This is a genomic window from Kibdelosporangium banguiense (assembly GCF_017876405.1).
In the GTDB taxonomy this organism is placed as follows: Bacteria; Actinomycetota; Actinomycetes; order Mycobacteriales; family Pseudonocardiaceae; genus Kibdelosporangium; species Kibdelosporangium banguiense.
The window spans coordinates 11,826,428-11,883,587 of sequence record NZ_JAGINW010000001.1 but is presented as its reverse complement, the minus strand read 5'-3'; the positions used below and the strand labels follow the sequence as shown (position 1 = coordinate 11,883,587).

Here is a 57,160-nt window from a genome sequence, read left to right as displayed (position 1 = left end):
GCGGTGAGCATCAGGACCATCGCGCGGTCGTCGCGTTCGGTGATCATCTGGCAGAGCATGTCACCGTGGATCGCGGGCAGGTCGCGGTCGAGAACGACCACGTCGTAGGAATTCACGTCGAGTTTGGTGGCCGCGGCGAGGCCGTCGTGGGCGACGTCGACCGCCATGCCCTGATCACGCAGGCCTTCGGCCAGGACATCGGCGAGTGCTCGCGCGTCCTCGACTACCAGGACCCTCACGACTGGGCACCCGGCAACGTGATGACGACGCGCAGGCCGCCCTCGGGCCGAGCCTGCAGCCGCAGGCGGCCGCCGTGCGTCTCGGTGATGGCCGCGACGATCGAAAGGCCGAGGCCGGAGCCACGCTCCGAGCCGGTGCGGTCGGCGACAAGCCGCTGGAACGGCTGAGCGAGCTTCTCGACGTGCTCCTGGTCGAGAACGTTGCCGCCGGTCTCCACCACGAGTACCGCCGAGCCGTGCTCGTTGTCCGACGCCAGCCGGATCCAGCCGCCGTCCTGGTTGTGCACGATCGCATTGTCGATGACGTTCTCGACCATGCGGGCCAGCAATGTGGGACTGCCGTGGACCGGCGCGGTGTCCCGCAGGCCGCGGGTATCGAGCATCAGACCTTTCCCGGTGATGTCGTCGGCCCGTGCGGCCAAGGCCTTGATCGCCATGTCACGCAACGAGACCCGGGCATTGTCGGCGAGCACACCGTGCTGTGCGCGGGCAAGGACGAGCAAACCCTCCAGCAGTTGGTCGACCTGGTCGAGTTCAGTGCGGATCCGGTCGGCGAGCGCGACCGTCTGTGGCGGGGGATTCGGTTTGGCCATGGCGACGTCCAGCGATGCCCGCATGGTGGTCAGCGGTGTGCGCAGTTCGTGGGAAGCGTTGGCCACGAACCTGCGCTGGGCGGTGAAGGACGCCTCCAGCGGGCGCAGCACTCGCCCGGCGATGGCCCTGCCCAGCAGGACCGAGACCACCGCCATCACGACCAGGGCGATCACGGAGCCCACCAGCAGTTGACGGGACTGGATCGCCTCGCTGTCGGCCAGTTGCGCCTCAAGCTGCTGGATGCGCAACTGGCCAGAGGGGACCTGGCCGGGCGCGGGCTGGCTTGAGCTGCTGTTGGCGAGCAGGTTGGTCAACGCCAGGAGACCTACGCCGGACAGCAGGAACATGACGGCGTACAGGACGGTGAAACGCAGTCGCACTGTCCGGCCCGCCAGTGCTGATCGTCGCTGCATGCAGTCAGAATGCCCTGCCGGACATAACAACGGCATGACAGCGGCAGTTCGGGCCGGGTTATGGCCGGCACCGTAGAAATCCGGCGCATGCGAGAAACCTACGAAACGCTGGTGCGTCAGGAGTGGACCGGCTTCCGCAGCCGGGGCCGGCTGATCGCGATGACAGCCGCGATGCTCGTCACCGCCCTGGTCGGAGTGCTGTTCGCGATACTCATCAGCACGCGTTCGGTGTGCAGCAACGGTCCGGTCGAGATCCCGTGCCCCGCCGACCCGGTGGGGCCGCAGGGCCAGGCCGTGAACGACACGTTCTACTTCGCACACCAGCCCTTGGCCGACAACGGCAGCATCACCGTGCGTATGACCTCGATGACCGGCACCATCACCTACCCGCCGCCCAACCACGACCAGATCGTTTCCGGCCTCGTGCCGTGGGCGAAGGCAGGCGTCATCATCAAGGACGGAACCACACAGGGCTCGCAGTACGCCGCGCTCATGGTGACCGCCAGTCACGGCGTGCGAATGCAGTACGACTACACAGAGGACATTGCCGGAAGCCCTGGCGGAGTGTCGCAACAAGCACCGCGCTGGCTCCGCCTGACACGTTCCGGCAACACCATCACGGGCCACGAATCAGCCGACGGGTCACAATGGACAGAGGTCGGCACGGTGCAGCTTCCTGGTCTTCCGCAGACAGTGCAGATTGGACTGTTCGCGGCTTCGCCGGGAGACCTGACGATCAAGACCGTCGCCCTCGGGGCGGGCATTTCCGAATCCCGGTTCACCCAGGCCTCGGCTGTCTTCGACAACCTCAAGGTCGAAGGTGCGCCCGCCGGTGACTGGCAGCACGGCAGTGTCGGGCAGATGGGCCAGACCGACTGGGAGAAATACCACCGGCCGCCGGGGTTTGTCCAGGCCAACGGTACGTACACCATCACCGGCACCGGAGACATCGGCCCGGCGGATTCCGCCGGCGGTCATCCCATGGAGGAAAGTCTCATGGGCCTGGTCGTCGGCCTGATCATCGTGCTTGTGGTGGCGGTGCGATTCGCGGCTGCCGACCGGTCGCGGTTGACCGGCCGGAGACTGGCGGCGAAAGCCATCGTGATCGGCGCGGTCACCTTTGCCTCCGGGCTCGTCGCGGCCGCGGTCGTGACGGTTCTCGGTCCGATGATCATGAGCGCCAACAATCTCACCGTTGTCCTGGTGTCGGTGTTCACGCATGTGCGAGTCGTGGTGGGTGTCGCGGCCCTTCTTGCTGTGGCTGCTGTCTTTGCGCTTGCCATTGGCGTGCTGGTGCGGCGCACCTGGGTGGGGATCGTCGTGGCGATCTCGACGTTGGTCGTGCCGTACCTCCTGGCAACGCTGCCGCTCCTGCCCGACGCCGTGGCCGATTGGCTGCTGCGCCTCACTCCGGCCGCGGCGTTCGCCGTCAAGCAGACCATCCAGGAGTATCCACAGGTCGTGGCCCACTACGCGCCATCGGCAGGCTACCTCCCGCTGCCCGGATGGGCCGGGTTCGCGGTTCTCTGCGGCTGCACGGCAGTCCTGTTCGGACTCGCGCTCCGCAGGCTCAGCGGCGCAGTCCAGCGATGAGGAGTTCGACCAGTCGACGCGCGTCGTAGCGCGAGTCGGTTTCCGCCCCGATGCACAGATTGCCGACGCCGCGCATGAGTTCGTAGGCCTGCAGATCGGATCGAATCTCACCGGCGGCGGCCGCGGCGTCGAGCAGTTGGGTGCACACGGGCACAAGCCGGTCGAGAAAGTAGGCGTGCAGTGTGTCGAAGCCGGCGTTGTCCTGCTGCAGCACGCCGGCGAGTCCGTGCTTGGTGACCAGGAAATCGACGAAGAGGTCGATCCACTGCGCCAGAGCGGCATGTGGACTCGCACTGGCCGCCAGCAGGGCAGGCCCGGCCTCGGCACACGCCTCGACCTGGTGGCGGTAGACGGCGATGATGAGATCCGCCCGGGTGGGGAAGTGGCGGTAGATCGTGCCCATCCCGACGCCGGCCTTGGCCGCGATGTCACGCACCGGCGCGTCCACGCCTGACGTGACGAAGACCGCGGCGGCCGCGTCGAGCAGGGTCTTCTCGTTACGCCGGGCATCGGCCCGCTTGGGCCGTCCCTCGTCGCCGTTGTCCACCACGCGCATCCCTCCGCTCACGAACTTGCCAAACGGAACACTGCTCCGTATCGTTAGCGGAGCAACGTTCCGTTTGCTCATGATGACAGAGCGGCGGACCTGCGATCAATCCCACGACGGAGGATTCAATGCAGTACCGAACTCTGGGCCACACCGGTGTACAGGTCAGCGCCCTCGCGCTCGGCGCGATGAACTTCGGCAAGATCGGGCGTACCACGCAGGACGAGGCCACTGCCATCGTCGACGCCGCCCTGCAGAGCGGGATCAACGTCATCGACACCGCGGACATATACAGCGCGGGCGAGTCGGAAGAGATGGTCGGCAAGGCCATCGCCGGCCGGCGCGACGACATCGTGCTGGTCACCAAGGCGAACAACCCCATGGGTGACGAGCGCGACCACCGGGGCAGCTCGCGCCGATGGCTGGTGACCGAATTGGACAACAGCCTGCGGCGTCTCGGCGTCGACGTACTCGACGCGATCGACTCGATCGTCGCTCCCGGCGTCGATCTGGCTCCGGGCGAGAAGTTCGACACTCCGCCCGCGCTGCTGGAGAAGTCACTGCGGCGCCGCTGAAAGGATTTTTCATGCCCAGGCCCAGTTTCGGGATCATGACCGCCCCCTCACAGGTCGACTACCAGGAAGTCCTGCGGGTCTGGCGGGAGGCGGACACGATCCCGCAGATCGAGCACGCGTGGTTGTTCGATCACCTCATGCCGATCTTCGGCGATCCGGCCGGATCGGCGTACGAAGGCTGGACACTGCTCTCGGCTCTTGCCGCGCAGACCCAACGACTGCGTCTCGGCGTAATGGTGACCAGCAACAGGTTCCGGCCGCCCGCCATGCTGGCCAAGATCGCCACAACCGTCGACATAGTCTCCAATGGACGGCTCGACTTCGGCATCGGCGCCGGCTCACGCCCCAGCTGGCCGCAGGCCCAGCGCGAATACGAAGCACACGGCTTGCCTTTCCACGACGCCGCGTACGCCGTCGGAAGCCTCGCCGAAGCCTGCACAGTGATCCGTCGATTGTGGACCGAAGGCGAACCGTTCGACTTCGACGGCACCTACCACAAGCTCACCGGAGCATTCGGCAACCCCAAACCCGTGCAGCGCCCACACCCGCCGATCCTCATCGGCGGACGCTCGTCCGCGACACTGCGCGTGGTCGCCGAACACGCTGACATCTGGAACATCCCGGGCGGGGACATCGAAGACGTGATCTGCCGCAGCGCACTGCTGGACCGCTACTGCGCTGAGATCGGCCGTGATCCCGCGTCGATCACCCGCTCGATCCACCTGTCCGTTTCCTACGACGAGCCTGGCGTCACCCAGGACGCGATCGGCGAAGCGACCGACGCAGGCTTCCAGCACATAGTCCTGGGGCTGTCAGCGCCCTACCCAGCCGACGTCGCACGATGGGTGGCCGACAAGCTCATCGCATAGTTGCACGGTTACCGGTTGCGGATGTCGTCGGCTCGCGGGTCGCCGAGCTTGTCGTACAGCGTGATCGCGGCGCGCCAGTGCTCGGCGGCCGCTTCTGCCTGGCCGGTGTGATCGAGGACGGCTGCGAGGCGCTCATGGGCCGTTGCCTCGCCGTGCCAGTACTCGACAGCGCGATGGATGTCGAGTGCTTCCTCGGCTTCTGCCATCGCCTGGTCGAACTGGCCGAGGCTGTCGTGCAGCTGGCTGAGGTCGTTCAGCGCGTTGCCGACGTTTCGCTGGTCACCGTGGTCTCGGCGGATCTCCAGCGCCCGGTCCAGCTGGGGCAGTGCCTGCTCGAACTGGCCGAGACTGTGGTTGGCGCGGGCGAGCAGGGCCAAAGCCGTTGCCTCACCCCAGGTGTCGTCTTCCTCGAGGTGGATCGCCAATGATTCGTTGAGCGTGCCGATGGCCTCGGCGTTGCGGCCGAGCAAGTTGTAGACACCGCCGATGTCGCGCAGAGCCCACGCTTCGCCCCACCGCACCCCTTCCGCACGCCAACCGGCGAGCGCCAGCTGGAAGTACTCCAGTGCGGAGTCGTACTGCCGCAGGTCGCGGTAGGCAAGCGCGATGCTGTTCTGCAGCCACACTTCGGCGAGCCGGTCGCCGTCGTGCCGCACTGACGCCAGACCGACCAGATGGGTGGTCACCCAGTCGGCCAGCGGCCTGCGGACAAGGCAGAACGCGAACAGCCCGACAGGCATCTGCCAGGCGAGGGTGTGCTCGCCCACGTCGGCCGCCTGCTGGACGGCGGCCACCAGATTCGCCTGCTCGGAATCACACCAGTGCAGTGCCGTCAGCCGATCGGGAAAGTCCGGTGCCGGGGCGACGGGCTCCGCGACGCTGATCGGGATACGAGAGAAATGCGGGGTGATCACCTGGGCTGCGGCCTCAATGGAATACGCGTACCAGGTGAAAAGGCGATGCAACGCGGCCTGGCGGTCTGTTTCGGACTCGTCGTTCTCGGCGCAGTGCGCGGCGTAGACACGCAACAAGTCGTGAAAACGATAGCGGTGCGGGCCGTTGACCTGCAGCAGATGCGCACCCACCAACGCGTCCAACACCCGCCGGGCCTTCACCGCCGGGAGCCCGGCCAGCACAGCCGCGGCGGCACCGCTGATGTCCGGGCCGGTGACCAGGCCGAGTAGCCGGAACATCCGCGCGGCGTCCGCCGGGAGTGCACGGTAGGACCAGGAGAACACCGCGCGCACGTTCGTGAACTCGTCGTCCCCCGAGTCCAACGCGTCAAGTCGCTCGCGCTCTTCGGCGAGCTCCTCGACGAGGTCGGCGACCGTGAGATGCGGGCTCGCCACCAGGCGTTCGGCCGCGATCCGCAGGGCCAGGGGCAGGTGACCGCAGTATTCGGCCAGCTTGGCGGTGCTGGCGGGATCGTCGCGGACACGGTCACCGGCGACCTGCTCGAGCAGTTCGATCGCCCGGTCCGGTGGCAGGGTGTCCAGCGGCATGCGGTGTGCTCCTTCTTTGATCATCAGTCCGGTCAGCCGGCTGCGACTGGTGATCACTACGCGGCAGGTCGGCGAGCCAGGCAACAACGGCCGAATCTGCTCGGTCGTCGCTGCGTTGTCCAGTAGTACCAGGATCCGCCGGCCGTGCAGCATGGAGCGGTAGAGAGCTGCCTTGGCGTCCAGCGCGACCGGGAGCCGTTCCCCGGTCACGCCCAGCGCCCGCAGCACATAGTCGAGCCCCTCGGAAGCGCTGAGCGAACGCTCCACGTGGTAGCCCCGCAGGTCGAGATAGAGGTCGCCGTCCGGGAACCGGTCCCGCACCTGATGCGCCCAGTGCGCCGCGAGCGACGTCTTGCCCACCCCACCGGCCCCTGCGATCACCTCAGCCGGTGCCGCCCGGTCATGGGGCGTGTCGAGCCAGACGTGCAACCGTTCTATGTGTTTCTCCCGATCGACGAAGTGCCCGACATCAGGCGGCAACTGCCGTGGAATCGGCAGTTCGGCAACAGCGATGTGATGTATGTGCACGCCACCACTGATGTCCCGAGCCTGCACGACATTGACAGCTGAACCGGATAACTCGTTGTGCGTATCGCCTTCGCTCACGTTGGCCTTCCTGGTCAACATCAAGAAACAAAGGAGGTGCGTTTCCCGAACGTACCGAGCTGCCAACATCCATGTACTCGACTTGACGAAGAAGACCCGCGATTACCCCAAACGTCTGTCCCACTACTCCCAATGCAGGAACAAAGAGTCCGTGAACCATTCTTCGTTGGTTGACTCGCGCGGCGGTGAGCGGGAATGATCTACGCACACAAATGAATCCGGAAGTCAGCGCCGTGGTGGTAGGTGGGTGCGCTGGAGTGTTCGTGCTGGGCACGGACACGGCCAACACACCCAGGAGGTCAAGTGTCCCACCATGATCCCGACGTGGACGTAGTCGTGATCGGCGCCGGTATGGCGGGTCTCGTATGTGCCGATCGTCTTCGCCGTCGCGGAGCCGAAGTCCTTCTGCTCGAAGCCTGTCATCAAGTTGGTGGCCGCACGGCCGGAGCCGAGGCCGACGGCGAGATCGTCGACCTCGGTGGCCAGTTCGTCGGACCGGGCCAGGACCGGGTGTACGCGCTGGCCGCCGAACTCGGCGTGGCCACGTTCCCGACCTACGCCTCTGGACACAACATGCTGGAGACCGAGACCGGTCGGTTGCGGCGGTTTCGTGGCATGGTGCCGAAACTCGGGCCGTTGACGCTGCTCGATGTCGCGCGGGCCCAGTCCCGTCTTGACCGGCTCGCCCGCACGGTCGACACCGGGAGTCCGTGGCGTAGCCCGAACGCGGCAGTGCTCGACGGGCAAACCCTGCAGTCCTGGATCGACCGCACAGCAAGGACCCGCGGCGGGCGCCGGTTCATCGCCCTTGCCTGCCAGGCCATCTGGGCGTGCGAACCGAGTGAACTGTCGCTGCTGCACGCCTTGTTCTACGTGAAGGCCGGCGGCAGCCTGTCGGCGTTGACCGACGTCGAAGGCGGCGCGCAGCAAGATCGGTTGGACGGTGGGGCGTACGGCCTGGCCACGAAGCTCGCCGATCGGCTGGGCACCGCACTCCGGCTCAACGCACCGGTCCAGCGGATCGAGCATGACGACTCCGGTGTTGTGGTGGCTGTCGAAGACGCAACCGCATGGCGTGCCAGCCATGTCGTGGTCGCGGTTCCGCCTCCGCTCGCGGCCCGGATCGCTTACGACCCACCGCTACCGGCCGCACGGGACAACCTGCTGCAGCGATTGCCCATGGGCAGCGTGACCAAATGTATTGCCACATATCCAGAACCGTTCTGGCGGCGGGCAGGTCTCAGCGGCTCCGCCCTCAGTCTGCGCGGGCCGATCGCGCTGACCGTCGACAGCAGCCCGCAGTCCGGCCGGCGCGGCGTACTGATCGGCTTCGTCAACGGCGCGACCGCCCGAGACCTCGCCGCGCACTCGTCGGCCGACCGCCGGTCGATTCTCCTTGATGCATTTACCCGCCTGTTCGGCCCGCAGGCTGCCACCCCGGTGACCTTCGTCGAACGAAACTGGAACGAGCAACCATTCGCCCGGGGCGGTTACTCAGCGGTGTTCCCGCCGGGTGCGTGGACTCAACTCGGCCACGCCCTGCGCGCTCCCGTAGGCCGAATCCATTGGGCTGGAACAGAAACCTCGTCGCGCTGGTACGGCTACATCGACGGCGCCGTGCGATCGGGAGAAGCCGCGGCGGACGCGATCGCCGCTCAGAGCGGGCAATAGTTGTCAGGGTGCGGCGGTGATGGACGTGGTCTCCCAGGCGAATCCGTCCGGATCGGTGAACGGCTCGGCAGCGCCGCCGACCGCGATCCGGTGCGATCCCGTGCCGTCGGGGGAGACGCCGGCGTCCTTGGCGAGCGCCCGGCGCCGGTACAGCGCCAGTTTGACCGGGCTCGACCCGCTGGCGAACTCGACGTACATGCGGCCGAAGCTTTTCGCCACGGTCAGGCCCTGGTCGAGGTAGAACTGCTTGCTCGCGGCCACATCGGAGACGCCCAGCAGGAGCACGATGTCGTCGATCTGTTTGGTGGCCGGGCCGGTGTCCTTCTTCTTGGAGGTCGCGACCTTCCAGATCGTCCCGTCCGGGGCCTGCACCGCGCCGCCGTAGCCCCACATCGATTTCGCGGCGGGCTTGAGAGTGGTAGCCCCGGCGTCGAGGGCGGCGTCGATCAGGGCGTCGACGTCGGCCGGCTGGGAAACCGTGAGTGACAGGGTGAATCCGCGGAAGCCCGTGGCGGGCTCCTGCGAGGCGCGCAGCCGCAGCGGGGCGCCCAGCCCGAAAGCGGTGTTGTAGAAGCGTTCGGCGGCCGCGGGGTCGGCCACTTCGAGGGTGATGGTGTCGATGAATGTCATGGCAGTGACGTTAGGTGCGACCCGGTGACCAGCGCTTCTTGATTCCTGACCAGATCTGTCCTGACGGCTACCGCAGCCACCGCAGGGCGGCGTCGGCCGGATCCTCGGGAGTGCTGCTGAAGGCGATGGCTGCGCCGGGCGCGTACTGCCGGACCAGGTTGACCACCTTCTCGAAGAACTCGAGCAACGGCTCGTGCTTGCGGATACCGCCCCCGATCACCACACAGGCGTAATCCTGACGGGTCAACGCTTCCACGATCGTTGCCTCGGGATTCTCGTCGAGTACCACCAGGCACCAGTCGGCCTCGATACCGTGATCGGCGAAACGGGCCTGGCCGCGTTTCAAAGCCGCCTGGACCGGCTCGGGATCCCAGCCCTCGATCCTGGCTGGATCGAGACCGATCACCAGCACTCGCCCCGGCGTCATGAGTTTCACCGTAGTCCAAATGGCACTGTTCAGTGCCGGCATGACCGGAAATCGCGCACACCCGCTGTCGGAATTGGTAAAGTTTTCGCCACTGTGAGTGACCTGGATGGGAGGCTGGGTGAGTTCGGACGGGTTTGCAGTCGATCTTGAAGCTCTCAGTGCGGTACGCGACCGGGTGGGCCGATTGGCCGGAGAACTGGCTGGTCCGCCCCGTGAGGTCCCGGGTGCCGACGTGTTCGGGCACGGCCGGCTGGCCGAGGCGGTCGACAGGTTCGCCGCCGAGGAGAAGCTCGGCCTGGGGCGGCTGACCGCCGAGGCGGAGGCGATCCGCGATCGGCTCGCCGACACTGTCAGGGCCTATCAACAGGGGGACGAGAGCGGCGCCGACCGGTTCAAGGGCATCGGGCCATGACGCCGAAGACCGCCAGGGACCTGGTACCAGGCGACCCGGGGGAGATCTGGCTGCTCGCCGATTCCTACAACCGGATGGCCCACACCTGCGAGGAAATCGGCCGTGGTTTCCGTACGATAGACGACGGCGGATGGTCCGGTAGAGCCGCCGAGGCGTTCCACGCCCAGTTCGAGCAGCAGCCCAAGCGTTTCCTGACCATGGCCGACTCCTACGGCCAGGCCGCGGTCGCGCTGGACACGTACGCCTCCGCCCTGGCATGGGCACAACGCCAAGCCGGTGAGGTGATCGCGTTGGCAGACAAGCAAGATCCCGGCTCGCCGGAACCGCCGAGCCCGACACTGGCAGAGCAGGCCGAGCTCACCGGCGTCATCACCGGCACCGACGAGCCGCGACCAGTCCGCGTCGATCAGCAGGCACTGGCCCTGTGTACGTACCGCCGCGCAATCGCCATGCTCGACACGGTCGGGAACGAGTCGGCGAGCACGATCCAGACGGCCGCCGAGTTGATGCCCGCGCCGCTGCCGGTCTTGCCGCCCATCTCGCAGCCGACGCCGGCTGCCGATCTGGCGGTGCGTGCCGTGGTGAGCCCGCAAGAACCCCGGACCTTGTTCGACCCCAGGGCATTGCGCGACGACCTGCAAAGCTGGGCCACCGCCATCAAGACAATCCGCAAGCGGTTGCGTTCCGACGGTCTGGACCGTCTGTCGCCACGCCTGAGCCAGCACATCTTCGACGGCCACTACCGGCCAAGCAAGCAGGAACACACTGGTTACCACCACCGTGAAGGCGGCGTTGACCGTGGCGTGCTGCGGGTCGCCGAGATCATCGACGGACCGGACCCGCATGGCGTCTACGTTGCCCGCGTGAACGGCCCGCGCACGACCCCGAACAAGATCAAGACAAGTACGTTCTTCCCCGACTCCTGGTCGCGCGCCAAGGTCCTGCAGGCTGTGCGGGGCGCCTTCCGCGACGCGATGCTCAACGGCGGCTACGACCCCGTCAAGTGCCAGTTCCGCGGGGAATACCAAGGGGTGCAGATCGTGGGCCTGCTCAAGCGCGGCCCGGCAGAACCCCGGCTCTGCGACGTCGTAACGGCGTATCCTCGTGGTGTGCGGAAGCGACGGAAACGCTCATGAGCAACGCGACGACGCACGTCTACTTCACCGTCGTCGACGACGAACTGCAGGTGTCCGTCCCGCAGGAGCTGGCAGCCCTCGGCGACTTCTTCGAGTCCGAAATAGGCACCAGCAATGCCATGCGCGGCCTGATCGAGCATCACATCCGCCACGAACGCACATGGCAGTTCACCGGCAACGTCTGCCATCTCCATCTCGACGGCGAGACAGTCACCATCGAGCACGACTACAACGGCACGTGCACGACCCTCACTCGCGCTGACCTGCGTGCGCTGCTCACCGATCTCCGCGTCCTGCTCACTGAATAGCTCACCCCGCGCTTTGCCGCTCGGGCTTGATAAGCGCGACGACTCGCTGCTCGTCGCGTGAGTAAGGGCCGCCGATGTATTTCGTCGAGATCCGGATTCGAGGGTCTCCGCGGGCACCAGTGCTGACGTCTCATGTAGCGGACATGATCACTCCCACATCGGCAGGGAATGTCCTTCGTAGCGAGGACCGAACCCGCCGTGAGGCAGGATGGCGTGGATGGCTTCGAGGTCCGCTTCGGTGAGGGTGATCTCGGCGGCGCCCGCGTTCTCCTCGACGCGCACCGGGCTGCGGGTACCGGGGATCGGCACGATGTAGTCGCGCTGGTGGAGCAACCAGGCCAGGGCCAGCTGCGACACCGTAATGTCCATTGTGGACGCCAGGTCGGCGAGCCTGGCGACGGCGTCCACGTTGCGCTCGAAGTTGCCCGGCTGCCAGCGCGGGTCCACGTTGCGGTAGTCGGTGAGGTCGTACTGGCCCGCGGGCTTGGCGGTGCCGGTGATGAAGCCGCGGCCCAGTGGCGAATAGGCGACGAACCCGATGCCCAGTTCCTCGAGCGTCGGGAAGAGCTTTTCGACGTCGCGTTCGAACAGCGAGTATTCCGTCTGCAGCACCGAGACCGGGTGGACGGCGTGGGCACGGGCGATTGTCCGCGGGCCCGCCTCGCTGAGGCCGAGGTACTTCACCTTGCCCGCGTGGACCAGCTCACCGACGGCACCCGCGACGTCCTCGATGGGCACCTCGGGATCCACGCGGTGCTGGTAGAGGACGTCGATGTGGTCGACCCGGAGGTTGCGCAGGCTGGCGTCGACGACCTCCCGGATGTGGACCGGGCGGCTGTCGAAGCCGAAATCGCGGGTGAAGCCGAACTTGGTCGCGATCACGACCTCGTCGCGGAATCCGGCCACCGCGCGCCCGACCACCCTCTCGTTCTCGCCCCACCCGTACAGCTCGGCGGTATCGAAGAAGGTGACGCCGAGGTCGTGGGCGCGCCGAATTGCCGCGATGCCCTCCGTCTCGTCGCCAGGCCCGTAGGCCATCGAGATACCCATCGAGCCGTATCCGATCGCGGAGACCGTCAAGCCTTGCGTGCCGAGTGTCCTGCTGTGCACAACGCGTTCCTTTCGCCAAACCGAACCGTTTGGTTTGACAGTACGAGCGGCGACCCAGACTGTCAAACCAAACGGTTCGGTTTGTTAGTCTCGTCGCATGTCCCCCACACGCGGAACCGACTCGACCCGCGAACGGATCGTGGCCGCGGCCACGGCGGAGTTCGCCCGTCACGGCATCGCGGGGGCCCGCATCGACCGGATCGCCAAGAACGCGAAGACCAGCAAGGAACGCGTCTACGCGCACTTCGCCAGCAAGGAGGACCTCTACCGGGTCATCTCCGCCCAGGAACTGGCCGCGATCGCCGAAGCCACCCGGATGGACCCTGCCGACCTGCCCGGCTACGCCGGTCGCGTGCACGACTACTTCAGGGCCCATCCCGAGCGCCACCGCATCATGCAGTGGGGTCAGTTGGAACTGGGCTCCGCCGGTTCGCCGCCGGACGAGGCGATACGCCAGACCGTCGCCCACAAGGTCGAGCAGGTGCGGCAAGCCCAGGAGGCGGGCCTCATCAATGCCGGGTGGGCACCTCTCGACGTGCTCGTCCTCGTCAACCAGATCGCCACCTCGTGGGTCGGGCAACCGGGCTTCGACGCGGAACAGGACCCCGGCGTCGCCGCGGCCCGGCGAGCGACCGTCGTAGCGGCCGTAGAACGGCTCTTCCCAGCAGCGGGCGGCGCACCAGAAGCCTGATCCGCCGCGGAAGACCTGCTTGGCGACGGGCCGTCGCGGACATGGCCTTGGGCCAGTCTGCGCAGAAGGGCAGGTGTGTGATGGCTTCTTTCGGCTCGTCCTCGGTGGCGCCGTTTGTTTTGCCAGGCCGAGATGAAAAGTGAGCTGTTCGGCGTTACCGCCGACAACCAGATCAACACAGATGAGTGAGGCCCGACGCTATCAACACCTCCTCGCACACTTCTCCTACCTGGCGACAAGTGCGAAGTCGGTGACGACGGCCTCTTCTCGGACATACGTGCGGACCTTGGAATTCACGGACTTCCCTGCGCGGCGATGCGACTGCCACCGAGCCGTCAGCGTTGTAGCGCCACGGCAAACCCTCCGTCGGCGACCTGGGTACCCCCGCAGGGGCGTAGAAGGCCGGGATCCCGCAGAGCCCGAACCCGCCGACGGCGAGACTCGCGCCGTCGGCGATGCCGTCGAGGGTGACCACCTTGTCCATGGGTCAGTCCTCTGCGGAGCCGAGGGCGGGAATGACGGTGCCCCGGACCTCACCGAAGCCGATGCGCCCGCCGCCGATACCAGGTGCCGTGGCGGTGATGACAACCTCGTCGCCGTCGACCAGGAACGTGCGCTCTTCGCCGTTGACCTCGACGGGTTCGCTGCCACCCCAGGTGAGTTCGATGAATGCCCCGCGCTGGTTTTTGTCCAGGCCGGAGTTTCATGCTAAATCACCTGTCGGCGCGTTTGGACTGTTCAGGATCGCATCAAATGGACTGCGTAACAGACCTCTCGGGTTCCTACCGTCGTCCGGGAGCGAGTCGCGCCGGCGCGGCTCCCCGAGCGTCAAGAGGTGATCGTGGAGAGCCCCGTGACCGTTGTCGGGCGCGGTCCGGTCGGAATGACGACCGCGCTGCTCCTCGCACGCTGGGGCGTGCCCAGCGTCATTGTGGATCCGCAGCTTTCGGACGAGGTGTCGCCTGGCTCCAAGGCGGTCCTGATCGCCGGCCACGTCATGTCGGTCTGTGAACCGACCGGCGTCGGTGAGCGCATCGCCAGGGAAGGGGTGGCGTGGCGAACGAGCAGGACGTTTATCCGCGGCCGTGAGGTGGCCACGACCGTGGTGCCGCACGAGGAAGGGTTGTGGCCCCGGATCGTGAACCTGTCCCAGCGCCGTGTCGAGGAGCTGTTGCTCGAGCGGGTCCGCGCGGAGCCACTGATCACGCTGCGGCCGCTCGCCCGGCTCGTCGGCCTCACCGACCACAGTGACCGGGTGACGGTCCGAGTGAACGACGGCGAGGGCGTCGAGGAGTTCGACACCTCCTGGTTGGTCGGTTGCGACGGCGCGCGGTCCACCCTGCGCAAGCTGCTCGGTGTGCCGTTCGAGGGTTTCGGCTTCGAGGAGAACTTCCTCATCGTCGACATCCGCGCCGACCTGCCGTTCCCGGATGAACGGCACTTTCACTTCGACCCGGAGTACAACCCCGGCCGCACCGTGCTCATCCATCCGCAGCCCGGCTCGACATGGCACATCGACTGGCAGGTCGGCCCCGAGGTCGACGCCGAGGACGAGCAGCGCAGCGGTCGTCTCGACCAACGGATCCGTTCGGTGGTGGGTGATGCGGACTACGAGCTGCTGTGGTTGACCACCTACAAATTCAAGCAACTGCGGGCGCGCGAGTTCCGCCGCGGCCGTTGCCTGCTCGTCGGTGACGCCGCGCACTTGACCAGTCCCTACGGCGCCCGCGGGATGAACTCGGGAATCGCGGACGCGGAGAACGCGGCGTGGCGGCTGGCGATGGTCATCCGCGGTCACGCGGATGTCGCCCTGCTCGACCGCTACGGGCCCGAGCGCGAGCACGCCGCGGACGAGAACCAGCGGATCACCGGGGCGACTGCGCGGTTCATGTGCCCGCCGACGCGGACCGCACGACTACGCCGGGCAGCCGTGCTCGCTCTGGCCCGCCGGTTCGGGTTCGCGCGACGCTGGGTCGATTCCGGCCGCTTCTACGAGCCGGCCACCTATCCCACGGAGCTGCTGGGCACCGGGCAGGCGACCGAACCCGGTGCTTCTGTGGTGGGTCGCCCCGTGCCCGATGCCAGGGTGCGCACCACCGATCCGAAGGTCGATCGGCTCGATCAGCTGCTCAGACGAGGTGTCGTGCTGCTGGGCTTCCCGGGTCGCGATCCCGCTGCGGTGGAGCAGGCGATGACCGCGGTGTTGGACCGATACCCGGTGTCGTACCCGATCACTGCCCTCCAGGTCGTCTCGTCGACGCCTTGCCTGGCCGTGGACCACCGGTACCAGCAGGTGCAGGACGTCTTCGAGGACCTGCGCGCTACCTGGTGGCCGGAGCCGTGCGTCGACGGTGGTGGCCGCGTTCTGGTGATCAGGCCGGACGCGCACGTCGCCGCGTCCACCGTGCCGGACTCCGGCCGGCTCATCGCGGCGCTCGACGCGGAGTTCCCGCCGCCGGTGTGAGCAGCAGATCGGCCATCGTGGCGATCGCCGTGTTCATCCGGTGAGCCGGGATCCCGCCGAACCCCAGGACGACCGTGCTCTGCGAGTACTGCGCTGGAACCTCCCCGGCGCAGTACCGGTGCAACGAATAAAGCCGTATGCCCTGAGCGTCACACGCCCGTTCGATCTCCTCGCCCGATACCGGTACTCCCAGCTCGACCATCAGATGCAGGCCGCCCGCGATGCCGTGAACTCTCGAGTCGGGGAAGTGCTGCTCCAACGCGGAAACCAGCGACGTCCGGCGGCCGTGGTACTCCTTGCGCATCCTGCGCAGGTGCTGCTCGAACGCCCCGGACTCGAGGAAGCGGGCGAAAGCGAGCTGGGTCAGCACCGACACACCGACATCGACCGACTGGCGGGCTCGTCTCAGGTGCGCGGCCAGCCGGGGCGGCGCGACCATCCAGCCCAGGCGCAGCGCCGGGGCGAGGCTCTTGCTGACCGTTCCGATCAACAGGACGTGGTCTGGTGCGACACCTTGGATCGCTCCCAGCGGCGTGCGGTCATAGCGGTACTCGGAGTCGTAGTCGTCCTCGACGACGAGCGCGTCCCGCTCCGCCGCCCATTCCAGGAGTTGCCGCCGTCGGTCCGGGCTCAGCACGGTGCCGGTCGGAAACTGGTGGACCGGCGTGACGAGCACAGCTCCCACGCCGGAGCGAACGACGTCCTCGACTACCAGGCCGTCGCCGTCCACCGCCAGCGCGACCGTCTCGATGCCGGAGCCCGCCAGCGGCTCCCGCAGCGGGATCCAGCTCGGGTTCTCAACCCCGATCCGGGTCACACCGCGCGCGGTTAGCGCACGAGCGACCAACGACAGGGCGTTGACCGAGCCGGTCGTGACGGAGATGTCGCCGGCCTGTGCCTGAACTCCGCGGACCCGGCCCAGGTAGTCGGCCAGCCCCGAGCGCAGCGCGGGCAGCCCCTCAAGATCGCCGTAGTCCAGATCGGCGGTAGGCGCAGCCAGGAACGACGCGCGCACCGCCCGCAGCCACGCCGCACGCGGGAAGTGCGCGAGATCTGGGATGCCCGGCCGGAAGTCGAACCGCCAGCTGCGTGCCTGGACAGCCACCTCCTCAGCAGCAGGGGACGCTGCGGGGAGCTGGTGAACACGGGTTCCGGAACCGACTCGCGCGTCGAGGTATCCCTCCGCGATGAGCTGCTCGTACGCCTGCACGACGACCCACCTCGAGCAGCCGAGCTGACGAGCGAGCAGCCGGCTGGCAGGAAGCCGGGCCCCCGGCAGCAGCCGCCCTGCACGGATCGCCTCTCGCAACGCCCTGACCAGCTGCTGCATGCCTGGCGGACGGGTGCCCACATCGAACCGCAGGAGCAGTTCCGGCGGCTCATTGGTCTGTTCTACTGGCACGGTATTGGACTATCACCCGCACCACCTGCTGTCTACGTTCGGCTTGTGAGCGCCAGACCGGGGCGCCGAGACGAGCGAGAGGTACGACGTGTCCAAGCGCACCATCGACAGCGACAAGCTCCCCAGGGCCGCGGCCGAGAGGTTCCACTACTCCATCGGCGTCCAGGCCGGTTCAACGCTGTGGATCTCCGGGCAGGTCGCTCTGCGCGACGGCGCGATCATCGGCGAGAACGACGTCGAAGCCCAGACGGTCCAGGTGTTCGACAACATCCGCGAAGTGCTCGCCGCCGCCGGAGCCGGGTTCGACGCACTGGTCTCCACCACGACCTACATGACCGCCCGCGCGTTCTCGGCACCGATCAACGACGTGCGCGGCCGCTACTTGACCGGCCCGGTCAACCCCACCAGCACCCTGCTCGTCGTGGCAGGCCTGGCCCGCCCCGAGTTCCTGGTCGAGATCTCCGCGGTAGCAGTGCTGGACGCCTGAACTACCCCTGGACGCGGCCGGAGGCCGACACCCGTTTCAAAGGAGAATGCCGGTGACGGCACTGCAGCAGAACCTGGCGGCGGCGCTGCACGCCACAGGAGCCCAGACGTTGTTCGGACTGGTGGGCGGAGGAAACTTCGCGCTCGCCGGAGTCTTCCGGGAGCACGGTGGCCGCTATGTCGGGCTGCGGCACGAGATGAACGCCGCGGCGGCAGCGGACTCGTATGCGCGGACGACGCAAACCGTGGGACTGGTCACCGTCACTCAGGGCCCAGGGCTGACGCACGCCATGACCGCGATTGTGGAAGCGGCCAAGTCATCCACCCCGATGCTTGTGCTCGCCGCCGATACCCCTTTGGGCGATCGTTCGTCCAACCAATCAATTGATCAACGCACGTTCGCCACAGCCACCAGCGCTGGACACGAGCGGTGGGTGCGACCAGACGACCTGGACGAGTTCGTTCGCCGGGTGACCGCACGTGCGATCGCAGAGCGCCGCCCGATCATCGTCGGCTTTCCTCCCGAAGCCAACACCGACCCCGACAGTGCGGCCAAGCCGGTGCCAGCGGTCGCACCAGCGGTGTCGTCGCCCGCGCCACCCGTGCCCGCCGACGTCGAAGCGGCGGCGTCATTGCTGTTGAAGGCAAACCGGCCATGCGTGCTCGCCGGCCGCGGAGCTCACCTCGCCGGCGCCGGACCGGCCCTGGCCGAGATCGCCCAGCATCTCGGCGCCGTCCTCGCGACCACCGCCATGGCGAACGGGCTGTTCTCCGGCCATCCGCTGTCGGCAGGCGTCTGCGGTGGATTCGGCGACGCCGACACCGCGGACCTCCTCTCCACAGCCGACGTGGTGCTCGTGGTGGGCGCGAGCCTCAACTCCTGGACCACCAGGCACCGCAGCCTGTTCCACGACGCGAACGTCCTGCACGTCGACGACCGTGCCGACGCCATCGGAGCTCACCGCCCAGCGGACCTGGCCATCGTCGCCGACGCCCAGGCGTTCGCCAATACCTTGCGCGACAACCTCATCGGCGCGTGCGGACCGAACAGGAGCAGGTTCCGGGCCACAGCCGAGGCTCTCGCCGCAGGTCCGGACCGGACGTTTCCGCCAGTCGCTGACGACGGATTGATGGACCCGCGTGCTCTCGTGGTGGCGCTGGACCAGATTCTGCCCAGGGAACGCTGCGTGACGGTGGACGGCGGGCATTTCTCCGGCTGGCCGGTCATGCACATGAGTGTCATCGATCCGGCGAGCCTTCTCTACCCGCACGGGTTCCAGACGATCGGGATGGGGATCGGAAGCCTGGTCGGCGTCGCCACCGCTCGCCCCGATCGCCTGCCGGTCGGCATGGTCGGTGACGGCGGACTGCTGATGAGCCTCGGCGAACTGGACACGCTCCTCGCCGAGCGAATCCCCGCGCTGGTGGTGGTGTTCAACGACCTCGCCTACGGCGCGGAGATGCACCACTTCGCCGGGCGGCCCGACTCGGACCTCGCACTGCTTCCTGAACAGGACTTCGCCGGGATCTTCCGGGCGATGGGCGGGCACGCCGGCACCGTACGAACTCCAGCGGACCTGGCGGCGATCCGGCCGTGGCTGGCGCACAGGGCCGGACCGATGCTGCTGGATTGCCGGATCTCCCGAGCTGTCGTCGCGCCGTGGCTGGCTTCCGCTCTCGGGACCCATCGCGAACCAGTCGGAGGGATGCGATGAGCCGAGCGGAGGAAGCACAGGTGCGACTGCGGCCCGCGCTGGCCGGCGTCCCCTCGTACCAGGCCGGTCGGCCGGCGCCGATCGTCGATGGCCGCATCGGCTACAAGGTCTCCTCCAACGAGAACGCCTACCCGCCCCTGCCCTCAGTGCTGCAGGCCGTGCGAACGGCAGCCGCGTCCATCAACCGATACCCAGACGCCAACGTCACGCGCTTGCGCACGGCGTTGGCCGGAACCCTCGGCGTGCCGATCGAGCACATCGCGACCGGCACCGGCTCGGTCGGCGTACTCGGCCAGATCATTCAGGCCACGTGCGATCCCGGCGACGAGGTCCTGTACGCCTGGCGGTCGTTCGAGGCGTATCCGGTCGTCGCCGGTATCGCCGGGGCCTGCTCGGTGCAGATCGGTCTCGACGGCCAGGCCCGGCACCGGCTCGATGCGATGGCCGGGGCGGTCACCGACCGAACCAGGGTGATTCTGCTGTGCACGCCGAACAATCCGACCGGACCGGCGATCAAGCACGACGAGCTGAGCGAGTTCCTGGATCGCGTGCCCAGGAACGTGCTGGTGGTCATCGATGAGGCCTATGCCGAGTTCGTCACCGATCCGGACGCCGCGAACGGGCTGAGGCTCTACCGCGACCGTCCCAACGTCGCGCTGCTTCGGACATTCTCCAAGGCATACGGGTTGGCGGGGCTGCGCGTCGGTTATGCCGTGGCTCACGAGGCTGTCGCCTCCGCGTTGCGCACCACCGCGACATCGTTCGGCGTGAACTCGCTCGCCGAACAGGCCGCCCTCGCGAGCCTTGCAGCCCGCGAGGAACTGCAGCAGCGGGTGGATGCCATCGTCGCGGAACGCGCCCGCGTGCTCGCCGGCCTCAGAGACTGCGGCTGGGAGGTACCCGATGCGCAGGGCAACTTCGTGTGGCTGAGCACCGCCGAGCGCAGCAACGCGTTCTCCGCACTCGCGAAGAAGTGCGGGCTGACCGTGCGCCAGTTCGGAGACGAGGGCGTGCGGGTCACGATCGGTGAGGCAGAAGCGAACGACCTCCTGATCACTGTCGCGCGCCAGTTCGCGGGTGCTCCGGCGCATTCGCTGTCAACGCATTCATCACCAGGCAGGAGTAGTTGATGGTCAAGGCATTTGCTTCATCAGCCGACTTGACGGAGAAGACCGCGACGCTCGAAGTGCTCGCCGACGGCGTGTACGCCTTGACCGCGGAGGGCGACCCCAACGTCGGTGCCGTCGAGGGCGAGGACTTCCTGGTCGCCTTCGAGGCACGCGCCACGCCCGCCGCGGCGCACGACTGGCTGTCCCTGCTGCGCCAACACACCGACAAGCCCGTCAAGTACCTCGTGCTGTCGCACTACCACGCGGTGCGCGTGCTCGGTGCCGCCGCGTTCGACGCCGAGGTGATCATCGCGCACGACAACACCCGCCGGCTGATCGCCGAACGAGGGGAGCAGGACTGGGCCAGCGAGTTCGGCCGCATGCCCCGGCTGTTCAAGCAGCCGGAGACGATTCCCGGCCTCACGTGGCCGGACGTCGTCTTCTCCGACCGCGTGAGCATCGATCTGGGCGGCGACCGCGGCGAGCTCACGCTGCAGCACTGCGGCCGCGGCCACACCGCGGGCGACATCGTCGCCTGGCTGCCGCAGCAGAGGATCATGTTCGCCGGGGATCTCGTCGAGGCACAGGCGGCGCTCTACACCGGTGACGCCTTCCACCGCGAGTGGTCCACAACCACGCTCGACCGGGTCAAGGCCTTCGGGGCCGAGACGCTCATCGGTGGCCGCGGCGGCGTCACCTGCGGCCGGACAGCCGTGAACCAGGCGATCGAACAGACCCGGTCGTTCCTGAACACCATGCTGGACGAGGTCGGCGCCGTGCACGCACGGAGTGGAACGTTGAGGGAAGCCTTCGAAGCCACCCACAAGGCTCTGGCGCCGCAGTTCGGAGCCTGGCCCATCTTCGAGCACTGCCTGCCGTTCGACGTGTCCCGCGTGTGGGACGAACTCGACGGCATCGACTGGCCCCGCATCTGGACCGCCGAGCGGGACCGCGAGGTCTGGGACGAACTGCAGGGAGAGTGACCGCCGCAGTCGCGAACTGTGCACAGGCATACCGCTTCAGCGCGCCGATGCGCGCCTGCCCTTGCGGTTGGATGAGGTGCGGAGCGCGAACCACATCATCGTTGTTCCCAGGAACAGTGGCGAACCACGACTTCGCCGAGCAGGTGCAGCCCGCGGTGCATCGCCTAGTCCGCGCCCGGCACCGGGATCGCGGCCGGTGATGTACCCGTCGACCGACACCGCGAGTCCGCTGATGACCTTGCCCATTCTTGAGGTCCTTCCATGGGTTCCTTTAGGAGACTCAGTGACCGGGGCAGCTCAAGTTCCCTAAGGGAACCTAGATCGTAAGACTGATCCCGCCGTCATGACCGGGCGCTACCTCTGTCGCGGCGCCGATCTATGCTCTGACCTGCTCAGACACCGAAACTGTCAGACCCCTCCAGTAACGTGAAATCAAGGGGTCCCCCTGGGGAATTCCTCATGCGGCTGTGCTTGGCCGCGATGCGATGGCTGTTCACGGTGCCTCTTCAGGCTGTGGCGATTTCCCGTTGAAGGGTGGCATTTTCGCCACTGGTCCGCCTGTCGGGGCGCGGGCTAACGTCGGGGCTGAACTCATTCGGTTTTGCTTGAGGGGCAACACATGCACGCACAGATCGTCCTGTTCGACGGCTTCGACCCGCTCGATGTCATTGCGCCCTTTGAGGTTCTGCACGCAGGCGGGGTGACAGTGGAACTCGTCTCCGCCGAGGGAGCGCGTGACGTGGTCAGCGGGTCCGGTGGATTGACGTTGCGTGCCAACGCAATGCTCGACCCTGCTCGGGTTGGCGTCGTCCTGGTACCTGGCGCTGCCGGCCTCACCGAGGACCCCGGCGACCGGCAGGACGAGTACATCCCGGTGCTGCTGGGCCGGACTCTGACCACCGCGCTGCCGGCGTTGCTGAAAGATGCCATGGACAACCCATCGGTGACCGTCGCGACGGTCTGCGGCGGGTCGCTCGTGCTGGCCATGGCAGGCCTGCTGGAAGGCCGCTACGCCACAACCCACCACTTAGGTCTCGACATGCTCGACGCCACAGGCACTCACGCAGTGCGCGCCCGCGTCGTCGACGACGGCGACCTCGTCAGCGGCGCAGGCGTCACATCCGGCCTGGACTTGGCCCTGCACCTGTTGGAACGCGAGATCGGGCCACAGGTCGCGCACGCAGTCGAGGAACTGTTCGCCCACGAACGCCGTGGCATCGTCTGGCGCAACCAAGGCCCAGTACTCACGAGCCTGTGACACCACAAAGGAAAGACGCACACATGAATCCAGAAGGCACCTGGGACCTGTCCATCGCCACCCCCATCGGCAAGATCCAAGCCGTGGTCGACCTGCACACCCAGGCCGGAACCTGGCTCGGCCGCGCCCACGGCACAGGCGAGGAGATCCCCCTGCGGGACATCGACGTCAACGAGAACCGCTTGACCTGGAAGCAATCCATCACCAAGCCACTACGCCTGAACCTCACGTTCGACGTAACCCTCGACGGCGACACAATGACCGGCACCTCCAAAGCCGGCCGCCTGCCCTCGACCAAAGTCACCGGCCGGCGCCGCCCGCACTGAACGCCCTCAGTGCACCGGACGCGCACTCTCGAACAAGAAGCCGACATCCCGGTCGGCCGGAATGGGAGGGTTGGTACCCGTGATCAAGATGTCGTTGCCGGGCTTTCCTGTACACGAAACGAGTGAGACCACAGGTCGGGACCGAACACCTCGTAGTGGATCCGGTGCGCGGGCACGCCACGGTCCAGCAGCGACGCCCGGATGCCGCGCATGAACGGGATCGGCCCGCAAAGGTGCGCGGTGACATCGGATGGAAGTTCGATCTCGTCGGGCCGCACCGGGCCTTGCTGATCGCCGGACGGGGCATTGGTGTCGTAGAAGGTGAAGTGGCGGAAGGAATCCAGCCGCGCGCCGTAGTGACCGATATAGTCCGCGAGCGCGTGCCGGCCGGGTTCGCGCTCGGCGTGCACCACGGTCACCTGCCGGTCAGGCTGGTGGCGGGCCACATGTTCCAGCAGTGCGGCGGTCTGTGTGACGCCGATGCCCGCACTGGCCAACAACAGGGGACCGGTGTCGTCGCCCAGCACCGCGTCGCCGAACGGATGGCTGACTCTGACGACGTCGCCGACCTTGGTGCTGCTGGTCAGCAGACTGGAAACCGTGCCGTCCGGGTTTCCGTCGTGGCCGCGGACCCGGCGGACAGTGATGCGCAGGGTGCCGTAGTCAGCGGCCTGTGACAACGTGTACTGACGCGATTGCCGGGTGCCGTCGGGCAGATCCACTTCGATGGTCACGTATTGGCCGGGCAGGTGCTGAGGCACTGTCCCCGAAATGGGCGTGAGCAGCAACGAGACCACGTCTGTGGCCTCCTCGCGGCGGCCGATGACCCGCCACGGTGACAGTGGGTTCGCCGGGTCGACGCCGGTTTGCTGGTACAGCCTGGTTTCCGCGGCGATCAACCGGACCGCGAACAGCCAGTAGACCTCGTCCATCGCGGCTACGACTTCAGGCGTGGCAGCCTCGCCGAGCACCTCGCCGATCGCGCCGAGCAGATGTTGACCGACCACTGTGTACTGTTCGGGCCGGATGCCCAGCGACGCGTGCTTGTGCGCGATGCGGTCCACCACCGCATCCATCGCCGGGACGGGTTCGCCCACCAGATAACCGGCGTAGGCGGCGACCGCGCCGGCGAGTGCCTGTTGCTGTTCGCCGTTGGCCTGATTGCCGCGGTTGAACAGGTTCAGCAGCTCCGGTCTCGCCGCGAACAGGGATCGGTAGAACTCGGTCGAGATCGCCATGGCGTGGGCCCGGACAGCGGGCAGTGCGGCCTGTACCACCGTGAAAGACCTGTGGGAGAGCATCGCAACCTCCTCGGGGGAGCGGGTTCCACTCCATTTAAACAGGTATCTCAGATACTTGTTATGTGACGATGATTGCCTTGCGCTGGCATCGGTGCGTTGAAAACAAGTACATGCTGTACCTGTTGAGCTAGGCTGACGGGCATGCATCTCGGCAGAGCCACGGACATCGCCCTGCGGATCCTGATGCTGGCGTCGGCCCGGCGCGAGCAGGTGACGATCGACGGCCTGGCGCAATCACTGAACGTGCCCCGCAACCACGTCGCCAAGGTCGTGCAACGCCTGCAGCATCAAGGATGGGTACGCACAAGCCGTGGCCGTGGCGGCGGTCTGACCGTCGCCGAGACCACCCTGGAACTCTCGGTCGGCCTGATCGTCCGGCACTTCGAAGGGCCAGGCGAGGTCGTCGACTGCAACGGCCCGCCGTGCCCGCTCAGGAGCGCATGCCGGTTGCGCAACGCGCTGCGTACGGCCCAGGAGGCCTTCTTCGCGTCCCTCGACCAGGTATTGCTACGAGACCTGCTGGCGGATCCGACCGGCGCCACGCTCCTGGCCCTGACCTGATCGCAGTCTTTTCGGCCGGGGTGTCGATCCGAGGCTGACCCGTTCGACCTGAGGGTGAGCGGGTCCGAGCGGGACCCGGAGACATCCAGGGAGCCAGGACGATGAAGTACATGCTGATCATGCGCGCCACCGACGAGGCCTTCGCCGGCATGGGCGAGATCGACTTCGACGAGATGCTGGAGACCATCGGCAAGTACAACCAGGAGATGATCCGGGCTGGGGTCCTGCTCGCCGCGGAGGGCCTCGACGAGGCGACGGAAGGCGTGGTCGTCGACTACTCGGCTGAGCCGCCGCTGGTGACCGACGGGCCATACGGTGAGACAAAGGAGCTGTTCGGCGGCTTCTACATCCTGAATGTGGCGTCGAAACAGGAAGCGGTCGAGTGGGCCAAGCGCTCCCCGATCACCGGCGCGGGCTTCAAGACCGAGATCCGCCGGGTCGCCACAATCGACGAGTTCCCCCAGGACAACGAGTGGATCAAAAAGGAGCGGGCGTGGCGCGAGGCCACCGGCCAGCTCTGACCAGCCGTAAAGCGTCAGGCGCTTGTCACGTGTCCCGTGGCAAGCGTCGCGGCCTTCGATGATTACCCGTAATTGCTGGCATCTTGACGCATGTCCGGGATCTTCCTAGTCTTCGCAGCCGCCGTGGTGATCCGTGACGGCCGCGTTCCGCTTCTGCGCCGCAGTCAGAATCAGCGGTTCACTCGACCGGTGACCGCGATTATCGGGCCGCGATGGATTGGGGGAGCAGGTTTTTGAGTTTCTCGGAGGGTTCGAGGCCCAGTTCTTCGAGGAGTATGCGGCGGCATTGTTCGTACTGGCGCAATGCTGAGCCTTGGTTGCCGGCGGCGAGGTGGGCGTTGACGAGGACGCGGTGTGCGCTCTCGCGCAATGGTTCTGCGCGGACGGCGGCGAGACCGGCGGCGACGGCCTCGCCGTGACGGCCGGCTGCTGTCAGGCGCTCGGACATTGCTTCCAGGGCGTGCAGGCGGAGTTGGTGGTATTGCTCTTGTTCGATCAGTACCCAGTCGTTGTCGGACCAGTCGGGCAGCAGGTCCGCTGAGAGGTCTGCTCGTGTCTGGGTGTTGAGGATGTCGTCGCATCGGCAGGTGGTGTCGAGCAGGCGGTGGGCACGGCTCACCGCGTCGTGGATGTCGACGTTGATGTTGTTGGCGATTGCCATCTCCTGCGCCGACGCTTCGATGACGTGGTGGCCTGTGCGGGATGTGCGCCAGAGTGAGGATCTGAGATTGGCGTTGGCCCGCGCCATTGTGTTCTCCGGCCAGAGCATGCTGGCCACGTAGGCGCGGGTTCTCGGTCTGTCCTGCAGCGCTAGGAAGGCCACGAGCCGTTGCGCGCTCCACGCGATCGGGACGCGGCTCTGGCCCACCGACAGTGCGAACCCTTTGAGCAGTCGCACCGTGATGACCTGTTCGACTTCTGCGCTCATCGGTCCCCCCGGGCGATGTCGGCGTCAGTGATCCGTCAGTCGAAATCCCTCGTTGCCATATTACGAGCAATTCATGATCGTGTGTGAGACTTCGACTAATCGTAGGGACCACCAGCGAATATCGCCCGTATACGAATCTGTCTGGATACACCGGAACCCTATGCCCGTGCCGTCACCGGGGCGTCACGACAGCGTCACCCGCCCGGCCCCAGCAGCTCTTCCAGCCAGTTCTGCACGACGGTGTGGACGTCTTCGACGCTGGTCACGGCTATCGGGGGCGCCTTGTGCGGACCGATTGCCCGCAGAATTCGCACGCGCAGGCCGTCCTCGACCCAGACCCTGAGTATCAGAGTCCCGGTGCGCTCCGAAGGGGCATCCACAAAGGAGAACAATGCCGTATCGATCGTCACCCGGGCGTTGTCGGCGTGTGTCGTATTACGTCATCCCGGCAGGGGAGAACGGGCCGGTGACGCTGTCGTGACGCTTCAAACGCGGGCCGGGAACGCGGGCCCTGCCACCCTTTCCGCTCAACGCGTGGGCAACGCGCAGCGGGGAGGAATCGCATGGGTGACTTCGGCGTCATCGCCGATGTCTCGACGATCATCGTGGAGACCCTCAAACAGGCGCTGCGCGGCCTGAGCCAGGCCGAGCCGCCGACCGCGGAGCTCAACGACCTGTCCGAGACCGTGACGACTCCGCCGCCCAAGCTCACGGTGTTCCTCTACGAGATCTGCGAGGACCCGACATCCCGCAACCGGCCGCCGGTGCGATCCCAGCCGCCCGATCCGCTGACCACTCGCAAGCCACCGATGGCCTTGCTGCTGCGGTATCTGATCACGCCGTGGGGCGGTGACCCCGAGACCCAGCACCGCATGCTCGGCCGGGCCCTGCAGACGTTCTACGACGACGCGATCCTGGACGGCACGCAGCTGACCGGCAGCCTCGCGGCCAGCACGGACTCGCTGCACGTCACGCTGACATCGCTGACGCTGGACCAGAAATCCTGGGTCTGGTACGCGATTCAGAAGCCCTACCGGATATCGCTGAACTACGAGGTCCGGGTGGTCAACCTGGACGCGGTGGCCGAGGTCCCGGTCCGGCCGGTGCAGAACCGGATCATCGACGGGGCGAGCGCGCCATGAGCCCGTTCATGCCGCTTGAGCGGTCCACGCTCGCCAGCCCGGCCTGGTTCGTGCCGTTCGACGACTTCACCAGGCGTGTCCGCAGCGCGGGCGTGAAGATCCAACTGGACCGCCTGGACGACGACGTCTGGTCGCCGCTGGACATCGAGGCGATCCGGACACCCAGCGGCTGCTTCGCGTACCCGGGCCTGGGCCGGCCAGACGGGCCTCGGTACCGGGCCCGCTTCACCGCTACCGGTTACCAGCCGCTTTATCCGGCGGACGGCGAACCGTTCTCGGCCGACGTCATCGGCGTCCAGTTCCAGGTGCCGCCACCGGCCGTGGCCACCCAGCCGCGGCTTGTCCGGTTGCTGCCAGGCGTTTCTTTCCCTTACGCGCCAGGAATCCGCACAGTCCACGGTTTCGTGCGTAGGCCAGGCACGACGACGCCGGTGGCCAACGCGCTGGTCGAGGCGCGCGGACAGACCTTCCACGACCGGGTGCCCTGGCTCGAACGCACGCTGACCGACCCCACCGGGGCATTCCGGCTGGCCCTGCGGTGGGACGGCGAAAGAACCGACGAGGAGACGTTCCGGCTGCAGGCCACCGAGCGTCCCGGCCGGGCCGGGGAGCTGGTCGTACGACTGCCACGGGACGCCGGGCGCAGCCAAGTCATCGAGATCCCTGAGCAGTGAGGAAGTGAGGAGCCAGCCATGCCCGAGTATCTGAGCCCCGGGGTCTACGTCGAGGAGATCGACGCGGGGCCGCGGCCGATCGCGGGGGTGAGCACCAGCACGGCGGGCATGGCCGGGGTCACCGTTCGCGGCCCGTCGGCCGGGAAACCCAAGCTGGTCACGAACTTTCTGGAGTTCCAGCGCACCTTCGGCGGTTTTGTGCCCGAGCCGGACGTGCCCGTGCGCGACAAGTGGGCCAACAATCCCACCGAGGGCGGCCGCTGGTGGCTGTTCCCGTTGGCGGTCAAGGGTTTCTTCGACAACGGTGGCCAGCGCCTGTACGTCAAGCGGGTGGTCAGCGAGGGTGCGACCGCCGCTACCGGCGCGCTCGGCAATGGCCTGGTGAGTCAAGTGGTCAAGGATGCCGCCGCGGGCGCGAAGACGCTGGAACTGAGCCATCTGATCGGTTTCAAGGGCAACGACCGCGTCGAGATCCTCCGCGGTGACGACAACCAGCTGATCGACAGTCCGACGATCGCCGGTTACAACGCCTCCAGCCGCCAGATCGAACTCAGTGGCCCACTGACCGCCGGGGTCAGGTCAGCGCGCGGGGACTATGTCCAGGTCAGACGGGATCCGGCGGAGACGTTGAAGTTCACCGCCGTCAGCCCAGGCTCATGGGGCAGGGAAGTCCAGGTCAGGGTCCAGCCGATGGTCGGCGCGACTCTGCCGGTGCTCGCCGATCCCCAGCAGGGCGCCCAGTTCACCACACGCCTCACCGCGCCCGCGGACAAGGACAGTCCGACCGTCGAGGTGGCCGAGGTCGCAGGGCTGGTCGCGGGTGACGGCTGGGTGCAGATCGGCCGGGGCGTTTTCAAGGTCACGGCAAGCGCACCCGCGAACGGCAAAGTCACCTTGACCCTCGCCGAGCCGCAACATCCCGCGTGGGCCAAGGACCTCATGGTCCGGCGGGTCCGCAGCGCGAGCCCAAACGGTCCACAAGAGACACTGCGGATCGGCGGCGCGAGCCGGTTGTACGAGGGTGCGGTCGTCCAACTCGACCACGATGGCGCGCTGCTTGTCCTGCGTGTGCGGTCGGTTCTGCTGGACGTCGTCACGTTCGACGCCGACGTTCCCCAGAACGTCCTGGAGACCGACCGGCTCTACCTGGTCGAGGCCCAGGTCGACACCCGGTTCACCGATCCGGGCGGCACCACGGTGACCGAGACGTTCGGCAACCTCCGGCTGCTCGGCGAAGGCCCGTCCACCCTGGTGAACACGCTGGCGAGCCGGTCGCAACTGGTACGCGCGGAGGCGTTGACGGGACTGTCCGACGATCCGGCGAAATTCCCGGTGGCCAAGTCCGGTGCTTGGCTGAAACTCGCGGACGGCGGCGTGGACTCCTACGACACGCTGAGCGTGGACGACTTCGTCGGCGTGGACGGCGGCAGTGGGCAGCGCACCGGCATCGTCGCGCTGGAGGACATCGACGAGGTGGCCGTCTGCGCCGTGCCCGGCATCTGGTCCGGCACAGTCGAATCCGCGTTGATCACGCACTGCGAGCTGCTCAAGGACCGGTTCGCCATCCTCGATCCGCAGGACGGCCTGGACATCGAAGGCATCCAGACCTTCCGCGAACCGTTCGACACCAAGTACGCCGCGCTGTACTACCCGTGGCTGGTCACCCGTGACCCGTTCGGCAACGGCAACCTCGAAGTGCCACCGTCGGGGCACATGGCCGGGATCTACGCCCGCACGGACGTGGACCGGGGCGTGCACAAGGCACCCGCGAACGTCGTCATCAGGGGCATCCTGCCGGTCGACGGGCTCGCCCAGGACGTCACCAAACGCCACCAGGACCTGCTCAACCCCAAGGGAATCAACGCTTTGCGGTTCTTCCCCGGCCTCGGCCAGCGGGTATGGGGCGCACGCACGCTGTCGTCGGACAGCTCGTGGAAGTACATCAACGTCCGCAGGCTGTTCCTCTTCGTCGAGGAGTCGATCGACGAGGGCACCCAGTGGGTGGTGTTCGAGCCCAACGACGAGTCGCTGTGGGCGCTGGTGCGCCAGACGGTGACGAACTTCCTCACCACGGTCTGGCGCAGCGGCGCCTTGGCCGGCACGACCGCCGAGGAGGCGTTTTTCGTCGCCTGCGACCGCACCACGATGACCGAGGACGACCTGGCCAACGGCAGGCTCATCTGCGTCATCGGCATCGCGCCGGTCTTCCCGGCCGAGTTCGTGATCTTCCGGATCCAGCAGAAGACCCGCGAGACCCAGCTCGCCTGAACCCTAAGGAGAGGCAGCGATGCCGCCCGTGACACGGGACGATCCCTATGCGTCCTACAACTTCCAGGTCATCGTGACCAACGTCAGCGACGACGGTGTGGCGGTGAGCGGGTCCTTCACCGAGGCCAGCGGGCTGGAGCTGGAGATTCCGCCGATCGAGTACCGCACCGGCAGCGAGGACATCACCGTCCGCAAGATCCCCGGCCTGAAGAAGTTCACCAACATCACCCTCAAGCGTGGCATCACCGGCCACGTCGGCTTCTGGAACTGGGTCGTCGAGGGGCTCAACGGCAAGGTGCGCCGGACATCCGGCTCGATCGTGATGCTGGACGAGAACCGCCAGGAGACCATGCGCTGGAACTTCGACCGGGGCTGGCCGACCAAGTACACCGGTCCCACGTTCGCGGCGACCAAGAACGAGATAGCCATGGAGACGCTCGTGATCTGCGTCGAGAGCCTGCTGATCGACGCATGACATGACCATTGGAGAAGCCCTCCCGGGCGTGACCCTGACCTTCGTGCCGCGCGGCTCGCAAGAGGAGCCGTTGCGCACGGATGTGGCGGCGTTCCTCGGCCGCACTCGCCGAGGCCCGCTGGGCGTACCGGTCCGGGGGGAGAGCTGGAACGACGTCGTGGGCACCTTCGGCCAGCCGGACGGCTCGTCGGCCACACCGTACGCACTGCGCGGCTTCTTCGAGAACGGCGGCCGCACAGCCTGGGTGATACGTGTGTCCGGCCCTGCGGAGACCGCCAGTGCGCAGTGGCTGCAGTACCAGGTGATCGCCAGCAGTCCGGGTGCTTGGGCGAACGGTGGCCGCGTGGCGATCCGGTTCCAGGCGAGCACACTTGCCGGGCCGCCGACGGTGAGCGTCCGCGTGACCGTGCCCGGTGAACCGGCCGAGACGTTCGCCGGGATTCCGCCTTCGGAGGTCGTCACGCGACTGGCCACATCCCGGCTGATCAGACTCGTGCCCGTCGAACAGGCCCCGCCACCAGCCCCGGCACGCCGCGACGAGCGTCCCCGGCCAGGGGGACCCCCGATTTCTACGTTAGCGGAGGGGTCTGACAGTTCAGGGGCGATCTCGCGGTCCTGGGACCTGATACTGGCGGGTGGCAGTGATGTTGCGCCTGGTCAGGCCGAGTATTCGGCGGCTGTGCAGGCTCAGGCTGATCTGCCGGAACCGGCGTTGGTGGCGCTGCCGGACCTGGGCGCGGATCTGACGGGGGAGACGCGCGGGGAGTTGGCGCGTGAGCTGATGCTGACCGCGTTGACCTCCCTTGACCGCCTCGTGGTACTGGACGTCCCGCCGGACAAGTCCTCAGTGGACGAAGCGGTGAAATGGACGGAGTCGCTGGGGGACAAAAAGTTGCTGAGTACAGCAGCGGCCTACCACCCGGCTCTGGAAGTGCCCGGGACACCGGGAGCACGGACGGTTCCGGCCTCCGGGCACGTACTCGGGGTGATCGCCCGGCTGGACGCGGAGCGAGGAGCGCATCACACTCCGGCCAACGCGGTGATCCTCGAAGCGGTCGACCTGGCGGTGGAATTCCCTGAGCCGCAACAAGTCAGACTGTTCGAGGCAGGCATCAACCTCGTGCGGTGCACCCGGGGCCGAGGGCTGCTCGTGTGGGGCGGCCGCACGTTGTCCAACGGGTTCATCGCGCACCGCAGGCTGGTTCACCTCCTGGTGCGGGCGATCCGGCGGGTGGCGGGCCCATTGGTGTTCGACGTCAACTCACCCGAGTTGAGACTCACATTGGTACGAGCGCTGACCTCGGTGCTGCTGGCGGCCTTCCGAGCCGGTGCGCTCGCTGGTTCAAGGGCAGAACAGGCGTTCCGGGTGACCTGCGACGAGTCGAACAATCCGCCGGAACAGGACCCGGGGCAGGTGGTGTGCGAGATCGAGGTCGCGCCCGCGGCCCCGATGGAGTTCATCAGGCTGCGCCTTGTGCTCGGCCAGGACCGGGACCTGGAGGTGATCGAGGCATGACGCTGGACCCGTTGCCCAAGTATCGTTTCATCGTCACACTCGACCCAGGTGACGCCTATCTTCCTGCGGCGCAGGCAATACTGCTGCCGTTGGTGGCGTCCGCGGGGTTCCAGGAAGTCACCGGCCTGGGCGCGCAGCTTGAAGTGACGAGCTACGCCGAGGGCGGTCGTAACGACACGACACGTCAGCTTCCGTTGCGCCACAAGTGGAACCCGATCACGCTCAAGCGTGGTGTGGTGCGTGACCCCGGGCTGTGGTCGTGGTACCAGGCCGGGCTGGCCGACTCGCTCGGCGCCCGCCGGGACGGTGCGGTGATCCTGCTGAGCCCGGACGGTGTTCCCGCTGCGGCGTGGGCGTTCCACGGTGGGCTGGCGTCGAAATGGACGGGTCCTGATCTGCATGCCGAACAGAACGCGGTGGCGGTCGAGTCACTGGAGATCGCACACGAGGGACTGACCAAGGTCCTGGTCTGAAAGGGAGGTGACCGACATGCCGAAGGTGACCATTCACAATCTCGAAGTCAGGTTCCAAGTGGACGGTAACGACGGTGCCGTGTTCACCCGCCTGTTCAACAAGCACATCCAGGCGTGGTCGCGGTTGTACGAGCAGGAATGCGACCGGGCCAAGAACAGTCAGCGGGATCGCAAGCTCGTCGAGGGAGAGGGCTGGCATTGAGCATCACGCCTGTGTCGTTCGCCCGCCAGAACGGGGCGCTCGCCCGGCTGGAGATCGTCCGGCCGGTGATCGCCGACGAACGGCAGCGCCGGATCCCGTTGCGGTTCAACCCGACCGACTACAAGCTGAGCAAGAGCAACACCTTCGCCGAGATCGCGATCCCAGGGCTGGAGACACCGCCGCTGCAGTACGTCCGGGGCGGCTCGGAGACGCTCAACCTGCAGGCCCTGGTCGACACGTCCGACACGCTGGAGAACGTACGAGTCCGTTACGTCGACGCGCTGCGCAACCTGATGCGGCCCGACAGAAGGGAACACGCGCCGCCGATCGTCCGGTTCGTCTGGGACGAAGCGGTTTTCACCGGTGTGATGGAGAAGCTGGATGTGAACTACCAGTTGTTCCGCCAGGACGGTGTGCCGTTGCGTGCGCAGCTGGATCTGTCGCTGAAGGAATACCGCCCGGCAGCCGTGCAGGTCGCAGAAACGCCGCTTTCGTCGCCCACTGTCGAGAAGAGTTACGTGGTGCGCCGCGGCGACACGCTCAGCAGCATCGCCGCGGCCGTGTACCGGCGAGCCGACGCATGGCGGGAACTGGCTCGTGCCAACGGTATCAGCGATCCCCGTGACCTGCGGCCAGGACGGGTACTGACTGTGCCCAGGTTGCCCTGATGACCACGCCGGAAGTCGCGTCACCGGACCGATACGCACCCGAGTTCGAGGTGCACATCGAGGGCTTGGAGATGGACCCGACCACCAAGAACGACATCATCGACATCAAGGTGCACCGCGATATCGACGAGATGTCCGGGTTCGACCTCGAGCTGAACAACTGGGACGACCGGACGCTGAAGTTCAAGCACAGCGACTCGGCCAAGCTGCAGCTCGGCGCCCGGGTCTCGGTGCGGCTCGGCTACGCCGACAAGCTGATGACCGTTGCCACAGGCACGATCAGCACGCTGAGCCCCAAGTTCCCGGACGCGGCCTCGCCGACCATCTCGATCAGCGGGGTGGACGGGCTGCTGAGGTTCAAGGAGCGCAAGCCGGCCGAGAACGAGGAGAAGATCTACCTCAACGTGACCGACTGGCAGATCGCCGAGAAGATCGCCCGCCGCAACAAGTTGCGGATCGAGGTCACCCAGGAGGGACCGACACACGACCGGGTGGTGCAGAAGAACCAGGACGACGGGGCGTTCCTGATGGAACGGGCCAAGCGGCTGGACTTCGACTGCTACATCCTGCCGGACCCGCAGACCGGCGAGGAGACCCTTTACTTCATCAAACCGACCGACGGCCGCGACGGACGCCCGATCCGCTTGTTCCAACTCGCCTACGCTCCTGGCCTGGCCACAGGGCCGACCGCGGTTCCCGCCGACTTGATCCCCAACCTGCTCGACTTCACTCCGACGCTCACTGTGTCCAAACAGGTCAGCAAGGTCACCGTGCGCGGCTGGGATCCCCGGACCAAACAGGCGATCGCGTTCACCGCGAGCGCGGAGAACCTTCCGGCAGGCGAGAACAAGGCCGACGGGCAGAGCGGGCCGGAGGTCGCGCAGAACACGATGGGCGGCCGTCAGGAGGTCCTGGTCGACGCGCCGGTCACCAGTGATCAGGAGGCCCGCGAGCTGGCGATCAGCCTGCTGCGGGAACGCGCGTACGAGTTCATCACCGCGACCGGCCGGGTCGCCGGGCTGCCCGAACTGCGGCCGGGCGACAACCTGGAGATCTACGGCCTCGGCAAACGCTTCTCCGGCACGTACTTCGTCAAACGCGTCGAGCACGCGTTGAACACCAGCGGTTTCTTCACCACGTTCACCGGACGGCGGATCCACCAAGGGGACAAGAAATGACCAGGACCGCGCCGCGTTCGCGCACCACCGACCAGCGCTACTACGGCGTCGTGGAGGCGATCGTCGTGGAGAACGAAGGCGACGACGAAGGCCGGATCAAGGTGAAGTTCCCTTGGTTCGACGGCAGCAGCGTCACCGACTGGTGCCGGGTCAGCCAGCTCTACGCGGGCGGCGGTTATGGCTCGGTGTTCGTGCCGGAGAAAGACGACGAGGTGCTAGTCGCCTTCGTGCACGGGGACATGCGTTTCCCGATCATTCTGGGCGGCCTGTACAACGGCGTGGACAAGCCGCCGACCGCGCGTACCGACGGACGCGATCAGAAGATCATCCGCACCAAGCACGGGCACGAGGTATTGCTCGACGACACGGAATCCAAAGCCGCCGTACGGGTGAAGTCGGCGGCCGGGCATGTCATCGAGATGGACGACCAAGGCAAGGCGATCCGGATCACGGCGGCTGCGGGCGGCAGTGTGACCGTGACCGCCGAGGGGGACATCACTCTCAAGGCGCCCAAGGTGACCATCGATTCCGACCGCATCGAACTCGGCGCCGGCGCGAACGAGAAACTGATACTCGGCGAAACATTCCTGAGGGCCTACAACTTGCACACGCATGCGTCCGCTGGTGCGCCGCCGGCGCCACAGCTCACCGAAGCTGCTGTGCTGGCCAAGCAGGCGAAGACGATATGAGCGACTTCCTTGGCACGGGATGGCGGTTTCCGATTCTTCCCGATGAGGCCGGACGGCTCGGGTACGCCGTGGGCGAGCAGAGCATCGAGCATTGCCTGCGCGCGCTGTTGCTGACAGGCATCGGTGAGCGCGTCATGCGGCCCGATCTCGGCACTCGCGCACAGGAATCCGTTTTCGCGCCGGGCAGTGTGCAGAACCTGCGCGATCTGGAGAACTCGATCGCCGAGGCCGTCCGCACCTTTGAACCACGAGTCGACCTGGACGAGGTCCGCGCCGAGGCCGATCCGGCTGACGAGTCGCGGATCACGGTGTCGGTCGTGTACCGCGTGCGGCGCAGCAACACCAAGGCGAACCTTGTCTTCCCGTTCTACGCCGGCCTGACCGGGAGCACGCCGTGACCCTGCCCGCGCCGAAGCTGGACGACCTCACCTGGGCCGACATGATGGCGGCCATCCGCCGCCGGATTCCGGCCGAGTCGGGCGGGACGTGGACGCTGCACGCGCCGTCCGACCCGGGCGTCACTCTGCTGGAACTGTTCGCGTACCTGCTGGAACAGCGGCTGTACTGGCTTGATCAGGTGCCGGATGCGCTGGTGGTCGCGATTCTGCGGCTGCTCGGCATCCAGACGCCGCGCCCGGCCCAGGCCGCGGCCACTGTGCTGCAGCTGACGGCCGGCGCGGAGGTGGTTTCCGTTCCTCAAGGGACGGTCATGTCTCGGGATCCGTCTGGGCGCATGACATTCACACTGGAAAACGACGTCACCATCCTCCCCCTTGACGGTGAGGTCTCAGTGTGGACGGATCGTGATCGCACCGCGGATCTGAGGGCCCGCCGCGGAGTCCCGTTGCTGACGAGCGACGGCTCCGCGGCGGAGGCCCGGTTCACCTTGCCACTGAAAGGTTCCCACGCTGTCACAGGCTGGCTTTCGTTGTTGCTCGAGCTGGACGTGCCAGCCGCCGCACCGCCGTCGTGGTCGCCTCGCGCGGTGAAGAACGTAGGCGCGCCTGCGGACCTGACCTGGTCGTACTTCAGGCCTGGGCAGGACGCACAGCCCTTTGCCGAAGTTGAGGACGGCACGGCTGGCCTTCGGCGTTCCGGGATCGTCCGGCTGCGCCTGCCAGACGGATGGACCACTGAAAATCGCGGGCTGCTCGTCTCAACCCGGGCAGCGACATTTTCGGCATCACCTCGGCTGCTTCAAGTGGCGGTCAACGTTTCCGCCGCACGCAACATCGAGAAACGTGTCGCCACCTGCGCCGACCTTGAGGACCAGATCAGCAAGTGGCTCAAGCTGCCCGGCCAGTACCTCGTGCTGCCGGACGCCGTCGGCCGGTTGCTCAACGCCCGTCTGGTGCTGGCGGGGGAGAAATGGGATCAGGTCGCGGACTTCACGTTCGGCGCATCTGCCGATCGGACCTTCGTCGTCGACCGGACAGAAGGGGCGCTGGTGTTCGGTGACGGGCTCACCGGGCGCATCCCGCATCAGGCCGAACGGGTGTCCGTCAACTACACGATCGGCGGTGGCCGGGCCGGAAACGGTGGCTTGACAGGGAACTGGCTTCCGGTGGATTTCCCGGTGGCCTTGGCTGGTGCGAATCTCGTGCAGGCGGATGGTGGTGAGGATCCGGAAACCGTTGCGCAAGCGCGTGAACGTGCGGCCGGATCGTTGGGCGAAGTGACTCGTGCGGTCACTGCGGACGACTACGTGACGCTCGCCCAGACGACACCTGGAGTCGCTGTTGCCCGCGCGTACGCGTCACTCGGCGAGCACCCAGGATTTCCATGCACGCCGGTACCCGGTGCTGTAACCGTCCACATCGTACCTTCCGTGCCCAGGGACGACTTCGATCGAGAAGACTTCGTTGCCGCACCGAAGCCCGATCCGGCGATGCTGTGCGAGGTCGCCGATCGGCTGGCTGAGGCTCGATTGCTCACGTCCGAGGTCTTCGTGCGGGCTCCGGCATACCGTGCGGTGACATTGCGTGTCGACCTGTCCGGAAACCCGGCCGATCGCAGTCGAGTGTCTACAGTGGTCAGTTTGGCGCTGCGCCGTTACCTCGATCCACTCGTCGGCGGTGACGACGAGGCGGGCTGGCCGTTCGGCGAACCGCTGCGGCCATCGGCGTTGCTACGAGCCGCACAGCGTGCGCTGGGGGATCTTGCGGATGTGGCGGCTGTTGCGATCAGCCTCGACGGGCCTGACGAGGAATGCCGTGACGTGCCACTGCGAGCCGGTGAGCTTCCAGTGGTGAAGTCGGTGCGGACACGGATCATCCCCGCGGTCGAACCAGGGGAGGGGCTGACGTGACCAACGACGTGTGGTGGGAGCGGGATTCGGACACCGAGGGCCGGATCGTTCCCGGACCTGGCCCGACAGGGATCCAGCCAGAGCTGGTGGACGCGACCCGTGAGGCGGTTCGTGCCGACGTCCGCGGCCGGATCGCCGGTTACACCCCGGACTGGACCAATCCGGATCGGCAGGACGCCGGTGTCGCGCTTGTCCGCCTGTTCGGTACCCAGGTCGAACCGGTGCTCGGGCGGGTGAACCGGCTGCCGGAGAAGGTGCTTGCCGAGCACCTGCAGACGGCTGGGGTGCGGCGCGGCCCGGCCAGTGCGGCGATCGCCTTGCTTGAGTTCAAAGTGACTCCGCCGGACGGCGCGTCGGTGCTGGTCCCAGCCGGTTTTCAGGCGGCCGCGTCCGGTCGTGACGGCCAGGTGATCTACGAGACCGATCAGGATCTGTACGCCACTCCGGCGACGCTCGGGGCGATCGCCGTGCAGGAAGCCGGATCGCTGGAGCTGATCCCGATGGGACCGGCTGGACCTGGCCGGGCATTCCCGCCGTTCGGCCGTGAACCGCGCCCCGGCAATGGCCTGTGGATCGGGCTGTCCGGCACTGCCAGCCCGTATCCGTTGCTGTCACTTGGGTTCGTGGTCGTCGCTACGCCACCGGCACCTGCGGATTCCGGCGGTCTCGTGCCGCTCGCGTCGCCGCCTGCTCCTTTGCTGAAGTGGGATGTGTTGGACGGCAACAAATTCGTACCTGCCGAGCTCGTCGGTGACGAGACAAACGGACTGCGCGCGAGCGGCACCTTGCAACTGCGCGTCCCACGCACTTGGGCTCCTGGCAGGCCGCCGGGTGCGCGGCCAGGACCGGCAATGCGGTGGCTGCGGCTGCAGATCGCCCACGGCGTGTTCACCGGCCTGCCGCCGATGCTCTCCGGGCTGCGGCTGAACATGGTCGCGGCCACGGCTGCCCGCACGATTCTCGACGAACCGCTGCAACCGATCCAGGACCCTCAGACGACCGCCCGGCGCCGGATGCGGCTCAGCCAGGTACCGATCCTGGCGGGCAGCGTGGTGATCGAGGTGGACGACGACCCCGGCAGTGATGTCTTCGGCACCACTGCCGGTTCCAGCGCTCGCTGGCAGGAAGTCCAGAGCCTCGCCGGGTTCGGCGTCGACGACCGGGTGTTCGTCGTGGACTACGCGACCGGCGAGGTCACGTTCGGGGACGGTGTCAACGGTGCCGCCGTCCCGCCGGGATTCCGCAATGTGCGTGCTGTCCGCTACCGCGTGGGCGGTGGCAGCGTCGGCGCTGTGCGTGCCGGAGCTGTCAACGGCGTGGTCACCGCGTTGCCGTTTATCACAGGCGTAACCAACCCATTTCCCGCGTCCGGCGGAACAGATCCCGAACCTGACGCTGACGCGATGCGGCGTGGCGTAGGAGAGCTGCGTTCGCGCGGACGGGCCGTGACGCCTGCTGACTACGGTCTGATGGCCACTCGTGCTCCAGGCGCGTCTGTGGCTCGTGCACACGGGGTCGCGGGTCTGCATCCTGAGTTCGCCGGTAAGCCGATCCCTGGTGTGGTGGGGGTTCTGGTCGTACCACCGGCGGACGACAGCGGCGAACCGCCGGTGCCGACGGCTGCGACTCTGCGGGCCGTGGCGGATTTCCTGACGCGTGAGGTGGCTCCCGCCGGGATCACCGTGGTCGCGGCGCCGCCGCAGTACCAGCAGGTCACGGTCGAGGCATGGGTCTCGCTCGACCCTGATCTCGACCGCGCCGATGTGCTTTCCCGGGCAGGCGATTCGCTGACGACATACCTGGATCCGGTGCGTGGCGGGGAGAACGGCGCGGGCTGGCCGTTCGGCGGTGCCCTGCGGCACACACCACTGGTGCGAAGACTGCTTTCCGTGGACGGAGTCCTTGCCGTGTCACAACTCTCGCTCACTGTTGACGGGCTTCGGTTGCCGCCTTGCACGGATCACGCGATCGCGCCGAACACGTTGGTCTGGTCGCGCCGTCCGTTGCTGATCCCGGTTGGAGGCCGGTCATGACGTGCGCGCCCGGCCCCGCCACCTTCCGCCTGCTCGACGCTTATGTCGGCTGGGATCAGGACCAGCAGAACGTCGAGCGCATCGTCGGTTTCACCGACCCGGCCGGGATCCGGCTGGCGCACAGCGGCTCGTCACCGGAAGGCCCGACGAGAAGCCAGTTGCTGCCATGGTTCCCCGATCGTCGGCTCGCACCCGGTTGTCAGCCGTGCGCGTGGTACCTGCTTGCCGGAGCCCGGCTGACGCGCAGAGATGAGTGTGCGGGAGGCTGGAAACCTGTCTGGTCGCGCGCCTGTGACCCAGGGTTGTTGCGCGATCCGATATCCGTCGCGGCGCGAGGGCATCGTGTCGCTGTCGTGGATTCCGGTCGTGTGCTGGTGTGGCGCAACGAAGGCGAGCAACTCGCCGGGGTGATCAGGCTCGGGAAAGCGAGCTTGGCCGCACTGGCGCCGGACGACGAGGTCCTGGTTGCCCGCGACGGCAGGACAGATCTGGCGCGATTCAGCTCGGACGGGCGGTGGCTCGGGGCACTGCCGACCGGAGCCGACGGCCGGGTCGTCGGAATACGATCCGGTCCCTGCCGGAGCATCTGGCTGCTGAGCGAAGACAACACGGGATTTCACATTCATGTCAGCGAATCCGGCGGCAAGTTCAACACGGCCACACTGGGACAACTGGCGGCCGCGATCCCGCCGAGTTCCCTCGTCTCCGCGGGCGATGAGGGATTCTGCCTGACGGAACCGGGGCACGACGGCCCGGTGACGTCCTGCTACACCTGGCAGGGCGAACCACGGCCCGAAGAACCGCCGATGCCACAGCAGTACGAGCGCACCGGGTCGATGGTGACGACGAAGATCGACAGCGGCATCTCGCGGTGCCGCTGGCATCGCGTGCGCGTGGACGCGCAAGTGCCCACCGGGACAGCGGTGACAGTCCAGATCGTGGTGTCCGAGGACGACAACTACGCGGACAGCGACTGGCAGACGGCTCCGCCAGGTACTACGGACTTCCTCATCGACCAGCCACCCGGCCGGTTCCTCACGCTGCGCCTAGGGATGTCCGGCGACGGTTCCGCGACCCCTGTGGTCAGTCGTATCCGGCTGGATTTCCCCCGGGTCACCAGCGCGGATCTCTTGCCACCGGCCTACCGGCAAGATCCAGTGGCCGACGACTTCACCGAGCGGTTCCTGTCCTTGTTCGACGCCACGATGGCGGAGATCGACCGGGTGATCGAGCGGTATCCGGCGCTGCTGGACCCGGCCGGTGTCCCGGACCGGGCACTGCCGTGGCTGGCGGGCCTGCTGGGACTGTCGTTCGAGGCAGGCTGGGACGCTCGGACAAGGCGTGCCCTGTTGAAAGCGGCCCCGGCGCTGTACCGGCGCCGAGGCACGCCGTGGGCGATCGAGGAAGCCGCACGGATCGTCTTCGGGGTCACGCCGGTGATCAACGAACTGGCAACCGATCGCCGCTGGGCGCACACCGGCGGCAAGGGTCCGGGGCTGGGTGCTGTGCGGCTGTTCGGTCGTTCCGCGTCCAGGTTCCGGATCGGCGGCTCGGCCCTGGGCGCCGCGCCGCTGCGCGCTTTCGGCAACCCGGACAGCGACCCGATCACCGAACACGCGTATCGGTTCCGGGTGCTGCTTCCAGCGGGTTCCGCGGATGAGAAGGCGTTGCGGCGACTGGTCGAACGCCAGGCACCTGCACACACAGTGGGTTCGGTGCGGACCGGCGGCGTGGGTTTTGTCGTCGGCTCGCGATCGACGGTCGGGGTCGACACCGCGTTCGTCCCGTTGCCGCCGCCGGTATTGGGTGGTTTGCGACTCAATCGCGACGGGGTGATCAGACCAGGGCCACGAGGACCGCGCCGCGGGGTGAGCGTCGGAGTGGTCTCCGCCGTCGGTGTGCACACACAGATGTCTTGAGAGGACAAGGGGATGACGGAGACACACACCGAAACAACCGGTTTCGACGCACCACCACTGCGCCGGCTGCGTTACTTCCACGGCCAGATGCTCAGCGCCAAGGACTTCCAGCGTGAGCAGGAGTACATCCGCGAGAAGCTGAAGCTGCGTGTGCGGTGCCTGCTCGGCTACGGCGTGGTGTGCGGCCTGTACGTGCACGCGGCGGGTCCGGACGAGGAGAGCGAGCCCGAAGTCACCACCGACCCTCAGCCGATCAGGCGGCACAAAGCGAAAGTCCGGATCAAGCCCGGCCTTGCGGTGGACTGCGAGGGCAACGAGGTCGTCGTCCGGGGTGGCTGCGTGGTCAACCTGTGGGAGCAGTTGCCCGCCGACGAGCGTGAGAAGGACACGGTCTGGGTTGGCATCGACTACTGCGAACGCGCTGTAGAGCCCACACGCGCGGTCTACAACGACGGTTGCGCTGACGAGTCCGACTGCGAATACGGCTGGACCGAGGAAACCTACGCGATACGGGTCACAGGTTGTGAGCCGCCGAAAGACGAGCGCTGTGACACGTGCTGTTCGCGTTGCGAGCACAAGACCTTGTGGCTGGCCAGGATCGAGGACGTGGACTTCCACGAGCCGTTGCGCCAGGACCAGATCCACATGAACATCCGGCGCCCGTTCGGCAAGTACGTCCCGACCGTGATCACCGGCGTCAACTGGATCCACGGCCACACCTACACCGTCGACGAGGCCAAAACCCTGCTGGGCACGCAGAACGAGAGCGGCGGCCTGGTCGTCCGGTTCTCCGGCGATGTGCGGGTGGACTCGCTGCAGCCCGGCGTCGTGGAGATCCAGGTGATAGAAGGCGGAGCCGGCCGTAACGCGTCCACCTGGTACATGGGCGGCAGGTTCGACGAGCCCGGGGACGCGGATCACGAGTTCACACAACACTTCCGCTACCGGCAGACCACCCGTGAAGTGCTGCAGGACGGCGACCGGGTGCTGGTGAGCGTCCGTGCGGCGTTCATCCTCGATCGTTGCTGCCGCCCGGTGGACGGGACCAACGTCGGCGGCAAGGTCCCCACGATCGACCCGGTGACAGACGAGTCGGCACTGACCCATCGGGGCTGTGAGCTGCCGCCGTCCGGCATCGGGCCCTGGACCTCAGGCACGGGTGCGGGCGGGGACGTCTTCGAGAGCTGGTTCTTTGTGAAGGAGCGCTGATCATGCGAACAGACTGCGGATGCGGCTGCGGAGGGACGTCGGCGCGGCCGTCCGCCTTCGTGCGGCCCCGCTTCTTCGCCGGCCAGTTGCTCACCGAGGACGACCTCGGCCTGCTGGTCGACTACATGACGGGCAAGAGCAGGCTGCACAACCGGTCCATGTTCGGGCCGGGCGTGGTGTGCGGCCTGGAAGTCGGCTGCGACCCGTGCGGCGGCGGGAAAGTCGTGGTGCACCCCGGCCACGCGCTTGACTGCACCGGCAACGACATCGTGCTGAACTGCAAGGAACAAGTCGACGTGCAAGCGCTTGTCCGTGAACTTCGGGTCAGCTCGCTTGGCGTGGACTGCGGTGATCCGTGTGATGACGACGGTCGACGCCGCTACGGTCTTTTCGTTCGGTACGAGGAACTTTCGGTCGAACCGGTCGCGCCGTACGCCACGGAGGAACCGTGTCCGTCGCCTGGGTGCGTGCCTTCGCGTATCCGGGAAGGTTTCCGGTTCGTAGTCAAGTGCGACGACGGTGAGGACCACCGGCACAACCCCGGTACTCGCCTGCTGGCGCGCCTGGGTGATCCGCGTAAGTACAGTCCTGTCCGCGACCGTTCGCGACGGTTCGAGTTCTACGCGGACGCGATCCTCTACGCCACACTCGGTTCAAGCCGGACCTTCAAGTTCGACGCGACCGAAGCCAAACAGTACAAAGACAGCCTTGAGTGGTTGCGCAAGAGCGGTGAAGGGACTCCGGATCCCCTGGCGGCCCCTGAGATAACCGAACACGTGCGGGCCTTGGCCGGTGCGATCGCCCGGTTCGACACGCACGACACGGACGGGCAGAAGAAACTCCTGTCCGACTATTCGGTCCTCGACTCGGTCAGTGCCGCCCGCACCGAGCTGGAGCGGGCGTGTGGCCGGCTCACCGGAGTCGATGCGAAGAAGGCGTGGCCGGACCCGCTGCTCCGCTCGATCGCCGGCGCGGTCGTCACCGAGACCCAGGCCCGGGTCGTGCCTGACGGCGGTGACCGGTCCGCACCGATCGAGGCGCGTCTGGTCGCGCAGGGAACCCCGATGAACCAGGCGTTGAAGGTCGAGTTCTGTTCGGATCTCAGCCAGATCAGAGAGTGGCTGCTCGGTCGGCTCGAACGGACGTCCGCGCTGGCCGACTGTTCGCTGCGGGCCGCGATCGCCCAGATCAACGTGCCGCACCTGCTGCCGCCGCCGGAACCGGGCAGCGATCAGCGGCTCGAGATCGCCGAGTCACAGCAGATCGGTGAAGCGGCGGCAAGGCTGATCATCGCCGTGCGGCGCTTCGTGACCGACGCCGCGTGCTCGACCCTGAACCCGCCTTGTTCCTGCTGCACGGACACCGATGTCCTGCTCGCGCACCTTGAGCTCGATGACTGTGACGTCGTGCGGATCTGTTCGGCGACAAGGGAACAGGTGCTGCCAGGCGGGTCCCAGTACGGCGAGTGGCTGCCCAAGCTCTACCGGCTGCGTGAGCTGGCCGAACGGCTGTGCTGCCAGCCCGTGCCCGAATTCAAGGCGCCGTCATTGCCCGGCAACGAGCCAGTACCCGGCAAGCACTATGACGACTCGCTGCTGCGGAGATGGCCACAGACCGGCGATCTGGCGGCGATGCTGAGACTGTTGCTGAGGCCGGCACCAGGCGAGACGCCACCGAAGGCGTTGCATGATCAGGTCTACACCACGCCGAGCGAGGTGACCGACAGCCTGCACGAGCTGGCCGCACTCAGAACACAGGTGACGGAACTGACGGCCGCCTTGGAAGGGCTGCGGGCACAACTGGGCAGTGCTCAGGCCCAGGTGACCGAGGTACGGGAGCAACTGCCCGAACGCCTGGGCTCCCGGCTTGAGCAACTGGAAGGCGCGGAGGAGCCCGAATCCGCGAAGCCGGCCCGGCGGACTCGGTCCACTCGTACTCCGAAGTCCGGTGAGTCCACATGACAGGACCATTGCGACCCGCCTTCCACGAAGGCCAGGTCCTCGCCGCAGCAGACCTCTCGGCCACAGTCACGCACGCCCGCGCTGCGGCCGCGCGGCATTCCCGCTACCTGCACGATTGGGGCGTCGCCGAAGGGTTGGAGTTGCTCACCGAGAACCGCACCGACCCAGTCACCAACGCCCGTTTCGTCGAGGTGAGGGTCTCACCTGGCCTTGCGATCGACGGCAACGGCAGGGAAGTGGTCGTCCCGGAGACAGTTGTGCTGCGGGAGAGCGACTTCGAGGAGGTCAACGGCGCGGACCCGGCCACCACGTCACCCTATCCGGTGTTCCTCACCGCTCTGGACCGGGAACCGGGCGGCTCGGCTCCCCAACTGGACTCGTGCGGCGGGAACACCGCGAAGACTCGCGTGGAGGAGTCGTATCAGATCCTTTTCGGACGCCTCGGTGACGAGCTGACATTCGCCGATCCACCGCCGCCGCCAGTCGGTGCTCTACCAGCCGAACCGCCTGCCCCATGGCGTGTACTTCTTGGGTATGTGCAGTGGACCAGCGGTCACTTCACTGCTGTGTCGGTGACGGCTCGTAGTGTTTCGGTGCGGTACGTGGGCGTCCGGGCGGACACAGTTGCGGCGCGGTCAGGCTCGTTGACCTTGCGGACCAAGCCCGCGGTGCAGGACGGCCAGCCTGCCTTGCAGCTGTCCGGAGGTGAGCAACCGTCCCTGATCTTCGGCCTCTACCAGGGCGGCACAGTCGCGCCGCTGATGACCATGCAGGCCAACGGAAACCTGAACATCGAAGGGAGTTTCTCCGGCCGGATCTCGGCGGGCAGCGTGCTCGTGGCCTCCGGAACCGCGACCGACGGAATGATCCTGCCCCTGCCTGCCGGCGTCACCGCGGAGCAGGTCGCCACCGGCCAGGTGGTCCTGCACACCCAGCTGACTCCCCGGGTGCCCCCGATCACGGGTCCCAAGACGATCCAATGCCCGGTTGAGGCCACTGTGGACAGTTCACGCCGGGTGCGTTGCCTGATCCGGTTGACCGAGCCGTTCTCGGAGCGGCCAGGGGTCGTTGATTTCCTTGTCCTGGCAACGGTCACGGCGACGAAAGGCGGTGGCCGACAATGAGTCTTTCCGTGGTGTATGTGCAGGAAACAGGACACGTGGTGGGTGCGCTGGCGGTGACAGGTGGCGCGCCTGCCACCGATGTCGCCTCACTCGTGGGGGCCGAATTGCCGATCCGTATCGGTCTCGAGACAGGGCTCATTCTGAAAGCAAGTCAACTTGCCGTCGCCGCGGTAGGCGACGAGCCGGCAGTGTTCGTCGATCCGCTCACCTTCGGTGTGGACACGGCCAAGACCGCTTTGCGTCAGCTCTTGCCGTGGTCGATTCCGTTGCCATTGACGGAATCCACGTTAACGATCGAGCTGGTCGCGACCGTCGGCGCCGATACGCCTGTTCTTGTGATGATCGGCGATGACCTGTTCACCAGGACGATACCCAAAGGCGAAAATTCCGTGATCGTGCCGGTGGCCCTGAAACAGGGCGACAAACATCCCGTACTGGTTCTTGTGGCCGGGCAGGTCGGCAGATTCGAGGAGCTGACAGTCACAGAATGAGCACTCCCACCGCGCAGTCCATCTCCGAGATCATCGTGCAACACTGCACGGTGACAGTGGTGCGGCGCGGTGGGTGGAGCTGGGGCCCGGACCCGCACGCCCTGGTCCAACTGATCCTGGACGGCCTGCCAGACCTCCTCGAAAGCCATTTCTCCGCCCAGCTGGCCGCCGACAGTCCAGACCTGGAGATCGTCGAGCCCGTAACCATCACTGTCCGACTAGGACAGATGCCTGCGGGCAATTCTGCATTTGAGCCTGTCGAGGTCTTCATGTCACCCATGCAGGCTGTTGAGGATTCGGTGCCGTTTGAGGATTCCTTTGTCGAGTTCGACTCATGGCTGCCACAGTCGGTCGCCGGACTGTTCGCCGAACTGGCCGAGCGGGGCGACCTGGAACCGCTGCTGGCTTTGTTGCCTGAAGAGTCGATTCGAGTTTATCTGCTCGCCTTGCTCTCCGCTGAATCCGCGGACGTTTCCTCTGTGGCTCGCAGATTGATCGCCGAACTCATCTCACGGCGAGGCGATCAGCCGGCTGATCTGGTGGATTTCTCGCCCGAGAACGTCGCCCGGCTGGTCGAATCTTCTTCGTCAGCCGATGCACCGTTGTCTTCGACTTCCTCCTCGTCCTCGGCTGCGTCGGGGGAATCCGTCCATGTCGATGTTGTACGGGCGAGGGGCGAGACGCAGGTCTGCTCGGTGTTGCCGTTCTTGCTTGCCGGGCCGCTGGCGCGGATCGGCTATCTCGATGCGATCGGCCCGGCTTTGGCCGGTCTTGACATGGCCGACGAGGCGCCGCTGTTCGCAGCCGCTTTGGCATACAAGGTTCTGGGCGTCACCTCGCGTGGATGGCGATACTCCGAACAGGACAGTGCCGCTGCGGCCACCTTCGCCGGACTCGATTCCCCGATGCCCGAACTGACCGACTTTGCCCGCCGGGTAAGGCCCGCGCTGCCCGTTCTGGACGCGGTGCTCGCGCTTTCGCTGTGTCGTGGGCACGACCCCCGCGATCCGCTCTTGATCACAGGTGTGGATAACGGGGTTTTGCTTGTCGACGCGCAAGGCATGTTCCCGATCGCCTGGGCAGCGGATGTGCCTGGGCTGGTGCCGCATTGGCAGGCCTGCGGACGGCCACCTGTGCTTGTGTGCGATAGCCAGTTGCCAGCGGGATGCCTGCGGCAACTGGCGGCGGCCGGCGTGCGGTTCATGACAGATGTCCGTCCGCTGCGCGGTGATCCAGTATCGCGGCTGCCATGGCGCACTCCTATGTGGACAGCTGGCGTGCCTGATTTGCGGCTGGCGGTCGAGCTTCCCGGTCATGCCGCGCGGCTCGATGGGCTGATGCATGCCATGGTCGTGGAGCGGCGGGCGGTACCGCTTGCTTCAGACAATGCCTTGGAGCGTAGCGTCACGCTGGCTGCGTCGCTGGGGCTCGGCACGATTGCCTGGATGCTTTGGCGTGACCGGGAAACGCCGGATCCTGTGCTGGCGTTGACACGGTTCACCGACCTTGATGCCTCCGTCCGGTTCTCGTCCGATGCTGTGCGTGTGCGCATTCCGTTGGGCAGGCGGCATGCGGATCTCCTGCGGGGCGGGCTGCTTTCCGATGTTCCCGGTGTTGTCTGGCTCGGCGGCCGGACCCTGACGTTCTCCGGTGGGTGAGATGAGCGAACTCGCGGTCGAGCACCTGCGCATCCGGCTGGGCGGCGTGCACCAGGCGTTGCGCGTTGCTGCCGAGCGTCAGGCGCAGGCCGCGGCCCTGCTCACCCGGCCGGATCTCACGTCGTTCTGCGTGACCGATGAACAGGTCGGCGTGTTGCTTGATGAGGTGGATTCGTTCGCCGAAAGCATGGTTCAGCCGGATGAAGCAGTGCTGCCGGAGCCTGAGGCCGAACGTGATCTGAGGCGTCAAGCCGCGGCTCAGGGCGTCACGCTTCCGCTGGACGCGCTCGCCACGAAGTTCGGCCTGTCCCGGGACGATCAGGACGCACTGTTGCTCGTCGCCGCGCCCGAACTGGACCGCGGTTACGAGCGGATCTACGCGTATATTGTGGACAATTTGAACCGCCGGATTCCCAGCGTGGAACTGCTTGTAGTGGTCGGCGCCACAACCCCGGCCATGCGACTGGCCCGACGCCGTGCCCTCGGCCCGGCTGGTGCGTTGCGCCGATTCGGGTTGTTGCGCGCCTATGGTGAGGCTCCGGTCGAGCTTGCGCAGGAACTGGTCCTGGGGCCCGGGGTTTTCGAGTTCCTGCTCGGCTGGGGCGGGGATGCCGGGCTGGTCGGTCACGATCCCGGCGAGGTCGTTTTCTCAGAGGCCCTCTCCGCGCATCTGTCGTCGGACCGGCTCGTCAGGCTGGGCCGTGCACTGGGCGCGGGCGACATCGACTTGGCGGGGCTGTGGGGCGATCCTCAGCTCGACGTGGTGCAGGCGCTGGCACGCGCGGCCGGTAAACCCTTGCGGCGCTTGACCTCTGACGTGGAGAGTGATCTCCGGGCGGCTGCTGCCCTGGATGCCATCCTGTGGATACCGACAGATTCCGTGCGCGACTCGCCACTCGAGGTCTCCGCCGCACTACTCAGATCGCGGGTCCCGGTATGCCTGACCGGCGCCACGCCTTGGCGACCGGCCGGGCTGCTCGCTGCGCGGGCGTACGCCGAATGGACCGTGCCCGTGCCGGGACTCGGCGACCGGCGCGCGATGTGGTCGGCGGCGCTTCCACACCTGACCGGAAGCGTGCTGGAGGATCTCGCCGCCCGCTACCGAATGAGCGACGGCGAGCTGCGCGCTGTTGCTTCCGTCGCCGACACCGGGGCGCGTCTGGCCGGCAACGGACGTCCGCTCGCTGATCACGTCGAACCGGCGATCGCCACTGTGACTCGTGGCCGCAGCGGCAGCGGCGTGCACTCGATCGTGCCGCGTAAAACAGTCGAGGACCTGGTGCTCCCCGAAGGCCAGATGAACCAGATCATGGAAATCGCTTCGGCTTTCCGCGCGTGGCCGCGGATCGCGGAGGCGTGGGGTTTCGCCCGGCGCTCCGCACACGGCGGCGTGAAGGCGCTGTTCACCGGTGAACCCGGCACCGGCAAGACCATGTCGGCGGAGATCGTGACCGGCCTGCTCGGCCTGGAACTGCTGAAGGTGGACCTGGCGCAGGTCGTCTCCAAATGGGTGGGGGAGACCGAGAAGAACATGGAGGCCGCGTTCCGCCAAGCCGAGGACAGTCACGCGGTCCTGCTGTTCGATGAAGCAGACGCCCTGTTCGGCAAACGCGGCGACGTCCGCCACGGCACAGACAGGTACGCCAACCTGGAGGTTGGCTACCTGCTGCAACGCCTCGAAGCCAGCGACGGCCTGATCATCCTGACAAGCAACCTGAAGGAGAACATCGACCCAGCCTTTACCCGGCGCTTCCACTTCGTGGTCCACTTCCCGAGACCGGGCGCCCCGGAAAGGCGGCGCCTCTGGCAGTTGGCGTTCCCACCCGAAGCCCCCCTCGACACAAGCGTTGACCTGGACGTCCTCTCCCGCCTCGACATGACCGGCGCAGCAATCACAGCCGCCGCCCGCACAGCCGCCCTGTCCGCCGCCGACAGCTCAAGCCCAGCCATCGAAATGCGCCACATAGTCCGCGGCGTGGCCCGCCAGTTCCAACGCGAGGCCCGGCTGCTCCGCCCATCCGAACTCGGCCCACACGCCGACCTACTCGCCGACCACGGCTCCCCGGGGTGACCACATGCTGCCAGCCGAACTACCCCTGTCCCTCGCCCGCGCCGTCGTCCCCGCCCCACCCGCCATGGCCCAGGAAAGCCACCGAGCCATCAACACCCACCAAAGCCGCACACCCCACGTCGTAATCCCCTCCACCACAAGCAACGCCCTCGTCGCCCACAGCATCCACACAAACCCATTGGTTCATGGCACACCCATAACCCTCAAGACCGCCCAAGACCAAGCCGGCAACGCAGCCGTAGCCAGCACCGCCATGCACATCGTCCCCGTCGCCATCCCCAAAAAGGAAAGCCACCCCGGCCGTTAAGCGTGGATCTCTGGCTGTCTCTGTGAGCTCACCCGTAAATTTCCTGCTCGGTGACGGGGCCGAGAAAGGCGGGCGGGTCAATTATCCCCTGGATGTCCATGTCTCGGAATCGGGTAAGGAGTGGGCCACCGAAGATAGGCGGGCGATGCCAGGGGAGGACCCGGTTATTGGCCGTACAGTACGGCGCGTGCACCATGCCAGACTCTCGTACGATTTGGAAGTTCCGCTCCGTGAGCAGTTCCCTGCCATCGCTCTGCACTGCCCATGTACCTGTTGTCCCCTCGGACAGGAACATTGTGCGCGGCACGATGATCGGATCAGGCAGTTGAATCGCGTTCGTAATGACGAAGAAACCTTCGTATCCTGTTAGCGGATCGAAGGTCACCCCGCTGGTTATCGCGTCGAGCAGTTGCCGCATTCGCCTGCTGGCGACTGTGGCAAGGGTCCGTTCGTCGCATGCGAGGACCAGATCCTCTGCTGTCGCGTTTACTTCGGCGAAGTCGTCAAGGCCCACGTAGGCAGCGAGGTTTTGCGGATCGTCGCCGGGGCCAGGCTGGAATTCAAAGTAGACGTCGAACGGGATGCCGCGCTCATTCAGCTTCGCTTCGATGGTCACGAAAGCCTCAATGGAAGGGGCGAGCCAGGACAGCGGGTCCAGGTCAGGCTGCGCCCCCTCGGCTGTCAGCAGGCTCCTGACATCGGAGCCAATCGGGGTCTCGAACGTGACGACGTGACGGATGTCCATGGCGGTCAGACAATCTCCTGGTAGGGCCCGCGGCCGTGGTTTCGGAGAACGACGTCGAGCCCGTGCGCTCGTATGCATCGCATTCCCCAGTCTATATGCGCCTGTTCCCCCTGTCCCTTAAGGAACTGCCTGAGTGGCTGACGGCCGGTACCGCGTTGTGGCCTGCCGAACCATGTTCGGAAGTCGACCTGGTTTATCCGCGCCCCGACAAGGGCGAGGTTATCAACGGAATTTGGCCCGCCTGCGGACGCCTCGTGAATGTGGTGCCAGTTCTTGCCCGGTGGAACGTTGAACTTCCCATGAGCGCGGTAACTCAGAACTTGGCTGGCGTCAGCGTATATCGGCCAGATGCTGAGGTCCTTGATCGCCTCAAACGCCTTGCCCACCTTGTACACCCTGCCCGGCTTGTACTCCCGCCACCTGGCGTCATAGCTGTCGACACGGATCGTTCCAGAGACGGGGCCGCTGTGTATATGGCCAAGGTAGCTGAACGTCTCGGTGGTCACCGACGTGATCTCGCTGATGGCCCAAGCCCTGCCCCATTTGACCTCTACAGTGTCACCGACAGATACCTTTGGTGGTTGTTTGGTCTGGACCTTGGCCTTGGCGGCTTTGGTGAGCTTGGGGTTGATCTCCCCGTGTATTGCCCAGAAGTCGCCTTGGCGCACCGGCTCGAGGACCGTGAGCCGGTAGCGAAGCCGGATCGCGAGAAGCATCGGCTTGATCAGAGCGGCGGCGATTCGCCGGCCGCTGAATCTGTTCACTGCCGACAGAGCGGCCGCCACAGCCTTTTCGAGTCTTTGCTTCTGGCTACCCGACTTCTTATCAGGCTTGGGTTTTCGGGGCCTGTCATCTTTGCGCTTGGGTTTCTTGGGGCGGCGGGGTTTGTCGGGGCGCTTCTTCTTGGGGAGGGTGGGTTTCTTTTTGTCGGGTTTGGTCTTTGACTTTGGGAGGAGTTTCTTGAGGAGGCCGACGATTTTGTCTATGACCCAGTCGATGGCGCGGCCTACTGGTTTGGACATGGCTTGGATGATTTGCTTGACTTTGGCGGCTATTCCGCCGAGGCCTAGGAGGGCGGCCAGGAAGCCGAGGAGGACTGGGATTGCGCGGGCGAGGGCGCGTTCGATCAGGCTGGGGACTCCGCCGCCTGAGCCCTTGGCGATGGCGATGACCGCGTCCAGGACTGCGTTGACGAAGTCGAAGATCTGCCGTGCCTGGGTGACGACGAACTTGACTATGTCGATGATCAGTTTTACGGCGCGGACGAATGCTGAGGCTGGGTTGAGCAGGGAGAGGACCCAGGTTATGCCGGCGATCACTATTGTCGGGGTCACGTACTTGATGACCTTGTCCAGCAGGTCTTTGCGGAGGTCGCCTACGCGGGTCTTGAGGTCCTCCCACATTCCGGCGACACCCTGCTTCTTGACCTGGGCGGCCAGGGGGAGGGCCTTTTCGGCTGTCGCGGCCGCTTTGGGAGGCAGTCTGCGGGTGATGCGGGCCCAGATCGCCGCCGGGGTCAGGCCCAGCAGGCCGGCGAGCATCGTGAGCACGCCGCGGGCGTCGAACTTCGATGGCAGCTGCAAGCCGGCTTCTGCTGTACGGCCGAGCAGCCAGGTCATGATGCCTTGCTGGAGGTGCTTGCCGATGTTGGCCATGAACTGTTTGAGGCCTGCGCCGACTGCTCGCACCAGGTTGCCGAGGAAGCCGATCGGGTCCGCCAGGATGCCGAGTACTGCTTGTGCCGCTTTCGCCAGGATTGAGAGCAGGAGCCGTTTGAGTTCCAGGATTGTGTTGATTACGGCTTTGACCGCGTCTATCGCCTTGGCGATCAGGCCTTTGTTCTTTTCTTTCTCCGCGGCTATTTCTTCGTCGACTGACTTCAGGGTTTCGGTGTATTTGGTGGCCAGGGTGTCCACCAGTTCGGTTCCTTTGTCGTCCACCGATTGGGTCAGTTGGTCGAACTGGTCGTCGAAGCCCGCCGCTGCTTCTTTTCCTATCGCCTGCAGGTCTTGGGGGAGTTTTTTGACTTCGGCCTGCAGGTCCGTCCGGCCTTTGGCTATCCGGGTTTTGGCTTTGTTGAGTTCCAGGCCGATTGTGTCGGCCACGTCGGAGATCACCTGGCGCATCTTGGTGACGTAGTGCGCGCGGGCGTCCTCGAAGATCTTGTCCGCTTCGGCTGGGAGGCCGGTGAACTTGTCGTCGAGCCAACGGGCCCAGCCCCAGGCCCCGCTGTAGCGCTCGTCCTTGTATTCCTCCATTTTCTGTTTGTGTTCGGCCGTGAACTCGTCGCGGGCTTTTTTCTCGCCGTCGGTGAACTGCTTGTCCACCTTGGCGTCCAGGCCGGACAGGATGGCTTCGACCTCGGTCTTCATCGTGTCGAAGACGCCCTGCAGGATCGCGGTGACCTGGGCCCGTTTCTCCTCGTCCTTGCTCTTGGCGCCGGTCTTGCCCGCGCCGACCTGCCGCCCGATGCCGACGCGCTTGGCACCCATCGCGCCCATCGCCGCTGTGCCCAGCTTCTTGGCTTTGGCGGTGGACTCGTGCAGTTGGGCCGACTCGTTCTTGCGGAGCTCGCCGGGTGTCACCTCGGAGTGCTGTTCGGCGGTCTTCTTCTCTTTCAACGCGTTGTTGAACGCCGGCTCGTTGGACTTCTTCAGCTGCGCCTCGGTGACCTGCGCGTCCGACATCTGCTGGTCGACCTTGGCGGGACCGGCGGACATGTCGGTCGCCGACGGCGGCAGTTTGTCGGGCACGGCTTGGGCCGGGTTCGGGGTCGCCGGTGTGCGCGGCGGCTGGTCGGCCGCCATCGGTACGACTTCCTTCGTCACCGCCGCGGATGTGTCCGGCGGCGCCGCGGTCGTGGTGGCGATCTGCTCGGCCGAGTCGGTCTTGCCTTCGCCGACTTTGCCCTGCACCTCGGCTTTGACCTCTTCGGGCTTGCCGGAGTCGGCGAACTTGTCGGCCTCGTCGAGGTTCTTCGGTGCCTTGGCGGCGATCGCGTCCTCGACCGCCTTGACGAACGCCGCCTTGTCGAACTCCTTGGGCTTGGCCTCGTTCATCTTCTCGGCGTTGGCGGTCTTGCCCTGCGCCTCTTCGTCATCCTTCGGGGGACGGGCCGCGGCCTGCGCGGACGTCGCCTCCGCGCGGGCCGGTGGATGCGAGGTCGCCACCGACCGCTTCTTGCGTTGCACGTCCTTCTTCAGCGACCCGAACTTCGGGTCTGTCTCAGGGCTTCGCTTGGCGACTGCGGGGCCTGACTCCGCAGCTGCCGCGACCGCGCCATTGCCCACCATGTCCTGACCGGCCGGCCGTAACCGGTCCAGCGTCGGTTTTGCCGAGGCTTTCAGGGCAGCCGACATCGCCGAGTTGGACGGCGGGAGCGGGAGTGCCAGCGGCTTACGGCGCCCTTTGACCACGACAGGGGCAGGTTTTTTCGTCACCGTGGGCCTCGGCATCAGGGCCTTGGGTGGCGGTGGCATCGGACGAAACCCCTCCCGCAGGTGTCAGGCCTGAGGGTCGCAGGGCGGACGTGCCGCAGCCGTCACCCGAGCGTCGCCGAAGCGTCTTCCCGAGATGTGTAGCGCTCCAGTTCCCAGGGATCGTGGGCGCTGAAGAGCGAGACCTCGTCGCCGTGGTCACGCACGAGCGCCCGCAGCTGAATCTGGGTGCCGACCCGTAGTTCGTGATGGACTTCGGAGCGGGTCTGGACGATGTCGAGCACGGGATGCGGTTGCGGCTCGGCGTCGAGCTCCCGGTGGTAGTAGTAGGCGTCGCCGCAGTGCAGAAGCCAGCGATCACCGTCGTGCACAGCGATTCCTGTGTGGCCCTCGGTGTGGCCGCCGAGCGGCACCAGTTGGATCTCCGGCGGCAGGCCGTGTGGCTGGATCGCGGTCAGCCCGAACCAGTCCGAGGTCTCCTCCAGCGGGTAGGTGACCCAATTCGGGCCGTGTTCCCAATGTGCGGGGCGGTAACGGAAGCTCGGCGCTTGTGCCATCGCCGCCTCGAGCTCGGCGGCCAGGACATGCACCTGGGCGTCCGGGAAATCAGGCAGGCCACCACAGTGGTCGACGTCGAGGTGGGTCACGATGATGTGGCGCAGGTCGTCGGGCGAATACCCGAGCTGGGCGATCTGGCGAACGGCGGTCTCCTGCTCGGCGAGGACGGGCTGAGCCATCTCGACCCAGGCGGTGCCGAGAGTGGTGCCGGGGTCGCGGACGTTGCCCAGGCCGAGACCGGTGTCGACGAGCACCAGCCCGTCCTGATCGGTCTCGACCAGCAGACAGTGATTGACCGAGTGCGCGGGCGGCAGGCCTTCGTAGGTGGCCTCGATCTGGCGCACTGACCCGCAGTTGAGGTGGTGGATCTTCATGTCCGCTACTCTGCGACTTGAAGCGCGGTTCAAGTCAAGCGGAGGCCGGCAGTGCTCGACATCGCCGAAGTGGCCGAGAAATCCGGCCTGGCGCCCTCGGCGCTGCGGTTCTACGAGAAGCGAGGCCTCATCGCCTCGGACGGCCGCAACGGCCTGCGCCGCACCTACCGGCCGGAGATCCTGGATCGCCTGGCGCTCATCACCTGCGCCCGCGGCGCCGGCTTCACGATCGCCGAGATCGCCAAGTTCCTGGTCGCCACGCCCGGCGACACCGAATTGCGGGCCCGTATGGCCGAGAAGGCCAAGCAACTCGACGACGACATCGCCCGGCTCATCCGGATGCGCAACAGCCTGCGCCATGCCTCGACATGCCGGCATGAGCCACTCGTGGAATGCCCCGGCTTCAAGCGTGAGTTCGAGGCGCCGGCACGGAAGTCTCAGGCAGCAGCTGGGTGAGGACGTCGTCCAGGGTGACCAGGCCGATCAGATCGTCATCCGTTTCGACCAGCGCGAGGTGGTTACGGGTTTCACGCATGGTGGTCAACGCTGCGTAGATCGGCGCGTCGGCCTGCAGCATCAGTACTGGCCGCATCAGGCCTGTAGCCGTTGCGTCCGGAGCCGGTAGCAGCGCATCGCGTACGTGCACCACACCCATCGGCCGGTCGTCCCCACGAACCACCAGGCGCAGGTGGCCACTGACTTGTGACGCGGCCCTGATCTGCTCCGGGGTCGCGTCCGGAGGTACTTCGGCCAGTTCCTGGCTGGGCCGGACGATCTCGTGCAACGGCCGGGAGTTCAGCTCCAACGCTGTGGCCAGTTGTTCGTGGCGCTCGTCGTCGAGCGCGCCGGCCCGTGCCGAGTGGTCCAGCAGTTGACGCAGGTCCTCCGGGCCGCGTCCGGTGCTGAGCTCGTCGACCGGCGGGATACCGGCCTTGCGCAGGCACCAGTTCGCCATGTCGTTGAGTGCGACCAGGATCGGCCGCGTCAGCCACATGAACACCCGCATGGGCAAGGCAAGCAGTGTCGCGGACTTCTCCGGGTGGGCGATGGCCCACGACTTCGGCGCCATCTCGCCTACGACGAGGTGAATGAAGGTCACCACGATCAGCGACAGGACGAATGCGACCACGTCGGCGGTCACCTCGGGCAGGCCCCATCCGGTCATCAGCGGCGTCATCATATGGTGGACGGCGGGTTTCGTGATCGCGCCGAGCGCCAATGTGCACAGTGTGATGCCGAGCTGGGATCCGGCCAGCAGCAAGGACAATTCGCGCGAGCTGCGCAGTGCTGCCCGCGCCGAGGC

At 66.6% G+C, this 57,160-nt stretch carries 52 protein-coding genes and 3 pseudogenes (2 of these 55 cut by a window edge); 38 read left to right on the top strand and 17 right to left on the bottom strand.

Annotated elements, in window-relative coordinates; genetic code table 11:
* Together JOF56_RS53245 and JOF56_RS53240 are read right to left on the bottom strand one after the other, a co-directional pair.
* Positions 1-239 carry the 5' end (the start) of a response regulator transcription factor gene (locus JOF56_RS53245; RefSeq protein ID WP_209647049.1) on the bottom strand. The gene continues 442 nt to the left of window position 1, outside the view, so only the first 239 of its 681 coding nucleotides appear in the window; the start codon lies at positions 237-239; the stop codon falls past the left edge of the window.
* The gene (locus tag JOF56_RS53240; RefSeq protein ID WP_245378785.1) at positions 236-1,246 is read right to left on the bottom strand and encodes a sensor histidine kinase; all 1,011 of its coding nucleotides are present in this window, start codon (positions 1,244-1,246) and stop codon (positions 236-238) included. The genes JOF56_RS53245 and JOF56_RS53240 overlap by 4 nt, the downstream gene beginning before the upstream one ends.
* Positions 1,247-1,333: 87 nt before the next feature.
* Between JOF56_RS53240 and JOF56_RS53235 the strand changes: the two genes are divergently transcribed.
* Positions 1,334-2,839 (top strand): DUF1349 domain-containing protein, encoded by a 1,506-nt coding sequence (locus JOF56_RS53235; RefSeq protein WP_209647047.1) that lies wholly within the window; start codon positions 1,334-1,336, stop codon positions 2,837-2,839.
* Here the strand turns inward: JOF56_RS53235 and JOF56_RS53230 are convergent.
* Positions 2,817-3,395 (bottom strand): TetR/AcrR family transcriptional regulator, encoded by a 579-nt coding sequence (locus JOF56_RS53230; RefSeq protein ID WP_209647046.1) that lies wholly within the window; start codon positions 3,393-3,395, stop codon positions 2,817-2,819. The genes JOF56_RS53235 and JOF56_RS53230 overlap by 23 nt on opposite strands.
* A gap of 119 nt (positions 3,396-3,514) precedes the next feature.
* Between JOF56_RS53230 and JOF56_RS53225 the strand changes: the two are divergent.
* Both JOF56_RS53225 and JOF56_RS53220 read left to right on the top strand, forming a co-directional pair.
* Positions 3,515-3,862: pseudogene (locus tag JOF56_RS53225) on the top strand (aldo/keto reductase); the annotation flags it as partial.
* Between the two features lie 110 nt (positions 3,863-3,972).
* The gene (locus JOF56_RS53220; protein WP_209647045.1) at positions 3,973-4,830 is read left to right on the top strand and encodes an LLM class flavin-dependent oxidoreductase; all 858 of its coding nucleotides are present in this window, start codon (positions 3,973-3,975) and stop codon (positions 4,828-4,830) included.
* Positions 4,831-4,838: 8 nt separating this feature from the next.
* On the opposite strand, the gene JOF56_RS53215 is transcribed toward JOF56_RS53220, so the two are convergent.
* Positions 4,839-6,938 carry an ATP-binding protein gene (locus tag JOF56_RS53215; protein ID WP_209647044.1) on the bottom strand — a complete coding sequence of 700 codons (2,100 nt, stop codon included), beginning with the start codon at positions 6,936-6,938 and terminating at the stop codon, positions 4,839-4,841.
* A gap of 303 nt (positions 6,939-7,241) precedes the next feature.
* On the opposite strand from JOF56_RS53215, the gene JOF56_RS53210 reads away from it, so the two are divergent.
* Positions 7,242-8,609 (top strand): flavin monoamine oxidase family protein, encoded by a 1,368-nt coding sequence (locus JOF56_RS53210; RefSeq protein ID WP_209647043.1) that lies wholly within the window; start codon positions 7,242-7,244, stop codon positions 8,607-8,609.
* A 3-nt stretch (positions 8,610-8,612) separates the two neighbouring features.
* Here the strand turns inward: JOF56_RS53210 and JOF56_RS53205 are convergent, their stop codons facing one another.
* Both JOF56_RS53205 and JOF56_RS53200 read right to left on the bottom strand, forming a co-directional pair.
* Positions 8,613-9,239 (bottom strand): VOC family protein, encoded by a 627-nt coding sequence (locus JOF56_RS53205; protein WP_209647042.1) that lies wholly within the window; start codon positions 9,237-9,239, stop codon positions 8,613-8,615.
* A 67-nt stretch (positions 9,240-9,306) separates the two neighbouring features.
* Positions 9,307-9,666 (bottom strand): putative universal stress family protein, encoded by a 360-nt coding sequence (locus JOF56_RS53200; RefSeq protein WP_245378783.1) that lies wholly within the window; start codon positions 9,664-9,666, stop codon positions 9,307-9,309.
* A gap of 118 nt (positions 9,667-9,784) precedes the next feature.
* Between JOF56_RS53200 and JOF56_RS53195 the strand changes: the two genes are divergently transcribed.
* Genes JOF56_RS53195 through JOF56_RS53185 form a run of 3 tightly spaced genes read left to right on the top strand, consistent with a single transcriptional unit; the run spans position 9,785 to position 11,522 of the window.
* Entirely contained in the window at positions 9,785-10,078 is a 294-nt protein-coding gene (locus tag JOF56_RS53195; RefSeq protein WP_209647041.1) for a hypothetical protein, read from the top strand.
* Positions 10,075-11,214, top strand: coding sequence for a putative T7SS-secreted protein (locus JOF56_RS53190; RefSeq protein ID WP_209647040.1), 1,140 nt, complete (start codon positions 10,075-10,077; stop codon positions 11,212-11,214). The genes JOF56_RS53195 and JOF56_RS53190 overlap by 4 nt, the downstream gene beginning before the upstream one ends.
* Positions 11,211-11,522, top strand: a complete 312-nt coding sequence (locus JOF56_RS53185; RefSeq protein ID WP_209647039.1) for a hypothetical protein — start codon at positions 11,211-11,213, stop codon at positions 11,520-11,522. The genes JOF56_RS53190 and JOF56_RS53185 overlap by 4 nt, the downstream gene beginning before the upstream one ends.
* A gap of 147 nt (positions 11,523-11,669) precedes the next feature.
* Here JOF56_RS53185 and JOF56_RS53180 read toward each other — a convergent pair whose 3' ends face one another.
* Complete coding sequence (locus tag JOF56_RS53180; protein ID WP_209647038.1) at positions 11,670-12,632, bottom strand: aldo/keto reductase; 963 nt, start codon at positions 12,630-12,632, stop codon at positions 11,670-11,672.
* A gap of 97 nt (positions 12,633-12,729) precedes the next feature.
* On the opposite strand from JOF56_RS53180, the gene JOF56_RS53175 reads away from it, so the two are divergent.
* A complete protein-coding gene (locus JOF56_RS53175; RefSeq protein WP_209647037.1) occupies positions 12,730-13,323 on the top strand; it encodes a TetR family transcriptional regulator in 594 nt (197 codons plus the stop codon).
* Between the two features lie 487 nt (positions 13,324-13,810).
* On the opposite strand, the pseudogene JOF56_RS59240 reads toward JOF56_RS53175, so the two are convergent.
* Positions 13,811-14,023: pseudogene (locus JOF56_RS59240) on the bottom strand (fumarylacetoacetase); the annotation flags it as partial.
* Positions 14,024-14,158: 135 nt separating this feature from the next.
* On the opposite strand from JOF56_RS59240, the gene JOF56_RS53170 reads away from it, so the two are divergent.
* Positions 14,159-15,787: an FAD-dependent monooxygenase gene (locus tag JOF56_RS53170; RefSeq protein WP_307855687.1), complete on the top strand. Its 1,629-nt coding sequence runs from the start codon at positions 14,159-14,161 to the stop codon at positions 15,785-15,787.
* On the opposite strand, the gene pdxR is transcribed toward JOF56_RS53170, so the two are convergent.
* Complete coding sequence (gene pdxR / locus JOF56_RS53165) at positions 15,747-17,189, bottom strand: MocR-like pyridoxine biosynthesis transcription factor PdxR (RefSeq protein ID WP_209647035.1); 1,443 nt, start codon at positions 17,187-17,189, stop codon at positions 15,747-15,749. The genes JOF56_RS53170 and pdxR overlap by 41 nt on opposite strands.
* Before the next feature lie 88 nt (positions 17,190-17,277).
* Between pdxR and JOF56_RS53160 the strand changes: the two genes are divergently transcribed.
* Genes JOF56_RS53160 through JOF56_RS53145 form a run of 4 tightly spaced genes read left to right on the top strand, consistent with a single transcriptional unit; the run spans position 17,278 to position 21,482 of the window.
* Complete coding sequence (locus tag JOF56_RS53160) at positions 17,278-17,676, top strand: RidA family protein (RefSeq protein WP_209647034.1); 399 nt, start codon at positions 17,278-17,280, stop codon at positions 17,674-17,676.
* Between the two features lie 52 nt (positions 17,677-17,728).
* Positions 17,729-19,390 carry a thiamine pyrophosphate-binding protein gene (locus JOF56_RS53155; protein WP_209647033.1) on the top strand — a complete coding sequence of 554 codons (1,662 nt, stop codon included), beginning with the start codon at positions 17,729-17,731 and terminating at the stop codon, positions 19,388-19,390.
* A complete protein-coding gene (gene hisC, locus JOF56_RS53150; protein WP_209647032.1) occupies positions 19,387-20,520 on the top strand; it encodes a histidinol-phosphate transaminase in 1,134 nt (377 codons plus the stop codon). Before JOF56_RS53155 ends, hisC begins: the two co-directional genes overlap by 4 nt.
* Positions 20,517-21,482, top strand: coding sequence for an MBL fold metallo-hydrolase (locus JOF56_RS53145; protein ID WP_209647031.1), 966 nt, complete (start codon positions 20,517-20,519; stop codon positions 21,480-21,482). Before hisC ends, JOF56_RS53145 begins: the two co-directional genes overlap by 4 nt.
* 159 nt (positions 21,483-21,641) lie before the next feature.
* Here JOF56_RS53145 and JOF56_RS53140 read toward each other — a convergent pair.
* Positions 21,642-21,728 (bottom strand): annotated as a pseudogene (locus JOF56_RS53140) (dihydrofolate reductase family protein); the annotation flags it as partial.
* A 373-nt stretch (positions 21,729-22,101) separates the two neighbouring features.
* On the opposite strand from JOF56_RS53140, the gene JOF56_RS53135 reads away from it, so the two are divergent.
* Together JOF56_RS53135 and JOF56_RS53130 are read left to right on the top strand one after the other, a co-directional pair.
* Positions 22,102-22,740, top strand: coding sequence for a DJ-1/PfpI family protein (locus tag JOF56_RS53135; protein ID WP_209647030.1), 639 nt, complete (start codon positions 22,102-22,104; stop codon positions 22,738-22,740).
* 23 nt (positions 22,741-22,763) lie between these two features.
* The gene (locus JOF56_RS53130) at positions 22,764-23,066 is read left to right on the top strand and encodes a hypothetical protein (protein ID WP_209647029.1); all 303 of its coding nucleotides are present in this window, start codon (positions 22,764-22,766) and stop codon (positions 23,064-23,066) included.
* An 83-nt stretch (positions 23,067-23,149) separates the two neighbouring features.
* Here the strand turns inward: JOF56_RS53130 and JOF56_RS53125 are convergent, their stop codons facing one another.
* Positions 23,150-24,367: a globin domain-containing protein gene (locus JOF56_RS53125; RefSeq protein ID WP_209647028.1), complete on the bottom strand. Its 1,218-nt coding sequence runs from the start codon at positions 24,365-24,367 to the stop codon at positions 23,150-23,152.
* A gap of 141 nt (positions 24,368-24,508) precedes the next feature.
* On the opposite strand from JOF56_RS53125, the gene JOF56_RS53120 reads away from it, so the two are divergent.
* Both JOF56_RS53120 and JOF56_RS53115 read left to right on the top strand, forming a co-directional pair.
* Positions 24,509-24,928 (top strand): RrF2 family transcriptional regulator, encoded by a 420-nt coding sequence (locus JOF56_RS53120; RefSeq protein WP_209647027.1) that lies wholly within the window; start codon positions 24,509-24,511, stop codon positions 24,926-24,928.
* Between the two features lie 101 nt (positions 24,929-25,029).
* Positions 25,030-25,449: a YciI family protein gene (locus JOF56_RS53115; RefSeq protein ID WP_209647026.1), complete on the top strand. Its 420-nt coding sequence runs from the start codon at positions 25,030-25,032 to the stop codon at positions 25,447-25,449.
* Positions 25,450-25,648: 199 nt separating this feature from the next.
* On the opposite strand, the gene JOF56_RS53110 is transcribed toward JOF56_RS53115, so the two are convergent.
* Together JOF56_RS53110 and JOF56_RS53105 are read right to left on the bottom strand one after the other, a co-directional pair.
* Positions 25,649-26,377 (bottom strand): AfsR/SARP family transcriptional regulator, encoded by a 729-nt coding sequence (locus JOF56_RS53110; RefSeq protein ID WP_209647025.1) that lies wholly within the window; start codon positions 26,375-26,377, stop codon positions 25,649-25,651.
* Between the two features lie 194 nt (positions 26,378-26,571).
* Entirely contained in the window at positions 26,572-26,787 is a 216-nt protein-coding gene (locus tag JOF56_RS53105) for a hypothetical protein (protein ID WP_307855686.1), read from the bottom strand.
* A gap of 153 nt (positions 26,788-26,940) precedes the next feature.
* Between JOF56_RS53105 and JOF56_RS53100 the strand changes: the two genes are divergently transcribed.
* Genes JOF56_RS53100 through JOF56_RS53005 form a run of 20 tightly spaced genes read left to right on the top strand, consistent with a single transcriptional unit; the run spans position 26,941 to position 50,436 of the window.
* Entirely contained in the window at positions 26,941-27,519 is a 579-nt protein-coding gene (locus JOF56_RS53100; RefSeq protein ID WP_209647024.1) for a Pvc16 family protein, read from the top strand.
* Entirely contained in the window at positions 27,516-28,193 is a 678-nt protein-coding gene (locus JOF56_RS53095; RefSeq protein ID WP_209647023.1) for a carboxypeptidase regulatory-like domain-containing protein, read from the top strand. The genes JOF56_RS53100 and JOF56_RS53095 overlap by 4 nt, the downstream gene beginning before the upstream one ends.
* Positions 28,194-28,211: 18 nt before the next feature.
* Positions 28,212-30,461, top strand: coding sequence for a phage tail sheath C-terminal domain-containing protein (locus JOF56_RS53090; protein ID WP_209647022.1), 2,250 nt, complete (start codon positions 28,212-28,214; stop codon positions 30,459-30,461).
* A 19-nt stretch (positions 30,462-30,480) separates the two neighbouring features.
* Positions 30,481-30,936, top strand: coding sequence for a phage tail protein (locus JOF56_RS53085; RefSeq protein WP_209647021.1), 456 nt, complete (start codon positions 30,481-30,483; stop codon positions 30,934-30,936).
* 1 nt (position 30,937) lies between these two features.
* A complete protein-coding gene (locus tag JOF56_RS53080) occupies positions 30,938-32,452 on the top strand; it encodes a phage tail sheath family protein (protein WP_209647020.1) in 1,515 nt (504 codons plus the stop codon).
* A complete protein-coding gene (locus JOF56_RS53075; RefSeq protein ID WP_209647019.1) occupies positions 32,449-32,925 on the top strand; it encodes a phage tail protein in 477 nt (158 codons plus the stop codon). The genes JOF56_RS53080 and JOF56_RS53075 overlap by 4 nt, the downstream gene beginning before the upstream one ends.
* Before the next feature lie 16 nt (positions 32,926-32,941).
* Positions 32,942-33,127 (top strand): putative phage tail protein, encoded by a 186-nt coding sequence (locus JOF56_RS53070; protein ID WP_209647018.1) that lies wholly within the window; start codon positions 32,942-32,944, stop codon positions 33,125-33,127.
* Complete coding sequence (locus JOF56_RS53065; RefSeq protein ID WP_209647017.1) at positions 33,124-33,795, top strand: CIS tube protein; 672 nt, start codon at positions 33,124-33,126, stop codon at positions 33,793-33,795. Before JOF56_RS53070 ends, JOF56_RS53065 begins: the two co-directional genes overlap by 4 nt.
* The gene (locus JOF56_RS53060) at positions 33,795-34,973 is read left to right on the top strand and encodes a phage late control D family protein (protein ID WP_209647016.1); all 1,179 of its coding nucleotides are present in this window, start codon (positions 33,795-33,797) and stop codon (positions 34,971-34,973) included. Before JOF56_RS53065 ends, JOF56_RS53060 begins: the two co-directional genes overlap by 1 nt.
* A complete protein-coding gene (locus JOF56_RS53055; protein WP_209647015.1) occupies positions 34,970-35,662 on the top strand; it encodes a phage baseplate assembly protein V in 693 nt (230 codons plus the stop codon). Before JOF56_RS53060 ends, JOF56_RS53055 begins: the two co-directional genes overlap by 4 nt.
* A complete protein-coding gene (locus JOF56_RS53050) occupies positions 35,659-36,060 on the top strand; it encodes a GPW/gp25 family protein (protein ID WP_209647014.1) in 402 nt (133 codons plus the stop codon). The genes JOF56_RS53055 and JOF56_RS53050 overlap by 4 nt, the downstream gene beginning before the upstream one ends.
* Positions 36,057-37,970, top strand: coding sequence for a putative baseplate assembly protein (locus JOF56_RS53045; protein ID WP_209647013.1), 1,914 nt, complete (start codon positions 36,057-36,059; stop codon positions 37,968-37,970). Before JOF56_RS53050 ends, JOF56_RS53045 begins: the two co-directional genes overlap by 4 nt.
* Positions 37,967-40,003, top strand: a complete 2,037-nt coding sequence (locus tag JOF56_RS53040; protein ID WP_209647012.1) for a putative baseplate assembly protein — start codon at positions 37,967-37,969, stop codon at positions 40,001-40,003. The genes JOF56_RS53045 and JOF56_RS53040 overlap by 4 nt, the downstream gene beginning before the upstream one ends.
* Positions 40,000-41,922 carry a phage tail protein gene (locus JOF56_RS53035; RefSeq protein WP_209647011.1) on the top strand — a complete coding sequence of 641 codons (1,923 nt, stop codon included), beginning with the start codon at positions 40,000-40,002 and terminating at the stop codon, positions 41,920-41,922. Before JOF56_RS53040 ends, JOF56_RS53035 begins: the two co-directional genes overlap by 4 nt.
* A gap of 12 nt (positions 41,923-41,934) precedes the next feature.
* Entirely contained in the window at positions 41,935-43,131 is a 1,197-nt protein-coding gene (locus tag JOF56_RS53030; protein WP_209647010.1) for a hypothetical protein, read from the top strand.
* 2 nt (positions 43,132-43,133) lie between these two features.
* Positions 43,134-45,092 (top strand): hypothetical protein, encoded by a 1,959-nt coding sequence (locus JOF56_RS53025; RefSeq protein WP_245378782.1) that lies wholly within the window; start codon positions 43,134-43,136, stop codon positions 45,090-45,092.
* Positions 45,089-46,216 carry a hypothetical protein gene (locus JOF56_RS53020; RefSeq protein ID WP_209647009.1) on the top strand — a complete coding sequence of 376 codons (1,128 nt, stop codon included), beginning with the start codon at positions 45,089-45,091 and terminating at the stop codon, positions 46,214-46,216. Before JOF56_RS53025 ends, JOF56_RS53020 begins: the two co-directional genes overlap by 4 nt.
* A 38-nt stretch (positions 46,217-46,254) precedes the next feature.
* Positions 46,255-46,707, top strand: a complete 453-nt coding sequence (locus tag JOF56_RS53015) for a hypothetical protein (protein WP_209647008.1) — start codon at positions 46,255-46,257, stop codon at positions 46,705-46,707.
* On the top strand, positions 46,704-48,365 hold the full coding sequence (locus JOF56_RS53010; protein WP_209647007.1) for a hypothetical protein: 1,662 nt from the start codon (positions 46,704-46,706) through the stop codon (positions 48,363-48,365). The genes JOF56_RS53015 and JOF56_RS53010 overlap by 4 nt, the downstream gene beginning before the upstream one ends.
* Before the next feature lies 1 nt (position 48,366).
* Positions 48,367-50,436 carry an ATP-binding protein gene (locus tag JOF56_RS53005; protein ID WP_209647006.1) on the top strand — a complete coding sequence of 690 codons (2,070 nt, stop codon included), beginning with the start codon at positions 48,367-48,369 and terminating at the stop codon, positions 50,434-50,436.
* Between the two features lie 335 nt (positions 50,437-50,771).
* On the opposite strand, the gene JOF56_RS53000 is transcribed toward JOF56_RS53005, so the two are convergent.
* From JOF56_RS53000 to JOF56_RS52990, 3 genes are all read right to left on the bottom strand, one after another.
* A complete protein-coding gene (locus tag JOF56_RS53000; RefSeq protein WP_209647005.1) occupies positions 50,772-51,488 on the bottom strand; it encodes a hypothetical protein in 717 nt (238 codons plus the stop codon).
* A gap of 5 nt (positions 51,489-51,493) precedes the next feature.
* Positions 51,494-54,928, bottom strand: a complete 3,435-nt coding sequence (locus JOF56_RS52995; RefSeq protein ID WP_209647004.1) for a phage tail protein — start codon at positions 54,926-54,928, stop codon at positions 51,494-51,496.
* Between the two features lie 101 nt (positions 54,929-55,029).
* On the bottom strand, positions 55,030-55,857 hold the full coding sequence (locus JOF56_RS52990; protein ID WP_209647003.1) for an MBL fold metallo-hydrolase: 828 nt from the start codon (positions 55,855-55,857) through the stop codon (positions 55,030-55,032).
* Positions 55,858-55,908: 51 nt separating this feature from the next.
* Here JOF56_RS52990 and JOF56_RS52985 point away from each other — a divergent pair, with 51 nt between their 5' ends.
* Positions 55,909-56,313 (top strand): MerR family transcriptional regulator, encoded by a 405-nt coding sequence (locus tag JOF56_RS52985; protein ID WP_209647002.1) that lies wholly within the window; start codon positions 55,909-55,911, stop codon positions 56,311-56,313.
* Here JOF56_RS52985 and JOF56_RS52980 read toward each other — a convergent pair.
* A protein-coding gene (locus JOF56_RS52980) for a hemolysin family protein (protein WP_245378781.1) crosses the window boundary here: on the bottom strand, positions 56,261-57,160 show its 3' portion. The gene runs 135 nt beyond the window's last position; 900 of the gene's 1,035 nt are visible here — the last part of the coding sequence; its start codon lies beyond the right edge, outside the window — the gene reads right to left on this strand; the stop codon is at positions 56,261-56,263. The two genes, JOF56_RS52985 and JOF56_RS52980, sit on opposite strands and share 53 nt — an antisense overlap.

Bases quoted from the DNA above. Each gene is read 5' to 3' on its own strand.
- JOF56_RS53240 (WP_245378785.1), bottom strand. From the start codon at position 1,246: ATGCAGCGACGATCAGCACTGGCGGGCCGGACAGTGCGACTGCGTTTC.
- JOF56_RS53235 (WP_209647047.1), top strand. From the start codon at position 1,334: ATGCGAGAAACCTACGAAACGCTGGTGCGTCAGGAGTGGACCGGCTTC.
- JOF56_RS53230 (WP_209647046.1), bottom strand. From the start codon at position 3,395: ATGCGCGTGGTGGACAACGGCGACGAGGGACGGCCCAAGCGGGCCGAT.
- JOF56_RS53220 (WP_209647045.1), top strand. From the start codon at position 3,973: ATGCCCAGGCCCAGTTTCGGGATCATGACCGCCCCCTCACAGGTCGAC.
- JOF56_RS53205 (WP_209647042.1), bottom strand. From the start codon at position 9,239: ATGACATTCATCGACACCATCACCCTCGAAGTGGCCGACCCCGCGGCC.
- JOF56_RS53200 (WP_245378783.1), bottom strand. From the start codon at position 9,666: ATGACGCCGGGGCGAGTGCTGGTGATCGGTCTCGATCCAGCCAGGATC.
- JOF56_RS53190 (WP_209647040.1), top strand. From the start codon at position 10,075: ATGACGCCGAAGACCGCCAGGGACCTGGTACCAGGCGACCCGGGGGAG.
- JOF56_RS53185 (WP_209647039.1), top strand. From the start codon at position 11,211: ATGAGCAACGCGACGACGCACGTCTACTTCACCGTCGTCGACGACGAA.
- JOF56_RS53175 (WP_209647037.1), top strand. From the start codon at position 12,730: ATGTCCCCCACACGCGGAACCGACTCGACCCGCGAACGGATCGTGGCC.
- hisC (WP_209647032.1), top strand. From the start codon at position 19,387: ATGAGCCGAGCGGAGGAAGCACAGGTGCGACTGCGGCCCGCGCTGGCC.
- JOF56_RS53135 (WP_209647030.1), top strand. From the start codon at position 22,102: ATGCACGCACAGATCGTCCTGTTCGACGGCTTCGACCCGCTCGATGTC.
- JOF56_RS53130 (WP_209647029.1), top strand. From the start codon at position 22,764: ATGAATCCAGAAGGCACCTGGGACCTGTCCATCGCCACCCCCATCGGC.
- JOF56_RS53125 (WP_209647028.1), bottom strand. From the start codon at position 24,367: ATGCTCTCCCACAGGTCTTTCACGGTGGTACAGGCCGCACTGCCCGCT.
- JOF56_RS53120 (WP_209647027.1), top strand. From the start codon at position 24,509: ATGCATCTCGGCAGAGCCACGGACATCGCCCTGCGGATCCTGATGCTG.
- JOF56_RS53115 (WP_209647026.1), top strand. From the start codon at position 25,030: ATGAAGTACATGCTGATCATGCGCGCCACCGACGAGGCCTTCGCCGGC.
- JOF56_RS53110 (WP_209647025.1), bottom strand. From the start codon at position 26,377: ATGAGCGCAGAAGTCGAACAGGTCATCACGGTGCGACTGCTCAAAGGG.
- JOF56_RS53100 (WP_209647024.1), top strand. From the start codon at position 26,941: ATGGGTGACTTCGGCGTCATCGCCGATGTCTCGACGATCATCGTGGAG.
- JOF56_RS53095 (WP_209647023.1), top strand. From the start codon at position 27,516: ATGAGCCCGTTCATGCCGCTTGAGCGGTCCACGCTCGCCAGCCCGGCC.
- JOF56_RS53090 (WP_209647022.1), top strand. From the start codon at position 28,212: ATGCCCGAGTATCTGAGCCCCGGGGTCTACGTCGAGGAGATCGACGCG.
- JOF56_RS53085 (WP_209647021.1), top strand. From the start codon at position 30,481: ATGCCGCCCGTGACACGGGACGATCCCTATGCGTCCTACAACTTCCAG.
- JOF56_RS53080 (WP_209647020.1), top strand. From the start codon at position 30,938: ATGACCATTGGAGAAGCCCTCCCGGGCGTGACCCTGACCTTCGTGCCG.
- JOF56_RS53075 (WP_209647019.1), top strand. From the start codon at position 32,449: ATGACGCTGGACCCGTTGCCCAAGTATCGTTTCATCGTCACACTCGAC.
- JOF56_RS53070 (WP_209647018.1), top strand. From the start codon at position 32,942: ATGCCGAAGGTGACCATTCACAATCTCGAAGTCAGGTTCCAAGTGGAC.
- JOF56_RS53060 (WP_209647016.1), top strand. From the start codon at position 33,795: ATGACCACGCCGGAAGTCGCGTCACCGGACCGATACGCACCCGAGTTC.
- JOF56_RS53055 (WP_209647015.1), top strand. From the start codon at position 34,970: ATGACCAGGACCGCGCCGCGTTCGCGCACCACCGACCAGCGCTACTAC.
- JOF56_RS53050 (WP_209647014.1), top strand. From the start codon at position 35,659: ATGAGCGACTTCCTTGGCACGGGATGGCGGTTTCCGATTCTTCCCGAT.
- JOF56_RS53035 (WP_209647011.1), top strand. From the start codon at position 40,000: ATGACGTGCGCGCCCGGCCCCGCCACCTTCCGCCTGCTCGACGCTTAT.
- JOF56_RS53030 (WP_209647010.1), top strand. From the start codon at position 41,935: ATGACGGAGACACACACCGAAACAACCGGTTTCGACGCACCACCACTG.
- JOF56_RS53025 (WP_245378782.1), top strand. From the start codon at position 43,134: ATGCGAACAGACTGCGGATGCGGCTGCGGAGGGACGTCGGCGCGGCCG.
- JOF56_RS53020 (WP_209647009.1), top strand. From the start codon at position 45,089: ATGACAGGACCATTGCGACCCGCCTTCCACGAAGGCCAGGTCCTCGCC.
- JOF56_RS53010 (WP_209647007.1), top strand. From the start codon at position 46,704: ATGAGCACTCCCACCGCGCAGTCCATCTCCGAGATCATCGTGCAACAC.
- JOF56_RS53005 (WP_209647006.1), top strand. From the start codon at position 48,367: ATGAGCGAACTCGCGGTCGAGCACCTGCGCATCCGGCTGGGCGGCGTG.
- JOF56_RS53000 (WP_209647005.1), bottom strand. From the start codon at position 51,488: ATGGACATCCGTCACGTCGTCACGTTCGAGACCCCGATTGGCTCCGAT.
- JOF56_RS52990 (WP_209647003.1), bottom strand. From the start codon at position 55,857: ATGAAGATCCACCACCTCAACTGCGGGTCAGTGCGCCAGATCGAGGCC.